Source organism: Streptomyces sp. NBC_01214, from assembly GCF_026340975.1.
Classification (GTDB): Bacteria; Actinomycetota; Actinomycetes; order Streptomycetales; family Streptomycetaceae; genus Streptomyces.
This window is the reverse complement of record NZ_JAPEOS010000002.1, coordinates 2172416-2230086: the sequence shown is the minus strand read 5'-3', so window position 1 is coordinate 2230086 and position 57671 is coordinate 2172416. Positions and strand designations below refer to the sequence as shown.

At 71.7% G+C, this 57671-nt stretch carries 44 protein-coding genes (2 of these 44 running past the window's edge); 24 read left to right on the top strand and 20 right to left on the bottom strand.

The window, feature by feature from the left end:
• Window positions 1-447, bottom strand: the 5' portion of a protein-coding gene (locus tag OG594_RS34790; RefSeq protein ID WP_266606357.1) for a hypothetical protein. Its footprint begins 396 nt before the window's first position; the window shows 447 of its 843 coding nt (coding positions 1-447); it begins with the start codon at window positions 445-447; its stop codon lies beyond the left edge, outside the window.
• A gap of 114 nt (window positions 448-561) precedes the next feature.
• Here OG594_RS34790 and OG594_RS34785 point away from each other — a divergent pair, with 114 nt between their 5' ends.
• The 3 genes from OG594_RS34785 (at window position 562) to OG594_RS34775 (ending at window position 3773) form a co-directional block, all read left to right on the top strand.
• On the top strand, window positions 562-1593 hold the full coding sequence (locus OG594_RS34785; protein WP_266606356.1) for an Rv2578c family radical SAM protein: 1032 nt from the start codon (window positions 562-564) through the stop codon (window positions 1591-1593).
• A 112-nt stretch (window positions 1594-1705) separates the two neighbouring features.
• Window positions 1706-3298, top strand: coding sequence for an alpha/beta hydrolase (locus OG594_RS34780; RefSeq protein WP_266606355.1), 1593 nt, complete (start codon window positions 1706-1708; stop codon window positions 3296-3298).
• Between the two features lie 55 nt (window positions 3299-3353).
• Complete coding sequence (locus OG594_RS34775) at window positions 3354-3773, top strand: RidA family protein (RefSeq protein WP_266606354.1); 420 nt, start codon at window positions 3354-3356, stop codon at window positions 3771-3773.
• 111 nt (window positions 3774-3884) lie between these two features.
• Here the strand turns inward: OG594_RS34775 and OG594_RS34770 are convergent, their stop codons facing one another.
• Entirely contained in the window at window positions 3885-4436 is a 552-nt protein-coding gene (locus OG594_RS34770; protein ID WP_266606353.1) for an adenylosuccinate lyase, read from the bottom strand.
• A gap of 396 nt (window positions 4437-4832) precedes the next feature.
• On the opposite strand from OG594_RS34770, the gene OG594_RS34765 reads away from it, so the two are divergent.
• The 12 genes from OG594_RS34765 (at window position 4833) to OG594_RS34710 (ending at window position 18550) form a co-directional block, all read left to right on the top strand.
• The gene (locus OG594_RS34765; RefSeq protein WP_266606352.1) at window positions 4833-6632 is read left to right on the top strand and encodes a 3-hydroxyacyl-CoA dehydrogenase family protein; all 1800 of its coding nucleotides are present in this window, start codon (window positions 4833-4835) and stop codon (window positions 6630-6632) included.
• Window positions 6633-6795: 163 nt separating this feature from the next.
• Window positions 6796-7608, top strand: a complete 813-nt coding sequence (locus OG594_RS34760; protein ID WP_266606351.1) for a TetR family transcriptional regulator — start codon at window positions 6796-6798, stop codon at window positions 7606-7608.
• A 405-nt stretch (window positions 7609-8013) separates the two neighbouring features.
• Entirely contained in the window at window positions 8014-9351 is a 1338-nt protein-coding gene (gene ccrA / locus OG594_RS34755) for a crotonyl-CoA carboxylase/reductase (RefSeq protein ID WP_266606350.1), read from the top strand.
• Between the two features lie 31 nt (window positions 9352-9382).
• Window positions 9383-11464 (top strand): protein meaA, encoded by a 2082-nt coding sequence (locus OG594_RS34750; protein ID WP_266606349.1) that lies wholly within the window; start codon window positions 9383-9385, stop codon window positions 11462-11464.
• Window positions 11461-12435 carry a CoA ester lyase gene (locus OG594_RS34745; protein WP_266606348.1) on the top strand — a complete coding sequence of 325 codons (975 nt, stop codon included), beginning with the start codon at window positions 11461-11463 and terminating at the stop codon, window positions 12433-12435. Before OG594_RS34750 ends, OG594_RS34745 begins: the two co-directional genes overlap by 4 nt.
• 5 nt (window positions 12436-12440) lie before the next feature.
• The gene (locus tag OG594_RS34740) at window positions 12441-12953 is read left to right on the top strand and encodes a MaoC family dehydratase (protein ID WP_030010163.1); all 513 of its coding nucleotides are present in this window, start codon (window positions 12441-12443) and stop codon (window positions 12951-12953) included.
• A 2-nt stretch (window positions 12954-12955) separates the two neighbouring features.
• Window positions 12956-14161 (top strand): acyl-CoA dehydrogenase family protein, encoded by a 1206-nt coding sequence (locus OG594_RS34735; protein ID WP_266606347.1) that lies wholly within the window; start codon window positions 12956-12958, stop codon window positions 14159-14161.
• Between the two features lie 186 nt (window positions 14162-14347).
• Entirely contained in the window at window positions 14348-15004 is a 657-nt protein-coding gene (locus tag OG594_RS34730; protein ID WP_030010161.1) for a phosphatidylserine decarboxylase, read from the top strand.
• Complete coding sequence (pssA, locus tag OG594_RS34725; RefSeq protein WP_189740836.1) at window positions 14991-15851, top strand: CDP-diacylglycerol--serine O-phosphatidyltransferase; 861 nt, start codon at window positions 14991-14993, stop codon at window positions 15849-15851. The genes OG594_RS34730 and pssA overlap by 14 nt, the downstream gene beginning before the upstream one ends.
• A gap of 192 nt (window positions 15852-16043) precedes the next feature.
• Entirely contained in the window at window positions 16044-17528 is a 1485-nt protein-coding gene (locus tag OG594_RS34720; protein ID WP_266606346.1) for an AlkA N-terminal domain-containing protein, read from the top strand.
• A gap of 12 nt (window positions 17529-17540) precedes the next feature.
• A complete protein-coding gene (locus tag OG594_RS34715) occupies window positions 17541-18050 on the top strand; it encodes a methylated-DNA--[protein]-cysteine S-methyltransferase (RefSeq protein ID WP_266606345.1) in 510 nt (169 codons plus the stop codon).
• Between the two features lie 113 nt (window positions 18051-18163).
• On the top strand, window positions 18164-18550 hold the full coding sequence (locus tag OG594_RS34710; RefSeq protein WP_030010344.1) for an SHOCT domain-containing protein: 387 nt from the start codon (window positions 18164-18166) through the stop codon (window positions 18548-18550).
• Window positions 18551-18560: 10 nt separating this feature from the next.
• On the opposite strand, the gene OG594_RS34705 is transcribed toward OG594_RS34710, so the two are convergent.
• Window positions 18561-18989 (bottom strand): hypothetical protein, encoded by a 429-nt coding sequence (locus OG594_RS34705; protein ID WP_266606344.1) that lies wholly within the window; start codon window positions 18987-18989, stop codon window positions 18561-18563.
• 50 nt (window positions 18990-19039) lie between these two features.
• Window positions 19040-19540 carry an NUDIX hydrolase gene (locus tag OG594_RS34700; protein ID WP_266606343.1) on the bottom strand — a complete coding sequence of 167 codons (501 nt, stop codon included), beginning with the start codon at window positions 19538-19540 and terminating at the stop codon, window positions 19040-19042.
• 288 nt (window positions 19541-19828) lie between these two features.
• On the opposite strand from OG594_RS34700, the gene OG594_RS34695 reads away from it, so the two are divergent.
• From OG594_RS34695 to OG594_RS34685, 3 genes are all read left to right on the top strand, one after another.
• Window positions 19829-20848 (top strand): glycosyltransferase family 2 protein, encoded by a 1020-nt coding sequence (locus OG594_RS34695; protein ID WP_266606342.1) that lies wholly within the window; start codon window positions 19829-19831, stop codon window positions 20846-20848.
• Between the two features lie 84 nt (window positions 20849-20932).
• Window positions 20933-23356 (top strand): hypothetical protein, encoded by a 2424-nt coding sequence (locus OG594_RS34690; protein ID WP_266606341.1) that lies wholly within the window; start codon window positions 20933-20935, stop codon window positions 23354-23356.
• A gap of 388 nt (window positions 23357-23744) precedes the next feature.
• Complete coding sequence (locus OG594_RS34685; protein WP_266606340.1) at window positions 23745-24893, top strand: glycerate kinase; 1149 nt, start codon at window positions 23745-23747, stop codon at window positions 24891-24893.
• Window positions 24894-25168: 275 nt separating this feature from the next.
• Here the strand turns inward: OG594_RS34685 and OG594_RS34680 are convergent, their stop codons facing one another.
• Window positions 25169-25750, bottom strand: coding sequence for a cysteine hydrolase family protein (locus OG594_RS34680; protein ID WP_266606339.1), 582 nt, complete (start codon window positions 25748-25750; stop codon window positions 25169-25171).
• A gap of 106 nt (window positions 25751-25856) precedes the next feature.
• On the opposite strand from OG594_RS34680, the gene OG594_RS34675 reads away from it, so the two are divergent.
• Both OG594_RS34675 and OG594_RS34670 read left to right on the top strand, forming a co-directional pair.
• Window positions 25857-26852: a GlxA family transcriptional regulator gene (locus tag OG594_RS34675; RefSeq protein ID WP_266606338.1), complete on the top strand. Its 996-nt coding sequence runs from the start codon at window positions 25857-25859 to the stop codon at window positions 26850-26852.
• A complete protein-coding gene (locus OG594_RS34670; protein WP_266606337.1) occupies window positions 26849-29659 on the top strand; it encodes a SpoIIE family protein phosphatase in 2811 nt (936 codons plus the stop codon). Before OG594_RS34675 ends, OG594_RS34670 begins: the two co-directional genes overlap by 4 nt.
• Before the next feature lie 37 nt (window positions 29660-29696).
• Here OG594_RS34670 and OG594_RS34665 read toward each other — a convergent pair whose 3' ends face one another.
• The 4 genes from OG594_RS34665 to OG594_RS34650 all read right to left on the bottom strand — a co-directional run bounded on the left by OG594_RS34665 (window position 29697) and on the right by OG594_RS34650 (window position 35541).
• On the bottom strand, window positions 29697-31763 hold the full coding sequence (locus OG594_RS34665; protein WP_266606336.1) for a SpoIIE family protein phosphatase: 2067 nt from the start codon (window positions 31761-31763) through the stop codon (window positions 29697-29699).
• Between the two features lie 303 nt (window positions 31764-32066).
• On the bottom strand, window positions 32067-33011 hold the full coding sequence (locus tag OG594_RS34660; protein ID WP_266606335.1) for a molybdopterin-dependent oxidoreductase: 945 nt from the start codon (window positions 33009-33011) through the stop codon (window positions 32067-32069).
• Window positions 33012-33314: 303 nt separating this feature from the next.
• Window positions 33315-34571, bottom strand: coding sequence for an aromatic amino acid transaminase (locus OG594_RS34655; RefSeq protein ID WP_266606334.1), 1257 nt, complete (start codon window positions 34569-34571; stop codon window positions 33315-33317).
• Window positions 34564-35541, bottom strand: a complete 978-nt coding sequence (locus OG594_RS34650; protein WP_266606333.1) for a DMT family transporter — start codon at window positions 35539-35541, stop codon at window positions 34564-34566. Before OG594_RS34650 ends, OG594_RS34655 begins: the two co-directional genes overlap by 8 nt.
• Before the next feature lie 135 nt (window positions 35542-35676).
• Between OG594_RS34650 and OG594_RS34645 the strand changes: the two genes are divergently transcribed.
• Entirely contained in the window at window positions 35677-36162 is a 486-nt protein-coding gene (locus OG594_RS34645) for an Lrp/AsnC family transcriptional regulator (protein ID WP_323185379.1), read from the top strand.
• 90 nt (window positions 36163-36252) lie between these two features.
• Here the strand turns inward: OG594_RS34645 and OG594_RS34640 are convergent, their stop codons facing one another.
• The 3 genes from OG594_RS34640 to OG594_RS34630 all read right to left on the bottom strand — a co-directional run bounded on the left by OG594_RS34640 (window position 36253) and on the right by OG594_RS34630 (window position 39115).
• A complete protein-coding gene (locus OG594_RS34640) occupies window positions 36253-36771 on the bottom strand; it encodes an O-acetyl-ADP-ribose deacetylase (RefSeq protein ID WP_266606331.1) in 519 nt (172 codons plus the stop codon).
• The gene (locus tag OG594_RS34635; RefSeq protein ID WP_266606330.1) at window positions 36771-38189 is read right to left on the bottom strand and encodes an NAD(P)/FAD-dependent oxidoreductase; all 1419 of its coding nucleotides are present in this window, start codon (window positions 38187-38189) and stop codon (window positions 36771-36773) included. The genes OG594_RS34640 and OG594_RS34635 overlap by 1 nt, the downstream gene beginning before the upstream one ends.
• 101 nt (window positions 38190-38290) lie before the next feature.
• Entirely contained in the window at window positions 38291-39115 is an 825-nt protein-coding gene (locus OG594_RS34630) for an inositol monophosphatase family protein (protein WP_266606329.1), read from the bottom strand.
• Between the two features lie 467 nt (window positions 39116-39582).
• On the opposite strand from OG594_RS34630, the gene OG594_RS34625 reads away from it, so the two are divergent.
• The 3 genes from OG594_RS34625 to OG594_RS34615 all read left to right on the top strand — a co-directional run bounded on the left by OG594_RS34625 (window position 39583) and on the right by OG594_RS34615 (window position 48236).
• Window positions 39583-39870, top strand: coding sequence for a hypothetical protein (locus tag OG594_RS34625; protein ID WP_266606328.1), 288 nt, complete (start codon window positions 39583-39585; stop codon window positions 39868-39870).
• Window positions 39871-40895: 1025 nt separating this feature from the next.
• On the top strand, window positions 40896-46373 hold the full coding sequence (locus tag OG594_RS34620; protein WP_266606327.1) for an Ig-like domain repeat protein: 5478 nt from the start codon (window positions 40896-40898) through the stop codon (window positions 46371-46373).
• 441 nt (window positions 46374-46814) lie between these two features.
• Window positions 46815-48236, top strand: a complete 1422-nt coding sequence (locus OG594_RS34615; protein WP_266606326.1) for an NAD(P)/FAD-dependent oxidoreductase — start codon at window positions 46815-46817, stop codon at window positions 48234-48236.
• Window positions 48237-48281: 45 nt separating this feature from the next.
• On the opposite strand, the gene OG594_RS34610 is transcribed toward OG594_RS34615, so the two are convergent.
• From OG594_RS34610 to OG594_RS34575, 8 genes are all read right to left on the bottom strand, one after another.
• Window positions 48282-49280 carry a TIGR03842 family LLM class F420-dependent oxidoreductase gene (locus tag OG594_RS34610; protein WP_266606325.1) on the bottom strand — a complete coding sequence of 333 codons (999 nt, stop codon included), beginning with the start codon at window positions 49278-49280 and terminating at the stop codon, window positions 48282-48284.
• 20 nt (window positions 49281-49300) lie between these two features.
• Window positions 49301-50701, bottom strand: coding sequence for a dihydropyrimidinase (hydA, locus tag OG594_RS34605; RefSeq protein ID WP_266606324.1), 1401 nt, complete (start codon window positions 50699-50701; stop codon window positions 49301-49303).
• Between the two features lie 13 nt (window positions 50702-50714).
• The gene (locus OG594_RS34600; protein WP_266606323.1) at window positions 50715-52007 is read right to left on the bottom strand and encodes an aspartate aminotransferase family protein; all 1293 of its coding nucleotides are present in this window, start codon (window positions 52005-52007) and stop codon (window positions 50715-50717) included.
• Window positions 52004-52846, bottom strand: a complete 843-nt coding sequence (locus OG594_RS34595) for a nitrilase-related carbon-nitrogen hydrolase (protein ID WP_189740752.1) — start codon at window positions 52844-52846, stop codon at window positions 52004-52006. Before OG594_RS34595 ends, OG594_RS34600 begins: the two co-directional genes overlap by 4 nt.
• A gap of 167 nt (window positions 52847-53013) precedes the next feature.
• Window positions 53014-54600, bottom strand: coding sequence for a hypothetical protein (locus tag OG594_RS34590; RefSeq protein WP_266606322.1), 1587 nt, complete (start codon window positions 54598-54600; stop codon window positions 53014-53016).
• A gap of 45 nt (window positions 54601-54645) precedes the next feature.
• Window positions 54646-55026: a PPOX class F420-dependent oxidoreductase gene (locus OG594_RS34585; protein WP_266606321.1), complete on the bottom strand. Its 381-nt coding sequence runs from the start codon at window positions 55024-55026 to the stop codon at window positions 54646-54648.
• 17 nt (window positions 55027-55043) lie between these two features.
• Window positions 55044-56243, bottom strand: a complete 1200-nt coding sequence (locus OG594_RS34580) for an alginate lyase family protein (RefSeq protein ID WP_266606320.1) — start codon at window positions 56241-56243, stop codon at window positions 55044-55046.
• A gap of 229 nt (window positions 56244-56472) precedes the next feature.
• Window positions 56473-57671 carry the 3' portion of an IS701 family transposase gene (locus tag OG594_RS34575; RefSeq protein ID WP_266601835.1) on the bottom strand. It continues 67 nt past the right edge of the window, so 1199 of the gene's 1266 nt are visible here — the last part of the coding sequence; the start codon falls outside the window, past its right edge; its stop codon occupies window positions 56473-56475.

Below are 57671 nucleotides of genomic sequence, written 5' to 3'. Positions count from 1 at the left end.
GACGCGGAGGTCGTACGCCGTTTCCGGCGCCAACGCCGACGCCGGGGCGAACTCCTCCCACGGCCGGCCCGGCGGGTGCTCCGCCGCCATCTCGTGCCAGCGGTCCCAGGCGATGCCGGCCAGTTCGGCGGCCCGCTTCTGCGGCTCGCCCAAGGCGAGCAGTCCGCGCGGCCCGCCCGTGCACCAGCCCGGTCGGCTCGGCCTCCGGGTTCCGTCCCGCAGCGGCTGGTCGTGAATGATCCGGGGGTCCGCTTCGTGACCGGGACGGATCGGGTAGCCGCCGTCGTCCGCGCCGCCCGTGATCCACCAGTGGTCCCAGATCCACAGGTCGTCCGAGTAGGGCCGCGGCCCCCCGATCTCGAAGGGCGCCATCGCCTCGCCGACCGCTTCCACCAGCCGGTCCCGGGCCCCGCCCGGAAGGCACACCGTGAGTCTGTATCCCGCCATGCGGCGCAGCCTCACACGCCGGCCGCAGCGCTGACCAGCTATTTTCGAGGCCCGCACGATCATGGGAACACTTGTTCTATTCTCGGGCCTCAGAGCTACCGAGGGAGGCGCACCATGCGCTGGGAGAACCTGGCCGAGGGGTCCGCGGGTCCCGCCGCACTGTTCGGGGCCGACGCCGTCGTGACCCGGACCATCGACACCCCCGAGTTCCGGGGGATCACCTTCCACGAGGTACGCGCCCGGTCGATCGTCAACCGGGTGCCCGGCGCCTCGCGCATGCCGTTCGAATGGACCGTGAACCCCTACCGGGGATGCAGCCACGCCTGCGTGTACTGCTTCGCCCGCAAGACGCACAGCTATCTCGACCTCGACACCGGCCTCGGCTTCGACTCCCAGATCGTCGTCAAGACCAACGCCCCCGAACTGCTGCGCCGCGAGCTCGGCTCGCCCCGCTGGACCGGCGCGCACATCGCCATGGGCACGAACGTCGACTGCTACCAGCGCGCCGAAGGCCGGTACCGGCTGATGCCCGGGATCATCGAGGCCCTGCGCGACCGCGCCAACCCGTTCTCGATCCTCACCAAGGGCACGCTGATCCTGCGCGACCTCCCCCTGCTGCGCGCGGCCACCGAGGTCACCGAGGTCGGCATCTCGGTCTCGGTCGGCTTCACCGACACCGGGCTCTGGCGGACCGTCGAGCCGGGCACCCCCTCCCCCGCCGCCCGGCTGGGCGCCGTACGGGCGCTCACCGACGCCGGGATCGAATGCGGGGTGCTGATGGCCCCGGTGATCCCCTTCCTCGGGGACTCCCCGGAGCAGCTTCGGGCGACCGTACGGGCCGTGGCCGAGGCCGGCGCGACCTCCGTGACACCCCTGGTACTCCATCTGCGGCCCGGGGCGCGCGAGTGGTTCACGGCCTGGCTGGGCGCCCACCACCCCCACCTGGTCCCCCGGTACGAGCGGATGTACGCGGGCGGGTCGTACGCGCCCACCTGGTACCAGCGCCGGATCACCCGCCAAGTCCACGAACTGGCGGCCGAATTCGACATCGGCCCGGCCCGCCGGGGCGAGACCCGCAAGATCGTCGCGCCGGTGCCGCCGAACGGCTCCGCGCCCGCCGCGGCCACGCAGCTCAGCCTCCTGTGACGGCCGGCGCCGCCTGAACGGTCATCACATCGGGCCAATCGGTGGCCCAATCCCGCCTTCCAGGCTCGGTTTCCGGGACGATTCCGCCCAGAACCCTCGGCTGGGAGGCCCCATGCTCCACCCCTTGAAGAAGCGCGCCGCTGTCCTGCTGTCGATCTCCACCGTCGCCGCCGCCTGCGCCGCCGCCCTCGCGAGCCCGGTGACGGCCGCGCCCGCCGCCCCGGCCGATCCGGCCGCGCAGGCGCCGGCGCAGGCGGCGCTGCGCTGGACCGGCTGCACCACCCCGCGGTACCCCACGCTGCAGTGCGCGTCCCTCAAGGTGCCCCTCGACCACGCGCGTCCGGACGGCCGCCAGATCACGCTCGCCCTGACCCGGGTCCCCCACACCGGCCCCACCTCCCAGGGCCCGCTGCTGGTCAACCCGGGCGGCCCGGGCGGCAGCGGCCGCAGCCTGGCCGGATACATCGCCTCCGCCCTGCCCAAGGAGGTGGCCGCCCAGTACGACGTGATCGGCTTCGACCCCCGGGGCGTCGGCAAGAGCGAGCCCGCCCTGGACTGCGCGGCCGGGCACTTCAAGCCCGCGCGGCCGGACTCCGTCCCCATGGACGGGGCCACCGAGCGGGCCAACCTGGACCGGGTGCGCTCCTTCGCCGAGTCCTGCGGGGCCAAGCACGCGGACGTGCTGCCGTACATCGACACCGTCTCGGCCGCCCGGGACATCGAGGCGCTGCGCGGCGCTCTCGGCGCGGAGCGGATCAGCTACTTCGGCTACTCGTACGGGACCTACCTGGGCGCGGTGTACGCCAAGCTCCACCCGGGCCGCGTGCACCGGCTCGTCCTGGACTCCGTGGTCGACCCGGGCGGGGTCTGGTACGAGGACAACCTCGCCCAGGACCTCGCCTTCGACACCCGCCACAAGGCCTTCTTGGCCTGGGTGGCCCAGTACGACGCCACCTACAAGCTCGGCACCGACCCGGCGGAGGTCGAGCGGGCCTGGTACGCGATGCGCGACGCGCTGCGCGAGAGCCCGGCCGGGGGCAAGGTGGGGCCGGCGGAGCTGGAGGACACCTTCATGCCCGGCGGGTACTACAACGGCTACTGGCCGAACCTGGCCGAGGCCTTCGCCGCGTACGCGGTGGCCAAGGACCCGAAGCCGCTGGTGGCCGCCTACGAGCGGTTCGGCGCGGTGGAGCCCACCGCCGGCAACGGCTACAGCGTCTACACGGCGGTGCAGTGCCGGGACTCGGCCTGGCCGAAGGACTGGAACCAGTGGCGCGCGGACATGTGGCGCACCCACGCCAAGGCGCCGTTCATGACCTGGAACAACGCCTGGTACAACGCCCCGTGCGCGTTCTGGCCGACGGAGCCGCTCGAGGCCCCGGACGTGACCAACGCGGACCTCCCGCCCGCCCTGCTGCTCCAGGCGACGGACGACGCGGCGACCCCCTTCGAGGGGGCGCTCAGCATGCGGGAGAAGCTGTCGGGTTCGGCCCTGGTGGTGGAGCAGGGCGGCGGCAACCACGGCATCGCCCTCAGCGGCAACAAGTGCTTGGACGAGAAGGTGTCGGCCTACCTGACGACCGGCAGGGCCACGGACGCCACCTGCCCCGCCCAGGCGGCCCCGAAGCCGACCACGGCGACCCGCGCCGTGCCCGCCTCCGCGGGCGGTGCGGCCCTGCACGGCCTGCTCGGCTTCCGCGGCTGACGCCCACCCGGCCCACCCCGTCAGGGCGCGAGGGGAAGGGGGCAAGATCGTGGCCATGACCACGACACCGTCGCACAGCAGCCACCTGACCCGTATCGCCGCACCGGAAGGAGTCGCCGCGAGCCCCCACTACAGCCACGTGGCGTGGGGCACGGGGCGCTTCGTCGCCGTGTCCGGACAGTGCGCGCTCGACGAGCGGGGCGAGGTCGTGGGCGAGGGGGATCCGGCCGCCCAGGCCCGGCAGGTGTTCGAGAACCTGCGCCGGTGCCTGGCGGCGGCCGGGGCGACCTTCGACGACGTCGTGAAGCTCACCTACTTCGTGACGGACGTCGCCCACCTCCCGGCGGTGCGGGAGGCCCGCGACGCGGTGATCCCGGCCGACCGCCTCCCGGCCTCCTCGGCCGTGCAGGTCTCCGCGCTCTTCCGGCCCGAACTCCTGGTCGAGATAGAGGCCTTCGCGGTCATCGCCGCATAGCGGGCCGCGATCCCCGGCCTGCGCACCCCGGCCTGCGCACTCCAGCCCGTGCGCCTCAACCCGCGATGCCCGGCCCGCGCACCTCAACCCGTGCGCCTCGGCCCGCGCGCCTCAGTCCAGGTTGCGCAGCGCGGCCGTTGCCGCCACCGCCAGCCGGGGGTGGGACTGGGCGCGGGTGAGCAGTTCGCGGGCCCGGGGATCGGCGAGCGCACCGAGGCCCTCGATGCAGGCCAGGGCCACCCGCCAGTACGGGTCGTGCGGGTGCAGCAGCCGCGAGAGGGTGGCCATCAGGGCCGGTACGGACTCGGGGGCGCGCAGGGCGACGAGCAGCCGTACGGGCTGCAGGGCGTAGGCCGTGCGCAGGGCGTTGGTGGCGAGGGCCGCTGCCGCGCGGGCGGTGCGCGGGTCGTCGAGGACGGCCAGCGCCTCGGCGGCGGCCGCGCAGCGGGCCGGGTCCCGGTGGTTCAGGAGCAGCACGAGGGATTCGAAGGCGCGGCGGTCTCCCGCGAGGCCCAGTCGGTACGCGGCCAGTTCGCGGGCCCACAGGGGCAGCCCGGCCGAAGTCAGGGAGGCGGCGAGACCATCGGGGGCGGCGGTGAGCAGCACCTCGTACTCGGGTGACGGTCCCGCCTCCGCCCGCAGGCGCTCCAGCACGTCGTTCACCCGGCCACCCTAGGGGGACGCAGCGGTCGCCGTGCCGGGTTTCGGGACATCGGGGACGGCCCGTTGATCGATGATCGATGATCGGTACATTTGGGCGGTACAGGTCACATCTCCGCGCTCTGGCGGACCAGTTACCGGCGGGTTACTGTCGTTGCAACACGTACGAGGGCGGCCTGGTGACGCAGCCGCCTCGTGCCGGTCGGTTCGTTTCTTCACGGTGTGACCCCGGGACAGGGTTCCGCCGTTTCCGCCCCGGGGACTCGTTCTCCGCGGGCACCCCCTCTTCGGGCCCGCTCACCCCGGGTCCTTCACCGCACGGCTCTTCCGTACGGCATCCGCGCGCGCCGTGCGCCGCGCGCCCTCTCAGTCGTCACCCTCATCCACTGGAGTCCCTCGATGGACCGTCAGTCCAGTCAGCCCACCCTCCAGACCATCGCCGTCGTCGGCCTCGGCACGATGGGCACCGGCATCGCCGAGGTCCTCGCCCGGGCCGGCCGCGAGGTCATCGGCATCGACATCAGCGAGGCCGCCGCCCAGCGGGCCGCGACCTCCCTCGCCGCGGCCACCGCGCGCTCCGTCGCCCGGGAGCGCCTCACCGAGCAGGAGCGGGCCGACGTGCTCGCCCGCTTCCGCACCTTCACCGATCTGGGCGCCGCCGCCGAGGCCGATCTGGTCATCGAGGTCGTCCCCGAGTCGTACGAGATCAAGCAGCAGGTGTTCCGCGAGCTCGACGCGATCGTGCGGCCCGACACCATCTTGGCCACCGGCACCAACGCCCTGTCGGTGACGCGCATGGCCGCCGAGTCCCTGCGCCCCGAGCGCGTGCTGGGCCTGCACTTCTTCAACCCCGCCCCCGCGATGAAGCTGGTCGAGATCGTCTCCTGCGTCCTGACCGCCCCGCCGGCCGTCGAGGCGGTCACCGAACTGGCCCGCGAGCTCGGCAAGGAGCCCGTTCCGGTCGGCGACCGGCCCGGCTTCGTCGCCGACGGCCTGCTCTTCGGCTACCTCAACCAGGCCGCCGCCATGTACGAGGCGCGGTACGCCTCCCGCGAGGACATCGACGCGGCGATGCGGCTCGGCTGCGGGCTGCCCATGGGCCCGCTCGCGCTGCTCGACCTGATCGGCGTGGACACCGCCCGCACCGTCCTGGAGGCCATGTACGCCTCCTCCGGCGACCGGCTGCACGCCCCGGCCCCGATCCTGGGCCAGCTGGCCGAGGCGGGCCTGACCGGGCAGAAGTCCGGCCGCGGCTTCTACACGTACGAGGCGCCGGGCAGCTCGGTGATCGTCCGCGACCTGCAGACCCCGCTCGACGGGTCCCTGGTCGGCACCGGCCGCCCCGTCAGCTCGGTCGGCGTGGCCGGCTCGGGAACGATGGCGAGCGGGATCGCCCAGGTCTTCGCGCAGGCCGGTTACAGCGTGGTGCTCGCCGCCCGCAGCCAGGAGAAGGCCGAGGCCGCCAAGGCCGCGATCGGGAAGTCCTTGGGCCGTGCGGTGTCCAAGGGCCGCCTGACCGAGGAGGGCGCGGCCCAGACCCTGGACCGGATCACCCCGGCCGGATCGCTGGACGCCTTCGCCGAGGTGGACCTTGCCGTCGAGGCCGTCGCCGAGGACCTGGCGGTCAAGCAGGAGCTCTTCGCGACCCTGGACAAGGTCTGCAAGCCGGGTGCGGTGCTGGCCACCACCACCTCTTCGCTGCCGGTGATCGCGGTCGCCCGCGTGACCTCGCGTCCGCAGGACGTGATCGGCATGCACTTCTTCAACCCGGCCCCGGCGATGAAGCTGGTCGAGGTGGTCCGGACCGTCCTGACCGCCGACGACGTGCACGCCACGGTCCGCGAGATCTGCCTCAAGGTGCGCAAGCACCCGGTGGACTGCGGCGACCGGGCCGGCTTCATCGTGAACGCGCTGCTGTTCCCGTACCTCAACAACGCGATCAAGATGGTCGAGCAGCACTACGCCGACATCGACCAGATCGACGCGGCGATGAAGCTGGGCGGCGGCTACCCGATGGGCCCGTTCGAGCTCCTCGACGTGGTCGGTCTGGACGTCTCGCTGGCCATCGAGAAGGTCCTGCACAAGGAGTTCCGCGACCCGGGCCTGGCCCCGTCCCCGCTGCTGGAGCACCTGGTGGCGGCGGGCTGCCTGGGCCGGAAGACCGGCCGCGGATTCCGTGAGTACGCCGCCCGCCGGTAATCCGTCGGGCCACGAGCCGGATGCGTGGGGAGGGCTGCTCGGGCCCGCCGGACCCTCACGGCGGGCCAACCCTCACGAGCCCAGTGCGGGCCCTCCCCCGCATCCACCCCTCTCTCACCCCCCGCAGGCGCGCACCCCTGCACGAATGAAGTACTTTCGCTCTATGTCCCAGCCCGCCAAGACCTCGCCCCGCGCCGCCACGGCCTCCGACACCCCGGAGAGTCCGGCCGGCACCAAGGCGGCCGCCCAGCGGCTCAAGATGCGCCGCGAGCTCGCTGCCGCGGCCATGGAGCTCTTCGCGACCAAGGGGTACGAGGCGACGACGGTCGACGAGATCGCCGCGACCGCCGGGGTGGCGCGGCGGACCTTCTTCCGGCACTTCCGGTCCAAGGAAGAGGCGATCTTCCCGGACCACGACGACACCCTGACCCGCGCCGAGGCCGTCCTGGACGTGGCCCCGGCGCACGAGCACCCGCTCGACACGGTGTGCCGCGGGATCAAGGAAGTCATGAAGATGTACGCCGCCTCGCCGGCGGTGTCGGTGGAGCGCTACCGGCTGACCCGTGAGGTGCCGGCGCTGCGGGAGCGGGAGATCGCCTCGGTGGCCCGGTACGAGCGGCTGTTCACCCGCTACCTGCTGGCCCATTTCGACGAGCACGACCACCACGACGGCAACGACGACCCGCTGCTGGCCGAGGTGGCCGCCTCGGCGGTGGTCACCGCCCACAACCACGTGCTGCGGCGCTGGCTGCGCGCGGGCGGCCAGGGGGACGTCGAGGCGCAGCTGGACCACGCCTTCTCGATCGTCCGGAAGACGTTCGGCACGGGCATCGGTGCGGGCCGCACCCTGAGTACGGAACCGGCCGCTCCGGCGGCCGTGCGCACGCAGGGCGAGGTGTTGGTGGCGGTGGCCCGGACCGACGCCCCGCTGGACGAGGTCATGCGGACCATCGAAGAGGCGCTGCGCGCCAAGTAGCAACCGCTCCCCCAGTGACCGCCGGGGGTGCGCCTGGTCACAGTGGCCGCTCCCGTTCCGGGGGCGGCCACTGTCGTATGTCCGGCTTGCCCCTACTCGCGGGTAACTCTGATCGATCATCGCTCATCGGTGCAGGTCAATCCGCAAATGAGAGAAAGTTTTGGCACGCGGTGCCTTGCCGGGTGACACGGGGTGCCATACGTTGAAGTGGTCCGGATGTCCCCGCGACCCACGCCCACCCGGCGTGGAACGCGCCCCGGATCGCCTGCGTCACCAGGCACCGCACGCCTCACCACGGGCGTCGCCCAGCACCACTGCACCAGCCGGACCGACGGCACACCGCACCCGCACCACGCACCCCGTTTACCTCAGCGCACCCTCATCAGCGCTAGCCGGAGGCTCACCGTGAAGGACATCCTGGACGCGATTCAGTCGCAGTCCGCCACCGCAGCAGACTTCGCGGCCCTGCCGCTTCCCGAGTCCTACCGCGCGATCACCGTGCACAAGGACGAGGCGGAGATGTTCGCCGGGCTCACCACGCGCGAGAAGGACCCGCGCAAGTCCCTGCACCTGGACCAGGTCCCGGTGCCGGAGCTCGGCCCGGGCGAGGCCCTGGTCGCCGTCATGGCCTCGTCGGTCAACTACAACTCCGTGTGGACCTCGATCTTCGAGCCGGTTTCCACCTTCAGCTTCCTGGAGCGCTACGGCCGCCTGTCGGAGCTCACCAAGCGCCACGACCTGCCGTACCACGTCATCGGTTCCGACCTCGCGGGCGTCGTGCTGCGCACCGGCCCCGGCGTCAACGCCTGGAACCCGGGCGACGAGGTCGTCGCGCACTGCCTCTCGGTCGAGCTGGAGTCCTCCGACGGCCACAACGACACGATGCTCGACCCCGAGCAGCGCATCTGGGGCTTCGAGACCAACTTCGGCGGCCTGGCGGAGATCGCCCTGGTCAAGTCGAACCAGCTGATGCCGAAGCCCGACCACCTGAGCTGGGAGGAGGCCGCCTCCCCCGGTCTGGTCAACTCCACCGCCTACCGCCAGCTGGTCTCCCAGAACGGCGCCGGCATGAAGCAGGGCGACAACGTCCTGATCTGGGGCGCCAGCGGCGGCCTCGGCTCCTACGCCACCCAGTTCGCGCTGGCCGGCGGCGCCAACCCGATCTGCGTGGTCTCCAGCCCCGAGAAGGCGGACATCTGCCGGGCCATGGGCGCCACGGCGGTCATCGACCGCAACGCCGAGGGCTACAAGTTCTGGAAGGACGAGCACACCCAGGACCCGCGCGAGTGGAAGCGCTTCGGCTCCAAGATCCGCGAGCTGACCGGCGGCGAGGACATCGACATCGTCTTCGAGCACCCGGGCCGCGAGACCTTCGGCGCCTCGGTGTACGTCACCCGCAAGGGCGGCACCATCACCACCTGCGCCTCGACCTCGGGCTACATGCACCAGTACGACAACCGCTACCTGTGGATGTCGCTGAAGCGGATCGTCGGCTCGCACTTCGCCAACTACCGCGAGGCCTGGGAAGCCAACCGCCTGATCGCCAAGGGCAAGATCCACCCCACCCTGTCGAAGGTCTACTCCCTGGAGGAGACCGGCCAGGCCGCCTACGACGTCCACCGCAACCTCCACCAGGGCAAGGTCGGCGTCCTCGCGCTGGCCCCCGAGGAGGGCCTGGGCGTCCGCGACCACGAGATGCGCGCCAAGCACCTCGACGCCATCAACCGCTTCCGCAACGTCTGAGACCGTTCAAAGGCCTAAGGGACAGCCTGAGATGACAGAGCGCCAGAAGGACCGTCCGTGGCTCATGCGGACGTACGCCGGCCACTCCACGGCCGAAGCGTCCAACGAGCTGTACCGCCGCAACCTCGCCAAGGGCCAGACCGGCCTGTCGGTCGCGTTCGACCTGCCGACGCAGACCGGCTACGACCCCGACCACATCCTCGCCCGCGGCGAGGTGGGTCGGGTCGGGGTCCCGGTCTCCCATCTGGGCGACATGCGGCGGCTGTTCCAGGACATACCCCTGGAGCAGATGAACACCTCGATGACGATCAATGCCACGGCCATGTGGCTGCTGGCGCTCTACCAGGTGGCGGCCGAGGAGCAGGGCGCGGACATCGCCCAGCTCCAGGGCACCACCCAGAACGACATCGTCAAGGAGTACCTCTCGCGCGGGACGCACGTCTTCCCGCCGGGGCCGTCCCTGCGGCTGACGACGGACATGATCGCGTACACGGTCAACCACATTCCCAAGTGGAACCCGATCAACATCTGCTCGTACCACCTCCAGGAGGCCGGGGCCACCCCGGTCCAGGAGATCTCGTACGCGATGTCCACGGCGATCGCGGTCCTCGACTCGGTGCGCGACTCGGGCCAGGTGCCCCAGGAGCGCTTCGGCGAGGTCGTCGCCCGGATCTCCTTCTTCGTGAACGCGGGCGTCCGCTTCATCGAGGAGATGTGCAAGATGCGCGCCTTCGGCCGCATCTGGGACAAGGTCACCAAGGAGCGCTACGGCATCGAGAACGCGAAGCAGCGTCGCTTCCGTTACGGCGTCCAGGTCAACTCCCTGGGGCTGACCGAGGCGCAGCCGGAGAACAACGTCCAGCGCATCGTGCTGGAGATGCTCGCGGTCACCCTCTCCAAGGACGCCCGCGCCCGCGCCGTGCAGCTGCCCGCCTGGAACGAGGCGCTGGGTCTGCCCCGGCCCTGGGACCAGCAGTGGTCGCTGCGCATCCAGCAGGTCCTGGCGCTCGAGAGCGACCTGCTGGAGTACGAGGACATCTTCGCCGGATCCCACGTCATCGAGGCCAAAGTCGACTCCCTGGTCGCCGACTGCCTGGCCGAGATCGACCGGATCCAGGAGATGGGCGGCGCCATGGCCGCCGTCGAGTCCGGTTACCTGAAGGGCGAGCTGGTCTCCTCGCACGCCGAGCGGCGGGCGCGGATCGAGGCCGGCGAGGACAAGATCGTCGGCGTCAACTGCTTCCAGCAGACCGAGGAGAACCCGCTCACCTCCGACCTGGACGGCGCCATCATGACGGTCGACCCGGCAACGGAGGCGCTGACCGTCGAGCGCATCGGCCGCTGGCGCGCCGAGCGGCAGGAGTCCTCGGACCGCCAGGGGAACGGCGACCCGTTCGTCTTCCCCACCACCCAGCAGGCGCTGGAGCGCCTCAAGGAGGCCGCGGCGGGCACCGAGAACCTGATGGAGGCCACGCTGGAGTGCGCCCGCGCCGGTGTCACCACCGGCGAGTGGGCCAGCGCCCTGCGCGAGGTGTTCGGTGAGTTCCGCGCCCCGACCGGGGTCTCCTCGGCCCCGGTGGCGGTCACCGCGGAGCCCGGTACGCCGATGCACGAGGTCCGCGAGAAGGTGTCCCGCACGGCCGACGAGCTCGGCTCGGGCCGGCTGCGCCTGCTGGTCGGCAAGCCCGGCCTGGACGGGCACTCCAACGGCGCCGAGCAGATCGCCGTCCGGGCCCGCGACGCCGGCTTCGAGGTGGTCTACCAGGGCATCAGGCTGACCCCGGAGGAGATCTCCACCGCGGCGCTGGCCGAGGACGTGCACTGCGTGGGACTGTCCATCCTGTCCGGCTCGCACAGCGCTCTGGTCCCGGACGTCCTGGAACGGCTGCGGACGGCGGGGGCGGGTGACATCCCCGTCATCGTCGGAGGCATCATTCCGAACGCCGACGCCGTGACGCTCAAGGCAGCGGGTGTCGCCGCCGTCTTCACGCCGAAGGACTTCGGCATCACGGAGATCATCGGCCGTATCGTCGACGAGATCCGCAAGGCCAACAAGCTCGCCCCCCTCGACATCGACAACGCACTCGTTGCAAGCACGGAGGTCCCCGCATGACCACGCCCGTCCACCCGGTGAACCGCCTTCGCCCGCGTCGCTCCTGCCTCGCGGTGCCCGGATCGAACCCGCGGTTCCTGGAGAAGGCCCAGGGCCTGCCGGCCGACCAGGTCTTCCTGGACCTGGAGGACGCCTGCGCGCCGCTCGCCAAGGAAGGCGCCCGCCACACCATCGTGGACGCGCTGAACAACGGCGACTGGACCGGCAAGACCCGCGTCGTCCGCGTCAACGACTGGACCACCCACTGGACCTACCGCGACGTCATCACGGTCGTCGAGGGCGCCGGCCAGAACCTCGACTGCATCATGCTGCCGAAGGTCCAGGACGCCCAGCAGGTCGTGGCCCTGGACCTGCTGCTGACCCAGATCGAGAAGACCATGGGCTTCGAGGTCGGCAAGATCGGCATCGAGGCGCAGATCGAGAACGCCAAGGGTCTGGTGAACGTCGACGAGATCGCCGCCGCCTCGCCGCGGCTGGAGACCATCATCTTCGGCCCGGCCGACTTCATGGCCTCCATCAACATGAAGTCCCTGGTCGTGGGCATGCAGCCGCCCGGCTACCCGGCGGACGCCTACCACTACATCCTGATGCGGATCCTGATGGCGGCCCGCATGCACAACCTCCAGGCGATCGACGGCCCCTTCCTCCAGATCCGCGACGTGGACGCCTACCGCGAGGTGGCCGGCCGGGCCGCCGCGCTGGGCTTCGACGGCAAGTGGGTGCTGCACCCCGGCCAGGTCGACGCGGCCAACGAGGTCTTCTCCCCCTCCCAGGAGGACTACGACCACGCCGAGCTGATCCTCGACGCGTACGACTGGTGCACCTCGGAGGCCGGCGGCAAGAAGGGCTCGGCGATGCTCGGCGACGAGATGATCGACGAGGCCAGCCGCAAGATGGCCCTGGTCATCGCCGGCAAGGGCCGGGCGGCCGGCATGGAGCGCACCACCAAGTTCGAGATCCCGGAGGCCTGATCCCGATGCAGTTCGGACGCACGTACGAAGAGTTCGAGGTCGGGGCGGTCTACAAGCACTGGCCCGGAAAGACGGTCACCGAGTACGACGACCACCTCTTCTGTCTGCTGACCATGAATCACCACCCGCTCCACATGGACAGCAATTACGCGGAGAACACGACCGACTTCGGCAAGAACGTGGTCGTGGGCAACTACATCTACTCGCTGCTGCTCGGCATGTCCGTGCCGGACGTCTCCGGGAAGGCCATCGCCAACCTGGAGATCGAGTCCCTGCGGCACGTGGCGCCGACCTTCCACGGCGACACCATCTACGGCGAGACCACGGTCCTCGACAAGACCCCGTCGAAGTCGAAGAACGACCGCGGGATCGTCTACGTGGAGACCAAGGGCTACAAGCAGGACGGCACCCTCGTCTGCGTCTTCCGGCGCAAGGTGATGGTCCCGACCGAGACGTACATCAAGGAGCGCGGCGGCGAGCAGCCCGGCCGCCCCACGCTGAAGGAACAGGGGAAGTAGCCATGGCCCGACTCGCCCAGACCGCCGGGCTGACCGACGTCCAGCGGGAGATCCTCAAGACCGTCCGGGAGTTCGTCGACAAGGAGATCATCCCGGTCGCCACCGAGCTCGAACACCGTGACGAGTACCCGCAGCAGATCGTCGACGGCCTCAAGGAGCTCGGCCTCTTCGGCCTGATGATCCCGGAGGAGTACGGCGGCCTGGGTGAGTCGCTCCTCACCTACGCCCTGTGCGTCGAGGAGATCGCCCGTGGCTGGATGTCCGTCTCGGGCATCATCAACACCCACTTCATCGTGGCGTACATGCTCAAGCAGCACGGCACGCAGGAGCAGAAGGACCACTTCCTCCCGCGCATGGCCCTCGGCGAGGTGCGCGGCGCGTTCTCGATGTCCGAGCCGGCGCTGGGCTCCGACGTGTCGGCCATCACGTCCAAGGCGGTGAAGGACGGCGACGAGTACGTCCTGAACGGCCAGAAGATGTGGCTGACGAACGGCGGCAGCTCCACCCTGGTGGCCGTTCTCGTCCGGAGTGACGAAGGACACCCCGAGGGCACCGCGCCCCACAAGTCGATGACGACCTTCCTCGTCGAGAAGGAGCCCGGCTTCGGTGAGGTCCGTCCCGGCCTGACCATCCCCGGCAAGATCGACAAGATGGGCTACAAGGGCGTCGACACGACCGAGCTCATCATGGACGGACTGCGCATTCCGGCCAATCGGGTACTCGGCGGGCAGACGGGCCGAGGGTTTTACCAAATGATGGACGGGGTCGAGGTCGGCCGCGTCAACGTGGCGGCGCGTGGCTGTGGCGTCGCTCAGCGTGCCTTCGAGCTGGGTGTCTCTTATGCCCAGCAACGTCACACTTTCGGCAAGCCGATCGCCCAGCACCAGGCGATTCAGTTCAAGCTGGCCGAGATGGCTACCAAGGTCGAAGCCGCCCATGCGATGATGGTCAATGCAGCACGCAAAAAGGACTCTGGGGAACGAAACGACCTCGAAGCAGGGATGGCGAAGTACCTCGCCTCCGAATACTGCAAGGAGGTCGTCGAGGACGCCTTCCGCATCCACGGTGGATACGGATTCTCGAAGGAGTACGAGATCGAGCGTCTCTACCGGGAGGCCCCGATGCTGCTGATCGGTGAAGGTACCGCCGAGATCCAGAAAATGATCATCGGGCGACGCCTGCTCGAGGAGTACCGGCTTCAGGGCTGAAAGTCCCTTTTGCAGCGAATCATCCATGGGTTCGTTGCGAAAGGATCACTGGCAGTGACTGGCTGACGGTCATCGACTCGGCTTCTGGCTTGCCCAGTTGTTGCGCGCAACCGATAGCATTCCAGTAAAGCCGCCGTCCCGTCCCCCCGTTTGCGGCGCGGCAATCACCCGCTACGAAGGTCATCCATGCCCCACAGCCAAACCTCTGCACCTCGCGACAGCCTCCTTGGCGTACGCCTCGCGCGCGGAGCATCGCCGTGGCTTCTGCCGACCGTCGCCACCGCGGCGCTCAGCCTCACCCGGGCCCGCAAGTCCGGACGCTGGGCCGCGGCGGCCGTGCCCGCCACCGCGCTCGCCGCGGGCATGCTGTGGTTCTTCCGCGACCCCGAGCGTGAGATCGCTCAGGGCCGTGTCATCTCGCCCGCCGACGGTGTGGTGCAGAGCATCATGCCGTGGAAGGACGGACGGACCCGGGTCGCGATCTTCATGAGCCCGCTGAACGTCCACGTCAACCGCGCGCCCCTGGCGGGCACGGTGACGTCCGTGGAGCACATCCCCGGCGGATTCGTCCCGGCGTTCAACAAGGAGAGCGAGAACAACGAGCGCGTCGTCTGGCACTTCGACACCGAACTCGGTGACATCGAGATGGTGCAGATCGCCGGCGCCGTCGCCCGTCGCATCGTCCCGTACCTGCCGGCCGGAACCAAGGTGGAGCAGGGCGAACGCATCGGTCTGATCCGCTTCGGCTCCCGCGTCGACATCTACCTCCCCGAGGGCGTCGAAGTCGCGGTCGAGGTCGGTCAGGCCACCACCGCGGGGGTGACACGAATTGACCGTGACTGACCCTGAGACTCCGGCCGCGGGCTGGGTTCCCGAGCCCGCCGAGGAGGAGTCCGCCGAAGACGACATGCCGCTCTCGCTGCGGCTGTCGATAGCGGACACCCTCACTCTCGGTAACGCGACGTGCGGATTCATGGCGGTGTACTTCACCACCACCGGGATCCTCATTCCGCACCTCACCGGCAGTGGCGAATCGGGCATGGCCCGTAACAGCGCCGCGACGGCAGTGATACTGATGCTGCTCGCCGCGGTCTTCGACCTCTTCGACGGCATCGTGGCCCGCAAGCTGCGCAGCTCGCCGATGGGTGCCGAGCTGGACAACCTGTCCGACCTGATCAGCTTCGGCCTCGCGCCGGCCTACTTCGTGCTCGTCTACGGCATGGTCGCCGTCGACGCGCACCAGAAGATGTCGGCGCTGGCCGCGATCGTGGTGCTGCTCGCCGTGGTGCTCAGACTCGCGAGATTCAGCTGCGTGACGATGAAGGACGGCATGTTCCAGGGCATGCCGAGCCCCTTCGGCGCGCTCACGGTCGTCTCGATCGTGCTGCTGGAGCTGCCGTTCGTCCCGACGCTGCTGGCGATCATCGGCGTGGCCTGGCTGATGGTGAGCCGGGTCGAGTACCCCAAGCCGCGGGGCGTCCTCGCGGTGGCGATGCTCTGCTGGATCATCAGCGCGATGGGGCTGCTGGCGGCCTGGGCGTTCGACGCCCCGGGCGGTCAGCTGCTGCTCCAGACCGGCTGCGCCCTACAGATCGCCATGGCGGCGACCATTCCGCTCTTCGCGACGACCCGGAAGGCCAACACCTTCCGGCACAACCGCCGCGAGGCCCGCGCCACGACGCTGCGCTGAGCTCAGCTGTGAAAGAGGGCCCCGGATGCCGCTTGGCATCCGGGGCCCTCTTGTCGTTCGGGCTGTGGGTCGGCTGCTGGGGCTCCGCCCCGGTCCCCACGCCTCAAACGCCGGCGAGGCTGAAATATCCGCCGTAGCCTTGATGTCGGAAAACTGCCAGCCCGCCGTCACCGGAACCCCGAAGCTGGACGCATGCACACCGACACCGAGCGCTGCGTAAGGGCCGTGCAGTCGAAGGACGCCCGCTTCGACGGCTGGTTCTTCACCGCCGTGCTGACCACCCGGATCTACTGCAGGCCCAGCTGCCCCGCGGTACCGCCGAAGGTCGAGAACATGACCTTCCTGCCCAGCGCGGCCGCCTGCCAGCAGGCCGGGTTCCGCGCCTGCAAGCGGTGCCGGCCCGATACGAGCCCCGGTTCGCCCGAGTGGAACGCACGGGCCGACGCCGTCGCACGCGCGATGCGGCTGATCCAGGACGGCGTGGTGGACCGGGAGGGGGTGCCGGGCCTGGCCACACGGCTGGGCTACTCCACCCGCCAGGTGGAGCGGCAGCTGAACGCCGAGCTCGGGGCCGGTCCGCTGGCCCTGGCCCGGGCGCAGCGCGCCCAGACCGCCCGGCTGCTCATCGAGACCTCCGAGCTCCCGATGGGTGATGTGGCCTTCGCCGCCGGGTTCTCCTCCATCCGGACCTTCAACGACACCGTCCGCGAGGTCTTCGCCCTCTCCCCGAGCGAGCTGCGGGAACGGGCCGTCAAGGCCGGCCGCGGGAGGAACGCCCCGCCCCGGATCCCGGGGACGATCAGTCTGCGGCTGCCGTTCCGGGCCCCGCTGAACCCCGACAACCTCTTCGGGCACCTCGCCGCGACCGCCGTCCCCGGGGTCGAGGAGTGGCGCGACGGCGCCTACCGGCGCACCCTGCGCCTGCCCTACGGCACCGGGGTCGTCGCCCTGACCCCGCAGCCCGACCACATCGGCTGCCGGCTCGCCCTGACCGACCTGCGCGACCTCACCATCGCCATCAGCCGCTGCCGCTGGATGCTCGACCTGGATGCCGACCCCGAGGCGGTCGACGAGCAGTTGCGCTCCGATCCGCTGCTGGCCCCGCTCGTGGACAAGGCCCCCGGGCGCCGGGTACCCCGTACGGTCGACGCGCCGGAGTTCGCCGTACGGGCGGTGCTGGGCCAGCAGGTCTCCACCGCGGCGGCGCGCACGCACGCGGCCCGGCTGGTCACCGCGCACGGGGAGCCGATCGAGGACCCGCTGGGCGGGCTGACCCACCTCTTCCCCTCCGCGCAGGCGCTCGCCGGGCTGGACCCGCAGGCGCTGGCCCTGCCGCGCAGCCGGCGCGCCACGCTGACCACCCTGGTCTCGGCGCTCGCCGACGGCTCGCTGGCGCTTGGCTTCGACAGCGACTGGGAGGCGGCGCGGGAGCGGCTCTCGGCGCTGCCCGGCTTCGGCCCGTGGACCACCGAAGTGATCGCGATGCGGGCGCTCGGCGACCCGGACGCCTTCCTGGCGTCCGATCTGGGGGTCCGGCGGGCGGCGCAGGGGCTCGGGCTGCCGTCCACCCCCTCGGCGCTCACCGCGCGGGCGGCCGCATGGCGGCCCTGGCGCGCGTACGCCGTCCAGTACCTGTGGGCCACCGACGCCCACCCCATCAACCACCTGCCCGCCTGAGGAGCACCAGCGATGCGATCCACCACGAACAGCGCCAGGACGCACACCGTCGTCGACAGCCCCTACGGCCCGCTGACCCTGGTCGCCACGGACGGGGTCCTCAGCGGCCTCTACATGACCGGGCAGCGCCACCGGCCGGCCGAGGAGTCCTTCGGGGAGCGGGTGGCGGCCGCCGAGGAGCCCTTCCCCGAGGTGGCGCGCCAGCTGACCGCGTACTTCGCCGGCGAGCTCACCGAGTTCGCTCTCCCGTTGCGTCTGGAGGGCACCGATTTCCAGCGCAGCGTCTGGGACCAGCTCGTGCGGATCCCGTACGGCGAGACGTGGTCGTACGGGAAGCTCGCGGCCAAGCTCGGCAAGCCCAACGCCTCGCGCGCGGTGGGCCTGGCGAACGGGAAGAACCCGGTCGGCATCATCGTGCCCTGCCACCGGGTGATCGGCGCGTCGGGCGGGATGACCGGCTACGGCGGCGGGCTCGACCGCAAGGTGCGGCTGCTGGCCTTCGAGTCCGGAGAACAGACCTGACGTCCTGTCCTGAACGCGGGTCCCGCAGGCCGGTCCGGCCCTGCCCCTTCCGAAATGCGGAGTTTTTGAAGCGGTTGTATGAATGAAATACCGCTACATGATCGGAGTCGGGCATGGACGACTATCCGCTTCTCAACATCTTCTGGACGATGCTGTACCTGTTCCTGTGGATCATGTGGTTCTTCCTGCTCTTCAAGATCATCACGGATATCTTCCGTGACCACAGCCTCAGCGGCTGGGGGAAGGCGGGATGGCTGATCTTCGTACTCGTGGTGCCCTTCCTGGGCGTGTTCGTCTACCTCATCGCCCGGGGCAAGAGCATGGGCGAGCGCGACCTGAAGCAGGTCCAGGAGAACGAGGCCGCCTTCCGCGACTACGTCCAGAAGACGGCGGGCTCCGGCGGCAGCGCGGACGAACTGCACAAGCTCTCCGCCCTCAAGGACAAGGGCGACATCACGCAGGAGGAGTTCGACCGCGCCAAGGCCAAGCTCCTGGCCTGACCCGGTCGGGTCAGACGACGAGCAGCGGAACGAGCAGCGCGAAGGCGGCTCCGGCCTCCACCGCGTAGTTGTAGAGCGAGGGGTGCTGGACCGGGGCGGCGAGCAGGACGACGCTCTGCTGGGCGGTGGCGGCCGCCACCCAGTCGGGGTCGGCGCCGAGGTTGCCCTGGTACCAGCCCTCGCAGGAGCCGGGACCGGTGACGGCGAGGAGGTCGTCCTCGCGGCGGTAGAAGGCCTGCCAGTCGGCGGCCGGGGCGGACCAGCCCTCGAAATCGGTGAACTGCGCCCAGCCGCCCTCGCGTATCGCGGTGTCGAAGAGCCAGACCGGGGTCCCGTCCGGAGTGACTTCACCACCGGCCTGTTGGTCGGTGGTGAAGTGCACCATGGGAAGGGCGTCGGGCCCGTCGGCGGTGCTGGGCCAGGCGTACATCGTGATCATCTTCTGATTCTGTCCTGGTCGAGGTAAGTCCGGTGTTACGGCGCGCCCCGTCACGAAGTGACCGGGCGCCGGCCGTTCTCCAGCTCCGCGGTGCCCTCGCCCGACTGCACGATCCGGTATGCCTCTTGGATGCGCCGTCCGAGCGATTCGGGCAGGTAAGTGGTGAGTTCGGCGGGCTCGACCAGCCGCCAGGAGATCAGCTCGTCCTCCTGCAGCGTGACGGAGGCGAGCTGGGCCCCGTCGAGTACGCCGCCGTCGTAGACGTAGGCGACCAGCGGCGGGCGGCCGGCGCCCAGCACCCAGTCGACGACCAGGAGACGGCCGAGGGGAAGGTCGAGGCCGATCTCCTCGGCGCTCTCGCGCCGGGCCGCGGTGCGCGGCGACTCGTCCTGGTCCGACTCGATGGTGCCGCCCGGCAGGGCCCAACCCTCGCGGTAGTTGGGCTCGACGAGCAGGACCCGACCCTCGGCGTCCCGGTAGAGGGCGGCCGCGCCGGCCAGCACCCGGGGCAGGCTCGCGATGTACGTGGCGTAGTCATCTGCGGTGGTCACGGCGCCACCCTAATTCCTCCGCGAGGACCGCGGTGGTGCCGGGTGGCACGGGAGGTTCGGTCCGCTCGGGGACCACGGACGCCCCCGTGACGATTGTCCTACTGATGATATTGTTGCCGCTCGCCCGGGTCACTCGCTTCCGCCCTGTGGCACCAAGGGCTCCGGTAGCTGGTGCGCCTCCGCGTCGTCGGCCTGGTGGTCCACTGCCGACGTCCTGCTCTCGGCACTCAGATCGTCAGGCACCCGCCGGCGGTCTTCCGCACTCGGAGATTGAAGACAAGCCCCTCCATGCAGAACGCAGCAGCCCCGGCACGCGACGCAGCCGACCGGCCGGCACCCGTGCTGTCCGTCGTCATCCCGATCTACAACGAGCAGGAGGCCCTGCCCCTGACCGTGGCGCGCCTGCGCCCGATCTTGGACGGCATGGAGATCAGCTACGAGGTCGTGGGCATCGACGACGGTAGCACCGACGCCACTCCGATGATCATGCAGAAGATCCGCCAGGAGTGGCCCGAGCTGCGCATCGTGCGCTTCGCCCGCAACTCCGGACACCAGGCCGCGCTGACCGCCGGCATCCACCGGGCCTACGGCGAGTACGTCGTGAGCATCGACGCCGATCTCCAGGACCCGCCGGAGAAGATCGTCGAGATGTACGAGCTGGCCCGCGAGAAGGACCTGGACATCGTCTACGGCGTCCGTGGCGACCGCGGCACCGACACCTTCTTCAAGCGGCGCACGGCCGGCGTCTACTACTGGCTGATGCGCAAGCTCGTCGGCAAGAACATGCCCAACCAGGCCGGCGACTTCCGTCTGCTCAGCCGGGCCGCCGTCGACGCGCTCAAGTCTCTGCCCGAGCACCAGCCGGTCTACCGACTGCTCGTGCCGTGGCTCGGCTTCAGCAGCGGCGAGGTCGTCTACGTCCGCGAGGAGCGGGTCGCCGGCAGCACCCACTACCCGCTGTCCAAGATGGTCCGCCTGGCCCTCGACAGCATCACCAACTTCTCCGCCAGCCCGCTGCGGCTCGCCACCTGGCTCGGCCTGCTGAGCTTCCTCGTCTGCTTCTGCCTGGCGATCTACACGACGCTCCAGTACGCGTTCGGCTCGACCGTGCCCGGCTGGTCGTCGCTGTTCATCGGCATGCTCTTCATCGGCGGCGTCCAGCTCATCTGCGTGGGCCTGCTCGGCGAATACATAGGCCGGATCTACTCGGCCGTCCAGGCCCGACCCGCCTACTTCGTCGGCTACGACTCCGCCGAGGACTCCGCGGCCGCCGACCGCGACCAGCGGGTCTCCGAGTACGCGGCCTGATCCCTGGCACCCCGGTCCGGGGCGCTCCCGGCCGCCCCGGACCGGGGCGGCCGACGCATAGCAGGTAGGGAAGAAACAAGAGATATGGGTACAACTGGCAGCGCCGCGCCCGAGCGGACCGCCCACGGGGCGCGGCCGCTGAGCGGCTCGTCCCCGTCCCCCACGACCGACCTGCCCGGACCGCACGCGTTCTGGCGCTTCCTGCCGGCGGCCGCCGCGTACCTCCTCCTGGTCTCCCTGCTGCTGGCCTCCGACACCCCGGTCAGCGACGTCGCCCGGTACACCTTCTACGTGCTCTGGGGCGTCATGCTCCCCGGCACGCTGGTCTTCCGCGCCCTGCGCCGCAGGCCGCACTCGCTGGTCGAGGACCTCGCCTTCGGTGCGGTCACCGGCCTCGTCCTGGAACTGGCCGCCTGGGCGGTCCTCGTCGGCGTCGGCGCCCAGGCGCTCGCGCTCGCATGGCCGCTCGCCGTGGTGATCCCCTTCGCGGCCGTACCGAAGCTGCGCCGGCACTGGCGGCCGCGCGGGTACACCAGCCCCTCGTTGGGCTGGTCCTGGTCGGTCTCCGGAACGGTGATGCTCAGCAGCGTCTACTTCCACCAGGTCTTCCTGTCCCTGTACCCGGTGCTCCCGGACAAGGAGGACAGCAGGCTGTTCGGCGACATGCCGTACATGCTGTCGCTCGCCGCGAACGCGAAGCAGAACGTCCCGCTGACGCTGCCCCAGGTTTCCGGCGAGCCCCTGTACTACCACTGGTTCACCTTCGCCCACATGGCGATGACCGACATGGTCGGTCACCTCGACCTCGCGGTGATCGAGTCCAGGCTCATGGTCCCCGCACTGGCGGCGCTCGGCATGGTGATCACCGCCGTGGTGGCGCAGCGCCTCATCGGGCGGGCCTGGGCGGGGCCGCTGGCCGCGCTGCTGGTCTTCGCGGTCGCCGAGTTCACCGCCGCCTACCCCAACCCCGTCCCCACCTGGACCTTCGGCGCCCCCGCAGTCCGGCTGATGTCCTGGTCGAGCCTCTCCCAGACGTACAGCCAGCCGCTGCTGATCGCGCTGATGGGGGTCGTTGGCGACGCGCTGCGCAGGAGCCGCAAGGACGGCGGGGCGGCCACGGACGGCGAAGGCGCCGACCGGGCCCCGCTCTTCGGCCGCGGGGTGTACGTCCTCGTCGCGCTGTTCGCCCTGGCCTCCACCGCGGCCAAGGCGAGCACCCTGCCCGTCACCCTGGCCGGCCTGGCCCTGACCGGCCTCGTCCTGCTGATCACCACCCGGCGCATCCCGTGGCACGTGGTCGGGTTGGGTGCGGTCCTCGGCGGTGCCCAGCTCTTCGCGACGGCCGTCATCTTCCACTTCGAGAGCTACGGCCTCGAAGTGATCCCGTTCGGCAACATCCGCGGCTACTGGGCCGATCCGGAGCACCTGCGCTCGCCGGCGTTCCAGGCCCTCGTGGTCGTGGGCACCCTGGTCGCCTTCGTGCTCAACCACCAGCTGAAGCTGCTCGGCATGATCCCGCTGATCTCCAAGCGGCGCTTCCGGCTGGAGCCCGTCCAGTGGTTCCTACTCGGTGCCTCCGTGGCGGGACCGTGCGCCTACCTGGCCGTCAACGGCTACAACGCCAGTTACTTCACGCTCGCCGCGCTGCCGTTCGGGGCCGTGCTCTCGGCCTGGGGCTTCTGCGAGACCTTCGAACGCGCCGCGCTCGGCGCGAAGGCCAAGGCCGCACTCGCCTTCGGCGTGCTCGTCTTCTCGGCGCTGCTCACCTTCGGGATCTACCGCTACTCCGGCCGTTGGTCGACCTACGTGCTGCGGCTCGCCGGGGACGAACGGAGCGCGGTCACCTCGTACTCCGTGCTGCTGCCCGCGCTCGCCCTGGCCGCCGTACTGGTCCTGGCCGCCCTGGTCGGCGCGGTCCTGTGGCGGCTCGGCGGTCGGGTGTGGCCCGCGCTGCGCGGTCGCGGCGCGATCGTCCTGCTGACCGCCGCCCTCACGGCCGGCACCCCGGGGCTCTTCCACGACGTCCTGCAGTCCCGGGAATCCCTGTGGTCGTACTCCTGGGTCATGCCCGGCTCGCAGGTGCAGGCGGCGCGCTGGATCCGCGCCCACAGCGAGCCGTCGGACGTGCTGGCCACCAACAGTCACTGCTGGGAGCTGGAGGGCCCGCTGCCCGCCGGGGCGTCGTGCGACAACGTCCGCTCGCAGTGGCTCAGCGCGTATGCGGAACGGTCGGTGCTGGTCGAGGGCTGGGCGTACGCACCGCGGGCCATGGCGCTGTCGGGTGGCTCGGCCGCCTACAACGGACCCTTCTGGGACCAGGAGCTGTTCCAGCTCAACGAGGACGCCGTCTACCGGCCGACGGCCGAGATCCTGAGCCGGCTCCACGACCGGCACCACGTCCGCTACGTGGTGGCGCACCGCCCGTCGGGCGCCGAGTCGCCGCTCCTGGCCGATCTCGCGAAGAAGGTCTACGACAACGGCCGGATGGCGGTGTACGAGCTGTCCTGACGGGCTCGCGAACGTCCCCCGCAGGCCCGGGGTCCCCGTAGGCGTGATGCCTGCGGGGACCCCGGGCCTGCGCCGTCCGCCGACCACGGCCCGGACCGCGTCCCGCATCCCGTGCAGGGGGTGGCGCCGGGCGGGACCAGCGCCGGGGTCGGTGCGGAGTTCCTTCACCAGGGCCCGGCAGAGCAGCCGCCGGTTCCCCCTCCCGGGGTGTCCGGGCGTGGCTGCTCCAGTGATTCCGCGCTCATGCGGCCCCACCATGCGGGCGTATATCCCTATTTACGGGCATGGCGCGCCGGGTGTGGCCCAGGCCACTCATGGGCATAGGAGGATCCTCCGGATAAGCTCATGGCGGCGCGACTGCACTGTTCGATAGCAAGGGAATAGCAAGGTGACGGACGGAGCAGTAAACGAGGCCGCGCGCGTGCTCATCGCCGCGGACAAATTCAAGGGCTCGCTCACGGCCGTTCAGGTCGCGGAGCGGGTGACGGCCGGTCTCCGCAGGGCCGTACCGGACGTGGAGGTCGAGACCCTCCCCGTCGCGGACGGCGGCGACGGAACGGTCGCGGCAGCCGTGGCAGCAGGCTTCGAGCGCAGGGAGGTACGGGTCACCGGACCCCTCGGCGACCAGGTCACGGCCGCCTTCGCGCTGCGCGGGGGCACCGCGGTGGTCGAGATGGCGGAAGCCTCCGGACTACAGCTGCTGCCGGCGGGCACCTTCGCCGCGCTGACGGCGACCACGTACGGCTCGGGCGAGCTGCTCAAGGCCGCGCTGGACGCGGGCGCGCGCTCGATCGTCTTCGGCGTGGGCGGCAGTGCCACCACCGACGGCGGCGCCGGCATGCTGGCCGCACTGGGCGCCGTGTTCCTGGATGCGAACGGCGAACCGGTCGGTCCGGGCGGCGGTGCACTGGCCGAGCTGGCCTCCGCCGACCTGTCCGGCGTCGACCCGCGCTTCGCGGAGGTGGAGTTCGTCCTCGCGAGCGACGTGGACAACCCGCTGACCGGCCCGAAGGGCTGCGCCGCGGTCTACGGCCCGCAGAAGGGTGCGTCGCCCGAGGACGTGGCGACGCTCGACGCGGCGCTGGCGCACTTCGCCGTGGTGCTGGAGAAGTCGATCGGCGCGAAGGCCGCCGAGTGCGCGGTGCTCCCGGGTGCCGGTGGTGCGGGCGGCATCGGCTACGGGGCCCTGCTGCTCGGCGCGACGTTCCGGCCCGGCATCGAGCTGATGCTGGAGGTGCTGGGCTTCGCCCCCGCGCTGGAGCGGGCCACGCTGGTCATCACCGGTGAGGGATCGCTGGACGAGCAGACCCTGCACGGCAAGGCCCCGGCGGGCGTCGCGGCCGCGGCGCGCGCGGCGGGCAAGCCCGTGGTGGCCGTCTGCGGCCGTCTGCTGCTGAGCCAGGAGGCGCTGGAGGGGGCCGGTATCCGCAAGGCGTACCCGCTCACGGACCTGGAGCCCGACCCGGCCAAGTCCATCCCGAACGCGGGTCCCCTGCTGGAGCAGGTCGCGGCCAACATCGCCGACGACGTCCTCTGACCCGGCTCGGCCGCCCGGACCCCGCCCGGGGTCCGGGACCCCACCGTGCCGGCTCCGCCAAACGCAGCCCCGCCGGCGATTGAGGCGCAGGGTTTGGGGCGGCGCCCCAGAAAACCCGGCTCCGCCAAACCCAGCCCCGCCGGCGATTGAGGCGCGGGGTCTGGGGCGGCGCCCCGGGAAACCCGGCTCCGCCGGGCACCGGGCTCTGCCCGGACCCGCGCCTCAAACGCCGGCGAGGCTGAGGTGGCCGCAAAGGGCCGGCAAGGGTCGGGCGGCTAGGACGCGAGGAGGTCGGCCGTGGTGACCACGCGGGCGAAGCCGCCGCCCTGGAGGTTCACCGCGGTGGCGGTGGCGAGCTCGTCCGCCGTCAGGGCGAGGCCCGCCGGCCCGGCGAGGTCGAAGGTGTGCGTGGCGTCGAGCGGGACGAGCACGTCGTAGCCCAGGTTCCCCGCCATCCGGGCCGTGGTCTCGACGCACATGTTGGTCTGGATGCCGACCAGCACCAGCTGGCCGATGCCCCGGGCCTTCAGCCAGTCGGCCAGGTCCGGGGTCCCGTAGAAGGCCGAGTTCACCGTCTTGGTGACCACCAGGGCCCCCTCCCTCCGCTTCTCCACCAGGTCCTTGAAGGCGTGGCCGGGGTGGTCGGCGGCGAGGACCGAACCCGGCTGCACGGACGCGTGCTGGACGAGGACCACCGGGCGGCCGGCCGCCTGCCAGTCGTCCATCAGGGCCGCGATGTTGTCCTCGGCCGCCGGGTTGTTGCGGGGCCCCCAGAAGGACTCCTCGTCGAAGCCCTTCTGCACGTCGATGACCAGTAGGGCGCTGTTGGGGGCGATCTCGATCGCGGTCGTTGTCATGGCTCCATGCTGTCCGCCGGGCCGCGGGCCCGACAGCGCCCGCGAGGCCCCGTACCGATGAGATCCTGCCAGTCTGGCAGTGGTGGCCGCCTGGCAGACTGACCGGATGCGCCGTGTCGCGATCGTCGTCCAGCCCGGTATCCGCAGCTTCGACCTCGCCGTCATCACCGAGGTCTGGGGCCCCGACCGCAGCCGCGCCGGGGTGCCGGGCTTCGAGCTGCGCCGGTGCGCCCTGGAGCCCGGTCCGATCCCGCTGCCCGGCGGGCTGACGCTGGCCCCCGACCGGGGACTCGACTGGCTGGCGACCGCGGACCTGGTCGTCGTACCGGCGCTGGCCGAGCCGGCCGATCCGACGCCCGCGCCGGTCCTCGCCGCCCTGCGCGAGGCGCACGGCCGGGGCGTGCCGGTCGCCGCCCTGTGCGCCGGGGCGTTCATCCTGGCGGAGGCCGGTCTGCTGGAGGGCCGCCGGGCGGTCACCCACTGGTGGCTGGCCCCGCAGCTCGCCGCGCGCTACCCGGGGATCGTGGTCGAGGACGCCCCGCTCTACGTCGAGGACGGCGGGCTGTGGACCTCCGCCGGGGTGGCTTCCGGGATCGACCTGTGCCTGCACCTCGTCCGGGAGGCGCACGGCGCCGAGGCCGCCGCCGCCATCGCCCGCTCCATGGTGACGGGACCCTTCCGCACCGGGGACCACGCCCAGTACCTGGACCGGCCGGTCCCGGCCGCGGACCGGACGGCCGAGGCACTGGCCGCCGTGCGGGCGCGCGCCCTGCGTTCGCTGCACGAGCCCCTGTCCGTGGCGACCCTGGCCGGCTGGGCCGGGATGTCCCCGCGTTCCTTCGCCCGGCACTTCACCGCCGCCACCGGCACCACCCCGCACCGGTGGCTGCTGGGCCACCGGCTGGACGCGGCCCGCAAGCTGCTGGAGCGCACCGACCATCCCGTGCCGGAAGTGGCCCGGCGGGCCGGTTTCGCCAGTGAGGTCACCTTCCGCCAGCACTTCACCGCGCACGTCGGCCTCGGCCCCCGCGCGTACCGTGCGGCCTCCTGCGCACCGGCAGCCGCACCAAACCCCCCGGACAGTGTTAGAAAGGGCTCATGACCGGACGTTTTGGTCGCCAGCCGACCGGGCGGGGCTCGCGCCTGTTCGCGCGCCTGTCCCGGTGGGCACGCAGCGTCGCCGGTCAGGTCTTCGCCCTCCAGGCGATGATCGTCCTCCTGCTGATCGCCGCCGCCGCGGCGGCCCTGGTGTTCCAGGCCCAGTACGACAGCGAGCGCGACGCCCGTCACCGCGCGCTCGCGGCGGCCGAGTCCTTCGCGCACGCCCCCGGTATCGCGTCGGCGCTGCTCTCGACGGATCCGACCGCCCTGCTCCAGCCGCTGGCCGAGGCCGCGCGCCGGGGCTCGGGCGTCGACTTCATCGCCGTCATGAACACCGCCGGGATCCGCTACACCGACTCGCGCCCCGAGCTGATCGGCAAGCGGGCCACCGGTGACCTCAGCCGCGCCGTCGCCGGCCGTGCCTTCACGGAGACCTTCCGGGGCGAGCCGAGCGACGCCGTCCGGGCCGTCGTCCCGATACGCAACGCCGACGGCGTCGTCATCGGCCTGGTCGGCACCGGCATAGACGTCGAGAACGTCTCCCAGGTCGTCGAGGGCCAACTCCCGTTGCTGCTCGGTGCGGCCGCGGGCGCCCTGCTGCTCGGCACCGGTGGCGCCGCCCTGGTCAGCGGCCGGCTACGGCGCCAGACCCGGGGCCTGGGAGCCGCCGAGATGAGCCGGATCAACGAGCACCACGAGGCGGTCCTGCACGCCGTCCGCGAGGGCGTGGTCATCGTCGACGCCGACCAGCGGCTCGTCCTGGCCAACGACGAGGCCCGCCGGCTGCTCGGCCTACCGCCCGATCCCGAGAACCGGCACGTCACCGACCTCGGCCTCGACCCGCGCACCGCCGAACTGCTGGCTTCCGGCCGGGTCGTGACGGACCACGTCCACCTGGCGGGCGACCGGCTGATCGCCGTCAACGTGCGGCCCACCGCGCGGTACAAGGGCATGTCCACCGGCAGCGTCGTGACCCTGCGCGACTCCACCGAGCTCGCGGCGCTCTCCGGCCGGGCCGAGGTGGCCCGTGGCCGGCTCCAGCTGCTCTACGACGCCGGCGTGCGGATCGGCACCACCCTGGACGTGGTGCGGACCGCCGAAGAGCTGTCGGAGGTCGCCGTCCCCCGGTTCGCGGACTTCGTCACGGTGGAGCTCCTGGAGCCGGTGCTGCACGGTGACGAGCCCTCCCTGGTCACCGGTCTCTACACCGAGATGCGCCGGGCCGCGATCACCGGCGTGCGGGCCGACTCGCCGCTCCAGCCGGTCGGCGACATCATCCGCTTCGTCTTTCCGACGGCCCCGATGGCGGCGGCCCTGGACGCCGGGCACGCGGTGCTCGCCGCCGACCTGAACGCGGCCATGGGCTGGCGGGCCCAGGACTCCCAGGGCACCCGGGTCGCGCTCGACTACGGGCTGCACTCGCTGATCTCCGTACCGCTCCAGGCCCGGGGCGTGGTCCTGGGCATGGCCAACTTCTGGCGGGCCGCCGACACCCCGGAGGCCTTCGACGAGGAGGACCGTTCCTTCGCGGCGGAGCTGGGTGCGCGCGCGGCCGTCTCCATCGACAACGCCCGCCGCTTCACCCGCGAGCACGCCATGGCCGTGACGCTCCAGCGCAGCCTCCTGCCCCGGATGCTGCCCGCCCAGAACGCCGTGCACGTCGCCCACCGCTACCTACCCGCGAAGGCGGGAGTCGGCGGGGACTGGTTCGACGTGATCCCGCTGCCGGGCGGCCGGGTGGCGCTGGTCGTCGGCGACGTCGTCGGGCACGGGGTGCACGCCGCGGCCACCATGGGGCGGCTGCGGACCGCGGTGCACAACTTCTCCACCCTGGACCTGCCGCCCGACGAGCTGCTGGGACACCTGGACGAGCTGATCAACCGGATCGACCAGAACGACGCCGGGAGGGGGCTCGCGGGCGGGGCCGGGGAGGGGAGCGCCGGGGACGCTCCGGACGGGTCCGCCGAGCCGGCCTCGGTCACCGGTGCCACCTGTCTCTACGCGGTCTACGACCCGGTCTCCGGGCGGTGCCAGATGGCCAGCGCCGGCCACCCCGGGCCCGCGCTGATCCGCCCCGGAAGGGCGGTCGAGTTCCCCGAGCTGCCGGCCGGACTGCCCCTGGGCGTCGGCGGCATGCCCTTCGAGGCCGCCGAGTTCACGCTCCCCGAGGGGAGCCGGCTGGTGCTGTTCACCGACGGCCTGGTGGAGGACCGCGACCGGGACTTCGATACCGGTTTGCAGCTGCTCGGCGAGGCGCTGGCGCGGCCCGACCGCAGCCCCGACCAGGCCTGCTCGGACGTGCTCGCCACGATGCTGTTCCCGGTGCCGAGCGACGACATCGTCCTGCTGGTCGCCGACACGCGGCGGCTGGAGGCCGACCGGATCGCCGAATGGGAGGTGCCGGGCGAGCCCGCAGCCGTCTCGCGCGTGCGCAACGCGGGCGCGGCGCAGCTCGCCGCGTGGGGGCTGGACGAGCTCTCCTTCCCCACCGAGCTGATCCTCAGCGAGCTGATCACCAACGCCATCCGGTACGGGAGCCCGCCCGTGCGGGTGCGGCTGCTGCACGACCGCGCCCTCGTCTGCGAGGTCTCCGACGGCAGCAGCACCTCACCGCACCTGCGGTACGCGACGACCACCGACGAGGGCGGGCGCGGCCTGTTCCTCGTCGCCCAGTACGCCGCCCGGTGGGGCACCCGCTACACCGAGCGCGGGAAGGTCATCTGGGCCGAGCTGCCGCTGACCGGGGGCCCGGAGCCGCTGCTGCCGGACCCGCTGGACCTGGACGCGCTGGAGGACCTGGCCTGGTGACCCGGCCGTCCGGGGCCCGGACCCCCGGGCCGGGGGGTCACACCGCCCGGGTGCGGGCCAGCAGCACGGCGACGTCGTCCTGCTGGGCGCAGGGCAGCAGCAGCCGCAGGATCCCCTCGCACAGCTCCTCCAGGGGCTGCTCCACCTGGCGCAGGGCCTCCGCCAGCTGGGCCATGCCCTGGTCGAGGTCGCGGTCCCGGGCCTCGATGAGGCCGTCGGTGTAGAGCACGAGCAGGCTCCCCGGCGGCAGCCGTACCTCCTCGGTGCGGAAGTCCTGCCCGCCCGTGCCCAGCGGGGTCCCGGGCGGGCCGTCGAGGAAGGTGATGGCTCCACCCGGGGTGACCACGGCGGGCGGCGGGTGGCCGGCCCGGGCGATCACGCAGACGCCGGAGGCCGCGTCGTGGACGGCGTACACGCAGGTGGCCATCTCGTCCTCGCCCAGGTCGGCCACGACGGCGTCGAGCGAGCAGAGCAGCCGCGCTGGGGGCACGTCGTGGCGCGCGAGGGTCCGTACCGCCGTGCGCAGCTGCCCCATGACGGCGGCGGCGTGGATCCCGTGGCCCATGACGTCCCCGATGACCAGCCCGGTCCGGTCGCCGGGCAGCGGGATGACGTCGTACCAGTCCCCGCCGACGTCGTGGTCGCTGGCGGGCAGGTAGCGCCCGGTGAGTTCGAGGCCCGGGACCTCGGGGAGCGCGCTGTTGGTGAGGCTGCGCTGGAGGGTCAGGGCCGCCTGGCGCTGGAGGGTGTACATCCGGGCGTTGTCGATGTTGAGGGCCGCGCGGGCGACCAGCTCGTCGACGAGGACGCAGTCCTGCTCGTCGAAGGGTTCCCGCTCGCGCGTGCGGGTCACGGCGACGGCGCCGAGCACGGTGCCGCGGGCGACCAGCGGGACCAGTCGGGCCGAGCCCAGGGTGGCGAGGTAGGTGCGCAGTGCCTCGGCGCGCGGGGAGGTGATCAGTGCCGGGATGTCGGCGAGGTAGAGGTTCATGGGCCGTCCCTCGGCGATGACCTGCTCGTAGGTGGTGCCCATGGGGATCTGGAAGGTCTGGCCGGGGGCGAGTTTCGCGGTGGGGGCGGTCGGGTCGGGGAAGTGGGCGGCCAGGCGGCGCAGGACGCCGCGCGTGGAGGCCGCGGGGACGGGTCCCTCGTCGGGGAGCAGGACCGCTTCGAGCAGCTGTACGTCGGCCGAGTCCGCGAGCTGCGGCACCAGCACGTCCACGATCTCCTGGGCGGTCTGGTGGAGGTCCAGGGTGGTGCCGATGCGGGTGCCCGCCTCGGCGAGCAGGGCGAACCGGTGCCGGGCCCGTTCGGCGTCGGCCTGGGCCTGCTGGCCCTCGGTGATGTCGATGAGCGAGGCGATCACGCCGAGGGCCCGGCCGGAGCCGTCCAGCAGCGGGGCGTACGAGCAGGACCAGGTCCGATCGTGCTCCGGGTCGGCGGAGGTCCGCCCGGTGCGGCGGACGTCGACGACGGCGGTCCCCCGGTCGAGGACCTGCCGCATGGTGGCCTCCAGCGCGTCGGCGTTGACGCCGGGGACCACCTCGGTGAGCCGCTTGCCGAGGTGTTCGGCGGCGGAGACGCCGTTCATCCGGGCCAGGGCGTCGTTGACGCGGAGGAACCGCAGGTCGGTGCCGAGGGTGGCGAGGCCGATGGGCGACTGGGTGAACAGGCTCTGGAGGGCGGCGAGGGAGTCCCGCATGTGGAGCACCTCGGAGGTCTCCACGGCGATGAGCATGGCCCCCGTCCGGCCCTGCGGGTCGGCGGCGGGGACGATCCACATCTCCATCGGGACGCGGTGACCGTCGCGGTGGCGCACGGGCAGGGTGCCGACGACAGTCTCGCCGGACTGGACGCGGCGGGTCAGCTGGTCGGCGAGCTCGTGATTGGCCTCGGGGACGAGCACGGCGCTGCCGGGGAGGCCGATGATGTCCTCGGGGCGGTGCCCGAGGAGGTCCTGGGCGGCCAGCGACCACTCCACGATGCGTCCGTCGGCGTCCTCCCGCCACAGGGCGATCGGCAGCAGCTCGCTGAGTACGCCCGCGTACCCGACAGCCGCGGGCGGCGGGTCCGGCACCTCGCTCGTCGCCTGGTAAGTGTCCAACGCACCGACCTCACCCCGGGGGGTCTGATTCCTACCGATTCACCCTATCCGAGGGGTGGGCGCGGGGCCCTGCGTCGGCCGGTCCCGACCGGGGCGCGGACCTCGACCTCCTCGACCTCCTCGGGCGCATCACCCGCGTCGCTCATACGACCACCACCTCGACGCAGGCCACGCGGTTGCAGCCGTAGCCGCGGGCGTTCCACGGGGCCCGCGGCGGCTGCGTGTCGCCGTGGGCGTCGGTGGCGCGGGAGACCAGTCGGTACGGTCCGGGCCGCTGCGGCGTCCACCGGTACGACCAGCTGCTCAGCCGTACGGGCCGGCGGGCGCGTCGAGCAGGGCTCCGTGCCAGCCGCGCTCGCGGTGGCGGTCGTCGTCCTCGTACTCGGCGCGCAGCTCGACGCTCCGCAGCGGCACCCCGCCGCCCGCCCAGGCGCGGCCGCGGACGAGGGTCTCGTGGCCTCGGCGCACGGCCGTGTCCGGCTCGGGCTCGGTGATGAGCGACTTGACCCGCACGCCGGTCACCGGGCCCTCGGGGGTGCCGCGGGAGGCCACGTAGAGGTACTCCTCGCTCTGGAAGACACCGGTGAACGGCCGGGTCACGGCCCGGGCCCCGACCAGCCACTTCACGTCGGCGACGGCGTAGCGGCCGGGGACCACCAGGCGGACCGGCGCCCCGTGCTCGGGAGCGAGCGGCTCCCCGTTCATGCGGGTGACGAGGAGGGTGTCCGGGTGGAGCGCCACGGCGAGCGGGAGGCTGCGCTCGAAAGCCGTCCGGCGGCCGCGCACCGGGCCGCAGTCGGCCCCGGTGAAGACGATCTCCACGGCCGACGGTCCGATCAGGGCCCGCTCGGCCAGGAGCCGGAAGGGCACTCCGGCGAAGTGCGCGCAGCCCACCGCCTGCTGGCCCCACGGCAGGCCGGGTGGGCGGGGTGTCATCAGGCTGCGGCCGTTGCCCGCGCACTCGACGACGACGTCGAGTTCCCGGTGGTCCATCGCGAGCAGCTCTTCGTAGCCGAGGGCGAAGGGCGCGGCGGCCGCGGCGCCGCCGACCCGCAGCCGCCAGCGGTCGGGCGGGGTCCGCGGGATGCCGAAGTGGTCGCGTACGAAGAAGGCTCCGACGGGGGTGACCGGCTCGGCCAGCGCGGCCGAGGGGGTCTGGGCGTTGTACGGGTCTGCGGTGACTGTTTCGGGCGCCCAGACCGTGGCGCCGGGCCCTCGGGCCGCTCCTGAAACCGGCCATGTCGTCATGGCAGCACCTTCCGTCGGGCTCGTGCCGAGCGCGACGCGGATTTCTTTACAGACTACGTCTGAACAAAGCCTTGACTCGGTGGAAATCGGGAGGAAACTCATCAATACACCGGAATACCGGAAAGAGCCGCACCTCCCTCTGGAGACGTCCTCAGGCCCGCGTGACCCTTGTCCAGGCTCTGGCCAGGCCCCCGGCAGCACTCGTCGACCAGGGGAGCCATCGGCGACGGCGGATGGCTCATGGAAACGACGGACTGCCGGGGACTGTCATGTCGTCGGCGCGGGAACTCCCCCGCGGCTCCCCTACGCCTGGACGGGGGCCGCTCCGGAGGACTGCTGCTGGCGGGGGAGCGTCGCGATCGTACGGGGCGCGTCGCCCGCGCCGAGGACGCCCGCGATGCCCCGGGCGAGGCAGGGGATCCGGTGCGCAGGGATGCCCGCGATGTTGATCCGCCCCGAGGTCGTGCCGTAGACGGCGTACTGCCTGCGCAGCCGCAGCATCTGCTGCGCGGACAGCGGCAGCATCGAGAACATGCCCTTCTGCCGGGCGAGCGAGCGCGCCTGGTCCGCGCAACCGAGCGCGCCCAGGTGGGCGATCAGATCGGCCCGGTTGTCCATGATCCGGCCGCGCATGACGTCCAGCTCCGCCCGCCAGGCGGCCCGCAGCCCCTCGTCCTCCAGGATCGTGGTCACGACGGCCGCGCCGTGCTCGGGCGGCATCGAGTAGAGCGTCCGGGCGGCGTTCTGCAGGGCGGTCTCGGCGTGCCGGACGGCCTGGCCCGAGGCGCCGAGCACGATGGCGCAGCCGACGCGGTCGCTGTAGAGGCCGAAGTTCTTCGAGCAGCTGACCGCGATCAGCATTTCCGGGACCCGCGCCGCCAGCATCCGCGTGGGCAGCAGGTCGGCCTCCAGGCCGTCGCCGAGCCCGTGATAGGCGAGGTCGACGAAGGGCACCCAGCCCCGGCGGGCGGCCGACTCGGCGAGCGCCTCCCAGTCGTCCAGCAGCGGGTCGACGCCCGTGGGGTTGTGGGCGCAGCCCTGGAGCAGCACCACGTCGTCCCGCTGCGCGTCCTGGAGTTCCCGCAGCACGCCGGCCGTGTCGAACCCGCCCTCGGCGTCGCGCCAGCCGTACGTGCGCACGCGCAGCCCGGCGGCCTCCAGGATGGGCCGGTGGTTGACGTAGGCCGGATCGCTGATCCACACCGTGGCGCCCGGGCGGGTCCGGCAGATCAGGTCGGCCAGCAGCCGCAGTGCGCCGGAGCCCGCGACGGTCTGGACGGCCGCGGCCCGGTCGGTCGGCCCTGCCTTGCCGAGGACCAGTTCCAGCAGGGAGCGGTTGAAGGCGGCGTTGCCGGAGAGCCCGCGGTACTCCTTGGACTCGGAACGCTCCGCCAGGCGGATCTCGGCCTCGCGCACGGCGGTCATGACGGGTGTGGTGCCCGTCTGGTCCCGGTAGACGCCGAGGACGAGGTTGAGGCGTTCGGGCCGCTCGTCGCTGCCGAACTCGTAGGTCAGGTCCCACAGCGGGTCGGTGGGCGGCGTGGGGAGGAGCTCAAGCATCTGCGGGAACCTTGGGTCGTGGGCGGCGGTTGGCGAGGACGACGCCGGCGGTGATCAGGGGGACGCCGACGAGTACGGCGAGGGTCGGCCTCTCGCCGAGGAGCGGGACGGCGAGCAGGACGACGGCGACGGGGCTGAGGCTGCCGAAGACGGCGCTGCGCTCGGCGCCGAGGCGGCGGATGGCGAAGGCGTACAGCAGGCCCGCGCACAGGCCGACCCCCAGCCCCTGCACGACGAGGAACAGCGCGATGTCGGCGCCCGCCGCGTGCGCGATGCCGGTGGGGAGCACCCCGGTCAGCACCAGGGCCCCGATCACGGCGAAGGAGGGCAGGCACAGCAGTCCGATCGACCCGATCGGGTCGAGGTCGACCTCGCGCAGCCCCACGGTGTAGAGGGCCCAGAGGCCGCTGGCCACCAGGAGCGTGCCGGCGCCGGCGAGCACGTCGGTGTCGACGGGCACGACGTAGCGCCAGACGAGGGCGGCCACACCGGCCGCGATCAGGGCGAGCCCGGCGGCCTGCGTGCCCCGGGGGGCGCCGTGGCCACGGCGGATCATGATCGCGGAGACGAACAGCGGGACCATGCCGGGGACGATGGATCCGACGAAGGCGGCGGACGTCAGCGCGCCGCCGTGCATCGCGGCCAGGAAGAACGGCACTCCGGCACCGCAGACGATCTTCACGGCGGGGCCCGGCCGGACCGCGGCGATGGCGCGCCGGCGCCGCCACAGTGCGGGAAACAGGACGACGAGGGGGACGCCGAAGCGCAGGAGGGCCGCGTCGGCGGGCAGCAGGGAGGAACGTCCGAGGGCCCGGGCGCTGAGCGCGAAGGCCGCCCAGATCGACACGGTGACCAGCAGGGCCAGCATGCCCTCGGCCTGTGGGGAGAGCCCGCGCCGGCCGGGGTGTCCGGCCCGCGGGCCCGCCGCATCGGGAGGCAGGGTCGCCCGGGTGGTGTTCGTCGCGACCAAGGAATTGCTCCAGCCTCTGAGACCCGGACCGATCCGGTCCGTGCCTGGGCAACGCTAGGGCTTGGGGCGGGGCAGCCGATTGCCAGTTCTGCCTCTCGGACATACGTTTGGGGCAGAATCTGCCAAGGAGTGCCCATGGACGCAGTGGATCTACAGATCATCAGGGAATTGCAGGCCGACGGGCGCCTGTCCAACCAGGACCTCGCCGACCGCGTCCGGCTCTCCCCGTCGCCCTGCCTGCGCCGGGTACGGCGGCTGGAGGAGGCGGGCCTGATCCGCGGCTACACGGCCATGGTCGACCAGGTCGCCTTCGGGCTCCCGGTCACCGTCTTCGTCCGGATCCGCCTGGAACGCCACACGGCGGAGGCGGTGCGACTGTTCGAGGAGCACGTCGCGGTCATCGAGCACATCCAGGACTGCTATCTGATGGCGGGCAGCAGCGACTACTTGCTCCGGGTCGTCATCGAGGACCTGGAAGCCTACGAATCCCTGGTGCGCCACCGGATCCACGCCATTCCCGGGATCGCCTCGATCGAATCGAGCTTCGCGTTCGGCAGCGTGAAGCAGTCCCGGACCTATCCGCGGCCCGCCCCGGGCACCTCCGGGCGCCCGCCGCGCTGACGGATCCGCCGGCGGCTCGTGGCTCCGCGTGGCTGCGCGTACCACCCGGCGGGCGGCTCGGCGTACGACCCGGCGTACGACCCGGCGGGCTCAGGGGGCGGCCGCCACCGCCGTCTCGAAGGCCTCGTAGGCGGCTGCGTCGAAGAGCACGAACCGCACTTCCTGCACCTCGGTACGGGCGCGGCGCACCGTCTCCACCGCGATCCGCGCCCCGTCGTCCATCGGCCAGCCGTAGATGCCGGTCGAGATGGCCGGGAACGCGACCGTACGGGCCCCCAGCTCGTCGGCGATGCGCAGCGACTCGCGGTAGCAGGAGGCCAGCAGCGCCGACCGGTCCTCCTCGCGCGACCAGACCGGGCCCACCGTGTGGATGACGTGCCCGGCGGCGAGCCGCCCGGCCGTGGTGGCGACGGCCCGGCCCGTCTGCAGCCCCTTGCCGTAGTGCGAACGCCGCAGGTCCTCGCAGGCCGCGAGGATCTCCGGCCCGCCGCGCCGGTGGATGGCGCCGTCGACCCCGCCACCGCCGAGCAGCGAGGAGTTCGCCGCGTTGACGATCGCGTCGACCTTCTCCGCGGTGATGTCGCCGCGGACCAGGGTGATGCGGACCATCAGGAGCCCTTTCGCAGGTGCCGCCAGACCGCCTTGGCGGCGTTGTGGCCGGACATGCCGTGCACGCCCGGGCCCGGCGGGGTGGCCGAGGAACAGAGGAAGACGGCCGGGTGCGCCGTCGTGTACGGGGTGAGGGAGACCTTGGGACGCAGCAGGAGCTGGAGGCCCGAGGCGGCCCCGCAGGCGATGTCCCCGCCGACGTAGTTGGGGTTGCGGGCGGCGAGCTGGGGCGGGCCGGCCGTGGCGCGGGCGAGCACCAGGTCGCGGAAGCCCGGGGCGAAGCGCTCCAGTTGGGATTCGACGGCCTCGGTGAGGTCGCCGTCCCAGCCCGCGGGGACGTGTCCGTACGCCCAGAACACGTGCTTGCCCTCGGGCGCCCGGCCGGGGTCGACCAGGCTGGGCTGCGCGGTGATGAGGAAGGGCGCGCGCGGGGCCCGGCCGCCGGAGGCGAGCTGGAGGGCGGCGTCGATGTCGCGGGCGCGCGGGCCGATCTGGACGGTGCCGGCGCGGCGCGGCGCCTCGGCCGTCCACGGGACCGGGCCGTCCAGCGCGTAGTCGAGCTTGAACACGGAGGCGCCGTACCGGTAGCCGTCGTACGCGCGCCCCAGGCGGGCGATGCGGGCCAGCGCGGTCGGCGAGGTGTCGAAGACGTAGGTGCGGGCGGGCGGGAGGTCGTCGAGCCGCTTGACCTCGAAGCCGGTGTGGATGGTCCCGCCGAGGTCGCGCAGGTACCCGGCGAGGGCGTCGGACACGGACTGCGAGCCGCCGCGCGGCATGGGCCAGCCGTTCGCGTGCGCGGCCAGCGCGAAGACCAGGCCCACCGCACTGGTGGCGATCCCGCCGAGCGGTGCGATGACGTGGGCCACGAGGCCCGCGAACAGCGCGCGTGCCCGCTCGTCGCGGAAGCGGCTCAGCAGCCAGGTGGAGGGCGGTAGTCCGATGAGCCCGAAGCGGGCGAGCGTGAGGGGGTCCCGGGGCAGCGCGGTGCTCGGCAGGGACATGAAGTCCCGGGCCAAGGTGTCCCATTTGCCGAGGAAGGGCCCGACCAGACGCCGGTAGGCGCCCGCGTCGCGCGGCCCGAGGGACGCCGCCGTCTCCGCGACCGAGCGGGACAGGACCGCGGCCGTGCCGTCGTCGAAGGGGTGCGCCATGGGCAGCGGGGCGTGCAGCCACTCCAGGCCGTAGCGCTTCAGCGGCATGGTGGCGAAGACCGGCGAGCCGGCCCCGAGCGGGTGCACCGCCGAGCAGGGGTCGTGCCGGAAGCCGGGGAGGGTGAGCTCCTCGGTCCGGGCACCGCCGCCGACCGTGCCGGCGGCTTCGAAGATGGCCACCGAGAAGCCGCGCCGGGCCAGTTCGACGGCGGCGGTCAGCCCGTTCGGCCCCGCCCCCACCACGACCACATCGAGAATCGACGGCACTTGCGACTCCTTCGTCTCCGGTGGCGCCTGCGCCTCCAGGATATTCCGCCGCCCGGACCGTCCGGACCTGACCGGACCCGCCGGGACCGCACCGGACCCGGTCAGACGCCCCGGAGCAGTTCCCGGATGCGTACGGTGGTGGCCTCGTCGCGCCCGACCGCGAACGGCAGCGCGTTGTCCCGGTCCACCCGGAAGGGGACCCCGTCGACCGTGCTCTGCGTTCCGCCGGCCTCGGCGACCAGGAGCAGCCCGGCCGCGTGGTCCCAGGCCGAGGGCCAGGTGAAGGCCAGGCCGTCCATCTCGCCGCGGGCCACCTTCAGGTATTCCAGGCCCGCAGAGCCGCACGGGCGGGCCGCGACCCCGGGCACGTCCAGCCGGGCCAGCGTCCGCTTGTTCTCGTCACTCGTGTAGAGGGGGTGGGCGATGGCGACCCGCAGCGCGGCGCCCGGCTCCGGCGAACCGCTATGGATCCGCTCGCCGTTGACGTACGCGCCCTGCCCGCGCACGGCGGTCGCCAGCTCGTCCAGTGCCGGGGCGAAGGTCCAGGAGGCGAGGATCTCCCCGCGCAGGGCCAGCGCGACCAGGGTGCAGAAGGCGGGGTCGCCGTTCACGAACTGGCGGGTGCCGTCGACGGGGTCGACGATCCACACCGGGGCGTCCGCGCGCAGCGCCGCGTACACCCCCGGGTCGGCGTGCACGGCCTCCTCGCCGACCACGGCGGAGCCGGGCAGCAGCCGCGTCAGGGCGGTGGTGAGGTACTCCTCGGCCTTGCGGTCGGCCACGGTCACCAGGTCGTGGGGGCCGTTCTTCTCGTCGACCTCGTGCTCGGCGAGCTGCCTGAATCTCGGCATGATCTCGATCGCCGCCGCCTTGCGGACGGCCTCTTCCACATCGGACAGGCCATGGGCCAGGAACTCATCGATCATGCCTCCAGCAAAGCACGCCCGACCGACAAACCCCACTGCCATTCCCGTACCGGCACCTGGACACCGGATGTCCACCGGGTGAAGCAGCCCCGGGGAAGGCAGGTCTCGCGCGGTGGGGTCCGTCGCCCCGTGTCCGCTCGCGCCGCCTTCGAGTACGTTCCCGGCGGCGATCCGCTGTGAGGGAACGACGACCCGTACAGCGAGAGCCAGTTCACGAACTCGAAGTACGCGGGCGATCACCCCGAGCGTTTCGGCCTCCCGAAATGCCGCAGACGTCATGAATTAACGATCCGGCCAAGCGCAGGAAACCCTCACCAAAGGCCACATGGCGACACAACCGTCTCACCCGACTCGAGATCTTCCGCACGGCGCTCAAGCGCTTCCCCGCATTCCCGGCCGATCCGGCCTCCCGTCGGATTCGAGAAAACGCGAGAGGGGAGGGGAGCGGAAACCCTACGATGAATTCCATGAGTGCGCTGATCTTCCTCCTGTCGCTCGGCACAGTCTGTCGCGTCACCCGATTCATCACCAAGGACGCCCTCGCCGCGGGGTTCCGCTCCCGGATCGCCGACCGTTTCGGCGAAGACTCCCACCCGGCGTATCTGGTCACCTGCGGATGGTGCGTCAGCATCTGGGTCGCGGGCACCGTCACCGTGCTCGCCCACTGGGCCGGTGGGGAAACGTGGTTCCAGGCGGGCGCCACGGCGCTCACCCTTTCCTACCTCACCGGCCTCGCCGCCAACTGGCTTGATTGACGGCCACGTTGGAATATTCCAGATCATCGCCGCCACGTATAAATATGACTATACGGCGGCGCGTGTCGGCGTGCGGTGCCCGGGGATAAAGGGTAAAGGGAACGGGCCGGGGCCCGGCCCTACCCCGGAACTCCCCGGCCCTCCCCTTGACCGGCCGCCGGAGCGGCCGAACAGAAGGAGGAAGACCATGGCATGCAACTGCGGACGCGCCAGCCGGTCCACGTTCGTCTACCGACTAGTCCTCCCCAACGGGGTCACGCGCCAGTACCCCACGCGACAGGAGGCCGACGCCGCCAACAGGAGGGCGGGCGGGCACGGTTCCATCACGGCGGTCCGCCAGTAGGACCGCTGCCTGCACAGGGAAGCGGCGGGCTCCCGTGGACGGCACGTCCTCCGGGACGCCACGGACACACAACGAGCCGTACGCCGCACCGCACCACCGCGCCGGTGACACGGCGCGGGCCCCGGTGGGCACCCCGCCCCACCCCGGCGGACCGCCGGAAGGGTAACGCCCCCACCAGCAGCCCCTCGGCGTACCGGACAGCCGGTGCACCGAGGGGCTGCGGCATGCCGTGGCACCCCTGGAATTGCGAATACCGCGGAGGAATACCACGGTTCGCTCAGCGCGGAATCCTTTCTCTTCCGCCCGTGAGTCCGCCAGACTGTCCTGGGAGCGCGAGTACGCCCCGGCACCGCCCAGCCATGCACCCGGAAAACGACGGAAAGGGAAACCTTTCCTCTCGCGAGAATGCATCAAGGCGCCGCATAATCCGGGTTTATCGCCTCTCGTGCGCCTGAGTGCGCTGAGCCGAACGAGTGGTGTTTTGTTCACCCATCTAGCCCAAGTCCTCAGCCGGAAGGCCTACTGCTGATATCAGCAGGTGATGTGCCCCGACTCCGCGTGGACAAGGGCTCTTAACGGAACGTCCCACCAGTGTTTTCTCGTGCGTTCCGTGCTCCGCCAAGCGCCATACGGGCGAAGAGAATCATCTGCTTCCGCGGGTCATCCGAAAGGGAGCCACACCATGGCCAGTTCGACCACCACCGTGACCTCGGCACCGGATCCTTCCGTCTTCGGCCAGTCGGTCACCTTCACCGCCACCGTCCAGCCGGAAGTCGCCGGCCCCACCCCGACCGGCAGCGTCGAATTCATCGTCGACAGCGTGCCCGTCGTGACGGTGCCGCTCGACATGAGCGGCCAGGCCCAGTACACGACCAGCGGTCTGGAGGTCGGTCTCCACGGGATGGAGGCCAACTACTCCGGCGACGCAGAGTACGACCCGTCCACGGGTGCGGACACCCAGGAGGTCACCCTCGCGAACACCACCACCACGCTGGTCTTCGACCCCGAACCCTCGGTCTGCGGCGAGACGGTGACCGCCACCGCCCAAGTGACCCCCGTTCCGCCGGGTGCGGGAACCCCCACCGGGCTGGTGTCCTTCATCGTCAGCGACGACGGTCCGGTGCTGACCGCCCCCGTGGACGTGAACGGGCAGGCGCAGGTCAGTTTCAGTGGCCTGGACGTCGGCTTCCACCAGGCAGCCGCCTTCTACACCGGCGACGCGGACTTCAACGGGTCGAACTCCCCGCTGACCGTCCACGTCGTCAACCCCGCGCCCGTCTCGGTCACCGTCTCGGCGAACCCCGACCCGTCGGTGTGCGGTGAGACGGTGACGCTCTGTGCCACTGTGGCACCGGTCTCCTCGGGCGTCGGCAATCCGTCGGGCTCGGTGACCTTCACCGGCCCCGGCGGGCTCAACGAGACGGTGGCGCTGGACGCGGGTGGCACGGCCTGCGTCACCACGACCGTGCTGGAGACCGGCACGGTCACCGCCTCCTACGGTGGCGACGAGTGCTACGCGAGCGGGACCGGCACCTTCGACGTGACGGTCAATCAGGCGTCGAGCACGGTATCGGTGACGGTGGAACCCAACCCGTCGGTATGCGGCGAGACCGTGACCGTGTGCGCCACCGTCACCGCGGTCGCACCCGGCAGCGGCACCCCCACCGGAACCGTCACCTTCACCGGACCCGGCGGACTGAACGAGACCGTACCCCTGGACGCCGTCGGCACGGCCTGTCTGACCACGACCGTACTGGAGACCGGCACGGTCACGGCCACCTACAACGGCGACGAATGCTTCTCCGCATCGACCGGCACCGCACCGGTGACCGTCAACCCGGCGTCGAGCACGGTGTCGGTGACGGTGGAACCCAACCCGTCGGTATGCGGCGAGACCGTGACCGTGTGCGCCACCGTCACCGCAGTCGCACCCAGCAGCGGCACCCCCACCGGAACCGTCACCTTCACCGGCCCCGGCGGACTGAACGAGACCGTGCCCCTCGACGCAGGCGGCACCGCCTGCGTCACCACCAGCAGCCTCACCAGCGGTACGGTCACGGCCGTCTACAGCGGCGACGGATGCTTCTCCGCATCGACCGGCACCTTCGAGGCGACGGTCAACCCGGCGTCGAGCACGGTGTCGGTGACGGTGGACCCCGACCCGTCGGTGTGCGGCCAGTCCGTGACGGTGTGCGCCACCGTCACCGCAGTCGCACCCGGCAGCGGCACCCCCACCGGAACCGTCACCTTCACCGGCCCCGGCGGACTGAACGAGACCGTGCCCCTCGACGCAGGCGGCACCGCCTGCCTGACCACGACCGTGCTGGAGACCGGCACGGTCACGGCCGTCTACAACGGCGACGGATGCTTCTCCGCATCGACCGGCACCGCACCGGTGACCGTCAACCAGGCCACCAGCACGGTATCGGTGACCGTGGAACCCAACCCCTCGGTATGCGGCGAGACCGTGACGGTGTGCGCCACCGTCACCGCAGTCGCACCCAGCAGCGGCACCCCCACCGGAACCGTCACCTTCACCGGCCCCGGCGGACTGAACGAGACCGTGCCCCTCGACGCAGGCGGCACCGCCTGCCTGACCACGACCGCACTGGAAACCGGCACGGTCACGGCCACCTACAACGGCGACGAATGCTTCTCCGCATCGACCGGCACCGTGGACGTGGCGGTCAACCCGGCGTCGAGCGCGGTGTCGGTGACGGTGGAACCCAACCCGTCGGTGTGCGGCCAGTTCGTGACCGTGTGCGCCACCGTCACCGCAGTCGCACCCAGCAGCGGCACCCCCACCGGAACCGTCACCTTCACCGGCCCCGGCGGACTGAACACGACCGTACCCCTGAACGCAGGCGGCACCGCCTGCGTCACCACGACCACACTGGAGACCGGCACGGTCACCGTCTCCTACACGGGTGACGCCTGCTTCCTGCCGTCGACGGGTTCACTGGACGTGACGGTCACCCCGGCGTCGAGCACGGTGTCGGTGGCGGTGGAACCCAACCCGTCGGTGTGCGGCGAGACCGTGACGGTGTGCGCCACCGTCACCGCAGTCGCACCCGGCAGCGGCACCCCCACCGGAACCGTCACCTTCCTGCTGCCCGACGGCAGCACTCAGGTCGTGGGGCTGGACGCGGGCGGCACGGCGTGCGTCACCACGACCGCGCTGGAGACCGGCACGGTCACGGTCTCCTACGCGGGTAACAGCTGCTTCCTGCCGTCGACCGGCACCTTCGACGTGACGGTCAACCCGGCGTCGAGCACGGTGTCGGTGACGGTGGAACCCAACCCCTCGGTGTGCGGCGAGACCGTAACGGTGTGCGCCACCGTCACCGCAGTCGCACCCGGCAGCGGCACCCCCACCGGAACCGTCACCTTCACCGGCCCCGGCGGACTGAACGTGACACTGGCGCTGGACGCCGAAGGCACGGCCTGCCTGATCACCAGCAGCCTCACCACCGGCACCTACTCGGCCACCTACAACGGTGACTCCTGCTTCGCCGGCTCCGAAAACCTCTTCGACGTGACGGTCAACCAGGCCGCCAGCACCACCACCGTATCGGTCGACCCCAACCCGTCGGTATGCGGCGAGACCGTGACGGTGTGCGCCACCGTCACCGCAGTCGCACCCGGCAGCGGCACCCCCACCGGAACCTTCACCTTCACCGGCCCCGGCGGACTGAACACGACCGTACCCCTGGACGCAGGCGGCACCGCCTGCCTGACCACGACCGCACTGGAGACCGGCACGGTCACGGCCGTCTACAACGGTGACGAATGCTTCTCCGCATCGACCGGCACCTTCGACGTGACGGTCAACCCGGCGTCGAGCGCGGTGTCGGTGACGGTGGAACCCAACCCGTCGGTGTGCGGCGAGACCGTAACGGTGTGCGCCACGGTCACCGCAGTCGCGCCGGGCAGCGGCACGCCCACCGGAACGGTGACCTTCACCGGGGCCGGGCTGAACACGACCGTACCCCTGGACGCCGGTGGCACGGCCTGCCTGACCACGACCGTGCTGGAGACCGGCACGGTCACGGCCGTCTACAACGGCAACGGATGCTTCTCCTCATCGACCGGCACCGCACCGGTGACCGTCAACCAGGCCGCCAGCGCGGTATCGGTGACCGTGGAACCCAACCCCTCGGTGTGCGGCGAGACCGTGACCGTGTGCGCCACCGTCACCGCAGTCGCACCCGGCAGCGGCACCCCCACCGGAACCGTCACCTTCACCGGCCCCGGCGGACTGAACGAGACGGTGCCCCTCGACGCCGGCGGGACGGCCTGCCTGACCACCAGCAGCCTCACCAGCGGCACGGTCACGGCCGTCTACAACGGTGACGGATGCTTCTCCGCATCGACCGGCACCGCGCCGGTGACCGTCAACCAGGCCACCAGCGCGGTATCGGTAACGGTGACCCCCAACCCCTCGGTATGCGGCGAGACCGTGACGGTGTGCGCCACCGTCACCGCAGTCGCACCCGGCAGCGGCACCCCCACCGGAACCGTCACCTTCACCGGCCCCGGCGGACTGAACGTGACACTGGTGCTGGACGCCGAAGGCACGGCCTGCCTGACCACCAGCAGCCTCACCACCGGCACCTACTCGGCCACCTACAACGGCGACTCCTGCTTCGCCGGCTCCGAAAATCTCTTCGACGTGACGGTCAACCAGGCCGCCAGCACCACCACCGTATCGGTCGACCCCAACCCGTCGGTGTGCGGCCAGTCGGTGACCGTGTGCGCCACGGTCACGGGAGCCAGCGGCACCCCCACCGGAACGGTCACCTTCACCGGCCCCGGCGGACTGAACACGACCGTACCCCTGGACGCAGGCGGCACGGCCTGCGTCACCACCAACAGCCTCACCAGCGGCACGGTCACGGCCGTCTACAACGGTGACGGATGCTTCTCCTCGTCGACCGGCACCGCGCCGGTGACGGTCAACCCGGCGGCCAGCACCACGACCGTGTCGGTGACCCCCAACCCCTCGGTATGCGGCCAGTCCGTGACGGTCTGCGCCACCGTCACCGCAGTCGCACCCGGCAGCGGCACCCCCACCGGAACCGTCACCTTCACCGGGGCCGGGCTGAACACGACGGTGACCCTGGACGCAGGCGGTACGGCCTGCCTGACCACCAGCAGCCTCACCAACGGCACGGTCACGGCCGTCTACAACGGCAACGGGTGCTTCTCCTCATCGACCGGCACCGCGCCGGTGACCGTCAACCAGGCCGCCAGCACCACCACCGCATCGGTGACCCCCAACCCCTCGGTGTGCGGCCAGTCCGTGACGGTCTGCGCCACCGTCACCGCAGTCGCACCCGGCAGCGGCACCCCCACCGGAACCGTCACCTTCACCGGCCCCGGCGGACTGAACACGACCGTACCCCTGAACGCAGGCGGTACGGCCTGCGTCACCACCAGCAGCCTGTCCAGCGGCACGGTCACGGCCGCCTACAACGGCGACGGATGCTTCAAGCCGTCGAACGGCACGACGGGCGTGACCGTGAACAACGCCCAGACCACGACCGCGCTCACCATCACCCCCAACCCCGTGATCTGCGGCCGCCCGGTGACGTTCTGCGCCACGGTCACGACCGTCGCGCCGGGCAGCGGCACGCCCACCGGGACGGTCACCTTCACCGGCCCCGGCGGCTTCCTCCAGACCGTGGCGCTCAACGCCAGCGGCACGGCCTGCGTCACCACCACCGCGGGCGCCAGCGGCACGGTGACCGCCGTCTACAACGGCGGCACCTGCCACAGTCCCTCCGCAATGGCGGCCAACCTGACCGTGAACCCGGCTCCCACGACGCTGACGGCGACCCCGGCACAGATCCGCCTGCGGACGAACGGCACGTTCGTCATCCCGTCGATGAGCGCCACGCTCAAGGTCACCTCCAGCGCCGCTCCGCTCCCGGGACAACTGGTCACCTTCAAGGCGAACACGACGCTCGGACCCATCGTCCTCGGGACCGCGCTCACCAACGCCAGCGGGGTGGCGACACTGGCCCCGCCGATGCTGACGGTTCCCAGCACGGTGATCACGGCGACGAGCTACACCGCGTCCTTCGCGGGGACGAGTTGCTACGCCGCTTCCTCCGTGACGGCGCCGCTGACACTCGTCCTCTTCCCGCTCCTTCCCTGACCGAACACCGGTCACCGCTCCGGGAGCCACGGGCCGGGGCGGGCCGGCTGACCGGGGCGGTGGCCGCCGCCCCGGTCAGCGGCGACCGTGCAGACACACGTGGTGCCTAAAAATGGGCCGGGGCGACGCCGACGAGGGTTCGGCGCCGCCCCGGTCCGCTGCGGGGCCGCCGGACTCCGGCAGATCTGCCCGTGGGGCTGGTCGGCGTACCGCTCGGGCTCCGCACCGATGGCGACGAACCCTCCCCCGCGGTCGCGGCGGATGCGACCATGATCCTGGTCGCCCGCGAGCGGCGGCGGACGCACCCCGGGCGCCGGCAAGAGGCCACGCCCCTGCCCGAGTCGCGGGCCCGGAACCTGGTGCTCCTGTCCCTGGCGCTCGCTTCGCCCGTAGTCCGAACGTCCATGAGTACGACCGCGCCCCCGTAGAAGGCAGCCCGTCATGAGTGAAGCCGCGAGCCGTGGCCCCCAACGTGTCGTCATCGTCGGGGGGAGCCTTGCGGGCATGCTCGCGGCAGCAGCGGTCAAGGACCACGTCGATTCCGTCGAGATCCTCGAGGCCCACGATCTACCCGCAGGGCCCGGACCGCGCACCGGAGTTCCCCAAGCCGCCCACATCCACTGGCTGCAAGCCGGCGGCGCAGAGGCGATCAACGCCCTGCTCCCCGGCAGCATCGACCTGTTGATGGCCGCGGGTGCTCACCGCATACCGGTGACCACCGACATGGTGATCTTCTCACCCGAGGGGTGGTACCGCCGCTGGCAGCGCGCCACCCACTACGTGATCACCGCGAGCCGGGACCTGACGGACCTCGTCGTCCGGAACGAGGTCCTCAAGAACCCCCGGGTCACCGTGCGTACGCACACCAAGGCCGTTGGACTGCTCGGCGACCGCCGTGCCGTCAGGGGCGTACGACTTCGCGATGCCGACGGCATCGCATCGGACCTGCACGCCGACCTGGTCATCGACGCCTCCGGACGGGCCTCCCGCCTGCCCCGGTGGCTCGCCGAGCTGGGTGTCACCGGCCTCGTCGAGGAGCGCCTCGACTCCGGCATGGTCTATGCGAGCCGCCTCTACCGGGCCCCCGTCCCCACGCGCGGCTGGCCGGTCGTCGGAGTGCAGGCCGACCCGTGCCTGCGCCAACCCGCCAAGGCCGGCGGCATCCTGCCGATCGACGGCGACCGCTGGCACGTCAGCCTGATGGGAGCCCCCGGTGGAGAGCCCACCCGGGCCGCAGAGGACTTCGAGCCCTTCGCCCGTACGCTGCGCCATCCCGTCATGGCCGACCTGCTGGAGCACGCTGAACCGCTCGGCGACGTCAGCGTCACCCACAGCACCGCGAACCGGCGCTCCTACTACGAACGGCTCAGCACCCGGCCCGATGGCCTGGTGGCCCTGGGGGATTCCGTCGCCACCTTCAACCCCGTCTATGCGCAGGGCATGTCGGTGGCCGCGCTCGGCGCGCTGGCCCTGCGCGACCTGCTCGCGGCCGGCCCGACCCGCGACCTGGCCCACCGGGCCCAGCGCGCCATCGCCCGGCCCGTGCACACCGCTTGGACCCTCGCCACTGGTCAGGACATCCATTTCGCCACGACCAAGGGCCGGCGCCCGACGTTCGCCGATCGTCTCCTGCGCCGCTACGTCAGCCGTCTGTCCCGCACGGCGACCGGCTCGTTCCGTGCCGCCACGGCGCTGACGGACGTCCTGGCCCTCCAGGCCCCGCCCACGTCCCTCGTCAGACCCGGTGTGTTGCTGGCCGCCCTGGTCGGCCCCTTGCGTCCTCAGCTCGACAGCCCCCAGTTCAAGGCTGCGGAACGCACGCTCCTGAACGCCCTGTCCCACCGGAGGACCTCACGGACCTGAACGCGGGGCGGGGCCGACCCTTCGGTCGGCCCCGCCCCGCCGGCGTCAGTTGAACAACGGGATGACGTTCTGGCCGTACGCGTCGATCGTGGCCTCCCGCGCGTCGTGCATGTCGTAGACGGCAAACTGGTCGACGCCCAGGTCGCGCAGGACCCGCAGCTTCTCGACGTGCGCCTCTACCGGGCCGAGCAGGCAGAAGCGGTCGACGATCTCGTCGGGGACGAAGTCGGTGGACGGGTTCCCGGCCCGCCCGTGATGGCTGTAGTCGTAACCCTGACGGGCCTTGATGTACTCGGTGAGCTCGTCGGGGACCATCGAGGAGTGCTCGCCGTAGCGGCCGACGAGGTCCGCGACGTGGTTGCCGACCATGCCGCCGAACCAGCGGCACTGGTCGCGGGCGTGCGCAAGGTCCTCGCTCACGTACGCGGGGGCCGCCACGCAGATGGTGATCTCCGCCGGGTCGCGGCCGGCCCGGGCGGCGGCCTCGCGGACCGACTTGACCATCCACTCGGTGAGGTAGGGGTCGGCGAGCTGGAGGATGAACCCGTCGGCCTTCTCCCCCGCCAGGGCCAGGGCCTTGGGCCCGTAGGCCGCCATCCACACGGGGAGCTTCCCGTCACGGACCCACGGCAGGCGGATCGGGTTGCCGTCCACCAGGGCCTCGCGGCCCTCGGCCAGGTCCCGGATGACGTCGATGGCCTCGCCCAGGCGGGCCAGGGTGTTGGGTTTGCGTCCGGCGACCCGCATCGCCGAGTCGCCGCGCCCGATCCCGCAGACCGTGCGGTTGCCGAACGTGTCGTTGAGGGTGGCGAAGGTGGAGGCGGTCACTTCCCAGGTGCGGGTGCCGGGGTTGGTGACCATGGGGCCGATGTGCAGCTTGCGGGTGTGTTCGAGGATCTGGCTGTAGATGACGAACGGCTCCTGCCACAGCACGGCGGAGTCGAAGGTCCAGCCGTAGCGGAAGCCGTTGCGCTCGGCGCGCTTCATGAGGCTGATGACCTGGGATGCGGGCGGGTCGGTCTGCAGGACGAGGCCGAAGTCCATGGGGCTGCTCCTTGACGCTTTTACAGGTACTGGCAGGTGGAGCGGGGGACGAAGGCCCCGTGGCCGGCCCGGCCGGTGAATTCGCGCTGGTCGATGACGAGTTCGCCGCGCGAGAGCACGGTGTCGACGCGTCCGGTGATCCGCTTGCCCTCGTACGCCGAGTAGTCCACGTTCATGTGGTGGGTCTCGGCGGAGATGACCTGCTCGGCGTGCGGATCGTAGAGCACGATGTCGGCGTCTGAGCCCGGCGCGATGGTGCCCTTCTGCGGGTAGAGGCCGAACATCCGGGCCGGGGTCGCGCACGCGATCTCGATCCAGCGTCGGCGGCTGATGTGCCCGTCCAGGACGGCCTGGTGGAGGAGGTCCATACGGTTCTCCACGCCGGGCAGCCCGTTGGGGATCTTCGAGAAGTCCCCGCGGCCCAGTTCCTTCTGGCCCCGGAAGCAGAAGGGGCAGTGGTCGGTGGAGACCACCTGGAGGTCATTGGTCCGCAGGCCCCGCCACAGGGCTGCCTGGTGCTCCTTGGGGCGCAGCGGGGTGGAACAGACGTACTTGGCGCCCTGGAAGTCGGGCTCCTCCAGGTTGTCGGTGGACAGGAACAGGTACTGCGGACAGGTCTCCCCGAAGACCGGGAGTCCTTTGTCCCGGGCGGCGGCGAGCTCCGCCACCGCCTCCTCCGCCGAGACGTGCACCACGTACAACGGGGCGCCCGCGACCCGAGCCAGCTGGATGGCGCGGTGGGTGGCCTCCGCCTCCAACAGCACCTTGCGGACCTCGCCGTGGTGGCGCGGATCGGTCTCCCCGCGCGCGAGGGCCTGTTCGACGAGGACGTCGATCGCGATGCCGTTCTCGGCGTGCATCATGATCAGCCCGCCGTTGGTGGCGCCGCGCTGCATGGCGCGCAGGATCTGCCCGTCGTCGCTGTAGAAGACGCCGGGGTAGGCCATGAACAGCTTGAAGGAGGTGACCCCCTCGCCGACGAGGTGGTCCATCTCCTTGAGCGTCCTCTCGTTGACGTCCGAGAGGATCATGTGGAACGCGTAGTCGACGGCGCAGTTGCCGTCGGCCTTGGCGTACCAGGTGTCGAGCCCCTCGCGCAGGGAGTGGCCCACGCTCTGCACGGCGAAGTCGACGATGGTGGTGGTGCCGCCCCAGGCGGCGGCTCTGGTTCCGGTCTCGAAGGTGTCGGAGGCCGAGGTTCCTCCGAAGGGAAGTTCCATGTGGGTGTGCGCGTCGACCCCGCCGGGGATCACGTACTTTCCGGTCGCGTCGATCGTGCGGTCGGCCGTCCAGGCTCCGGCGGCGGCCGAGCCGTGTGCGGCCAGCGCCGCCACGCGGCCGTCCTCGATCAGGACGTCGGCGTGCAGTTCGTCGGAGGCGGTGACGACGAGGCCGCCGCGGATCAGGGTGCGGGTGCTCATGTGATCCCCCTACTCAAATGCTGCGCAAGGCCTGTTCGAGGATCTCGGCGCCCTCTTCCGCCTCGGCGACGGTGAGGGAGAGCGGCGGCGCGATGCGCAGCACGCTGGTGTTGTACCCGCCGCCCTTGCCGAGCAGCAGGCCGCCTTCGCGGGCCGCCTCCAGGACGGCCGCGGCCGCGTCCGGGTCGGCCTCGTCGGTGCCCGGCTTCGTGAGTTCGAGGCCGGCCATCAGGCCCCGGCCGCGGATCTCCCGTACGCCGGGCACGGTGGCGGCGATCGCGCGCAGCCGCTCCAGGAGCATGCCGCCGACGCGGCGGGCGTTGCCCTGGAGGTCGTGCTCCAGCAGGTACGCGAGGTTGGCGACGCCGGCCGCCATGGTGACCGGGGAGCCTCCGAAGGTGGAGATGGAGTTGGAGTCCAGGCAGTTCATCACCTCGGCACGGGCCACGACCCCGCCGATGGACATGCCGTTGCCGATGCCCTTGGCGAAGGTGAGGATGTCCGGCGGCCCGTTCTGGGCGTGTGCCTGCCAGCCCCAGAAGTTGTCGCCGGTGCGGCCCCAGCCGGTCTGCACCTCGTCGCTGATCCACAGGATGCCGTGGCGGCTGAGGACCTCGCGGAAGGCGCCGTAGAGGCCGTCGGGCGGGGAGGTGAAGCCGCCGACGCCCTGGATGGGTTCGGCGATGAGGGCGGCGACTCCCCCGCGGGCCTGGCCGAGCACGTCCTCCAGGTCCTCGACTGCGGCGGCGGTGAACGCGGCGTCGTCCAGGTGGGCGAGGGGGCCGCGGGTGCGGACCGCGCCCTGGACGTAGTACGTCTGCAGCGGCGAGAGGCTGGTCGGGGACCAGCCGCGGTTGCCGGTGATCGAGACGGTGGAGAAGGACCGGCCGTGGTAGCTGTTGCGCATCGCCAGGATCTGGTTGGAGCGGCGGTACGTCGTCGCGAGCAGCAGCGCGGTGTCGTTGGCCTCGGTGCCGGACGTGGTGAAGAAGACCCGGGCGTCGGGGATGCCGGAGAGGGCGGCGACCCGCTCGGCCAGCTCGATCATCGGCCGGTTGAGGTACAGGGTGGAGGAGTGGATGATCCGCCCGGCCTGCTCGGACACGGCCTTGGTGACCTCGGGCAGGGCGTGGGCGGTCATCGTGGTGAGGATGCCGCCGAAGAAGTCGAGGTAGCGGTTGCCGTCGGCGTCCCAAACGTGGCGGCCCTCGCCGTGGGTGAGCTCGATGGGGTGCTTGTAGTAGAGCGCGAGCCAGTCGGGCAGGACGGTGCGGTGGCGGCTGTGGAGCGGGGTCGGGTTGGTCACGGTTGTACGAGCCCTCCGTAGGCGTCGGGGCGGCGGTCGCGGTAGAAGGCCCACTGGTCGCGGACCTCCTTGATCAGGTCGAAGTCGAGGTCGCGGACGACGAGTTCCTCGTCCTTGTCGCTGGCGACCTCCCCGACGAACTGACCGCGCGGGTCGACGAAGTAGCTGGTGCCGTAGAAGTCGTTGTCGCCGTACTCCTCCTGGCCGACGCGGTTGATGGCGGCGACGAAGTACTCGTTGGCGACGGCGGAGGCGGGCTGCTCCAGCTGCCACAGGTACGCGGACAGGCCGCGGGAGGTGGCGGAGGGGTTGTAGACCAACTGGGCTCCGGCAAGTCCCAGTTGGCGCCACCCCTCGGGGAAGTGGCGGTCGTAGCAGATGTAGACGCCGATCCGGCCGACGGCGGTGTCGAAGACGGGCCAGCCGAGGTTGCCCGGACGGAAGTAGTACTTCTCCCAGAAACCTTTGACCTGGGGGATGTGGTGCTTGCGGTACTTGCCCAGGTAGCTGCCGTCGGCGTCGATGACGGCGGCGGTGTTGTAGTAGAAGCCCTCGCTCTCCAGCTCGAAGACCGGTACGACGATCACCATGCCGGTCTCGCGGGCGAGGTCCTGCATGCGGCGTACGGTCGGGCCGTCGGGGACGGCCTCGGCCCAGCCGTAGTGCTCGGGCTCCTGGACCTGACAGAAGTAGGGGGCGTTGAAGACTTCTTGGAAGCCGATGATCTGCGCGCCCTGGGCGGCTGCCCGTCGGGCGTGCTCCTCGTGTTTGGCGATCATCGATTCGGTGTCTCCGGTCCAGGTGGCCTGGACCAGCGCGGCGCGGACGACTTGGGCCATGAGCTGCTCCTCGCGACGGGAACGCCGAGTTCTACGCACGTAGACGGTATGCGTAGGGAGTAGAACGTAGGCCTCGTCACAGCGTGGGGCAAGACCGCCGTGCGCGGTTGGAGTAGTCGATCACGTTACGTCGCCCCGCGGTCGAATGCGGTCACCAGGCGGGCGGGTTACGCCCCGGCGATGCCCGCCACCCGCAGGGCGTGGACCAGGTCGCGGTGGTGGGGTCCGGGCAGCGCCCGGGCCGCCCGGAGCAGTCGCGGGGCGAACCACTGCGGGTCGTACCGGGCCAGGCCCGCCGCCTCCTCGGCGGTGCGCACCCGGACAAAGGCGCCGAGCAGCGCGTCGGCCTCGCGGATCCGGCCGGCCCCGCCTAAGGCGAGCGCCGCGTCCGCGACTTCGGCGGCCGGCCGGGCCGCGCCCTGGCGCAGCAGGGCGTCGCAGTCGACCTCCCGGCCTGCGCCGCCGAGGGCGGCCGCGGCCGCCGCGAGTCGCTCGGGCGGGAGCGAGGCCGCCTCCCACAGCAGGGTGGCCCAGTCGGCCGCGAGCCCGGCCAGGGTCAGCTCGGCGGCGAGTGCGGGCAACTGCTCGGCGGGCCGGGCCGCGGCCTCGCACAGCAGGGCGTGCGCCTCGCCGCTGCGGCCCTGGGCGCGCAGGGCGAGCAGGGCGGCGGCGACGGGTCCCGGGACGCCCGCCACGGGCCCTGCCGGGTGCTCGGGGCGCGGTACGGGGCGGGGCGCGGCCTCGGCGGCGCCTGGGGCCTCGGGTGCGGGGTCGGCCGGGACGGCGAAGCGGGCTCCGCGCGGCGCGGGGAGCGCGGCGCCGGGACCGGAGCCCGGCGTGCCGTCCCCGCCGGGGTGTCCCGGCGGCGGGGTGAAGGCCGGGGCCGTGGGGGCCGCCGAGCCCGCGTACCGGGCGCCCCCGGCCCGCCGCGCACCGCGCAGCCACCGCCCCTCGGCCCGGCCGACCGGCGGCTCGGCCCGCGCGGCGGGCTCCTCGACGGCGGCCATGTCCGACCCGGCGCTCGGTACGGCGCTCGACCCGGTGCTCGGTGCCGAGCTCGGAGCGGTGCTCGGAGCCGGGCTCGGTGCGGCGCTCAACCCGGTGCTCGGAGCCGGGCTCGGTGCGGCGCTCAACCCGGTGCTCGGAGCCGGGCTCGGTGTGGTGCTCGGTGTGGTGCGCGCCTCGCGCTGCCGGGGCACCCCGGGCAGCCACGGCGCGACCTCCGGCCGCGCCGGCCAGAGCCCGTCGGGGCCCACATGCAGGGCCCGCAGCCGGGCGGCCAGGTCTTCGTGGCGGGCCACGGCGCGGGCCACGTCGTCCTGGGCCCAGGCGAGTTCCCGGGTGAGGGCGTCCGCCTCGGCCCGGTCGACGGCCCGGCCCAGCCGTACCGTCAGGTTCCGCAGGGCCGTCTGCACTGCGGCCCGCTGGGCCACCGCCGCCGCGAGCTGGGTCCGTAGCTCCCCCTCGCCGCCCGGCAGCCGGTCCCACACGGTGACGGCCGCCGCCCGCAGCTGGGCCGCGTATACGGTCTCCCGCGCCGCGAACTCCGCACCCCGCGCCCCGGCCAGGTCCCGCAGTAGCGATTCCACCATGTCCCACGGGGGCATAGCCGCCCCGTCGAGACAGGCCTTCACCCCCGCCGGATCCCGGCGCAGGAACTCCCCGTACCAGCCTGTCCCGGGATCCAGTCTCTGCGTCAACCCCAGCAAGTAGCCCGAGAGTTGACTGATCGCCAGCGAAGTCGCGGTCTCCATGACCGCATTGGATCCCACCCGTGTTACGGGCGGGCTACGGGAATCTCAAAGCTTGACGGCGATCGCGGTGTGCGGACGCTTGCCCCGGCGCGCCAGGGCGGCGGGCACGTCCAGCACCCAGAACTGCCAGGTGTACTTGCGCGACATCAACTTCCGCACCCGCCGCAGCCCCGCCTCGTCGAGCAGCCGGGCCTCGCCCTCCCGCGCCGGCGCCCCTTCCTCGACGCGCCCGCGCATGTCGCAGGCGGTGACGGTGACCCGCCCGTTGTTGCGGATCCGCTTGACCTTCCACGAATCGCTGCGCGTCCACACGTACAGCTCACCCCCGTCGGCGACCGCCCACACCGGTGTCGCCACGGGCGTGCCGTCCTTGCGGAAGGTGGTGAGGCTGACGTACCGCGCCCTGCCGAGCTCTTCGAGATCCATGTCCGCACCCTAGGGGGTCAGGCGGGCGGGGTCTCTCCGTGGCTGACCGTTTCCCAGGCCACGAACAGCTCGTCCGTCCCGGCCGGCCGCGTCTTCTCGACCAGTGCGCGGGTGTACGGGAGCTTCGCGCCGGTCCGGGTCTCGTAGTGGTGCAGGGCCACCTCCAGGTCGGGCCCCATGGTCCGCTCCACCTTGCCCCCGCACAGCCATGGCGGGGCCTCGGCCCCGAGCTGGTACTTCGCGTGGAACTCCAGCGCGGTGCGCAGCCGGGCGGACTGCTCGCCGTACAGGTCGACGCCCTGGTGCCAGGCGGTCTCGGCGATGTGCGCGGACGCGGCGAGGGCGTAACCGACGTGCATCAGGTTGCGGCAGGTCTCCTGGGCGATGCCGTCGACGTAGGTGCCCTGGTCGAACCAGTACGCCTTGACCTGGGCGGCCGTCTGGAGGGCGGCGGACCGCGGGGCCATCGGGCGCGGGCCGTCCATCCGGAGGTAGAAGTACGCCGGCACGCGCGCCCGGAACCGCTCCAGGGACTCCCGGAAGACCGCTCGGTCCTCCAGGAAGACGGCGATGGAGACGGCGGCGTCGGTCATGGCCAGTTCCCAGTTGCCGTTGTAGGCGGGCACCTGGGTGCGGACGGCCGGTAGGTAGGCCTTGCGCAGCATCTCCTTGAACCGGGCGACCCGGGGCCCCGTCCAGTTCGGGTAGTCGGCGTGCATGATCTCGGCGGCCCGCGCCCAGCTGGATCCGGACCAGGCGGCCTGGAGTCCGGCGTTGTCCTCGCGGTGCGTCTTCATCACGGCCGACCAGGCGTCCATGATCTGTACGGCCTTGCGCGCGTGGGCGGTCCTGCCGTTCACCGACCACAGCAGGGCGTGGCTGTAGGCGGCGATCGCGTCCTGCCGTTCGTCGAGACAGGACTGCGGTCCGCTGTTGAAGGGGCAGGGCACCACGTCGGCCGGGTGCGGGGTGTAGTCGAGCGAGGCGTAGCGGCTGCCGAGGAGCGCCCGGTAGGCGGAGAGCCAGGGTTCCTTGCCGGCCGCGACCATCTGCTTCGCCTGTCGGAGCTGGCCGTGGCTGACGACGACGCCCGGGTGGTGGAAGACCACGTCGCCGGCGCGGTGGCGGCCGTCGGGGGCGGTGCACGCCGCGAGGAGCAGGCCGCCCGCGAGGAGGGCGCCGACGACTGCGAAACCGACTCGCTTGGATGCGTTCATGGCTGACACGCCTTCACGCTTGCCCCGTGCTCTGCACCTCCCACCGCCCATTGGGCCGTCTGGCCGCCGGGCCCGCCCGAACGACAGAGCCCGACGGGACTTCGACGACAGGCCCTAGTAGTGCTTGGTCAGGTTGGTGTTGGTGTGGGTATGCCGCGGTGGCAGGTGGGGCAGACGCCGGTCCATGTCGCGAGGAGGGTCTGTAGCTCGCGAACGATGCGGTAGAGGCTCAGGCCGGCGCCGTGTCTTTTGGGGCTCTGGCCAGTCGTTGCAAGGTGCAGAAGGCGTGCGCGACGGAGACGAGGGTGACGTGGTGGTGCCAGCCGTTGAAGGTGCGGCCCTCGAAGTGGGCCAGGCCCAGGGCCTGTTTCATCTCGCGGTAGTCGTGCTCGATGCGCCAGCGGAGCTTGGCCAGGCGGACCAGGGTGGTCAGCGGGGTGTCGGCGGGCAGGTCGGACAGCCAGAACTGGACGGGTTCGGCCTGGTCGGCGGGCCATTCGGCCAGGAGCCAGCACTCGGGCAGCTCCGGGCCGTCGGCCGCCTGGCGGACCTCGCGGCCGGCGGGCCGGATCCGCAGGGTCACGAACCGCGAGTAGATCCGCTTGAAGCCGCTGCGGCCGGTGCCGGGCCGGGAGCCCTCACGCCATTGCACCGGCTTCGCTGTTTTCCGGCCGGCCGCGATGACCAGCTGTTTCACCGACTGCGACTTGTCCGGGTACTTCGCCACCGGCCGGCGCCCGATCCCGGAGTACGGGTCAGCCACGGGCACCGCGTGGCCGGGCTGGGCCGAGAGGGTGGTGGAGATTCCCACGACGTAGTTCAGGCTCCGGGCCTGCAGGCCGTGCCGGAAGGCGGCCGCGTCTCCGTAACCGGCGTCCGCAATGGCCACCGGCACCTCGATGCCCCAGGAACGGGTCTCGTCGAGCATGTCGAGTGCGAGCTGCCATTTCTCCACGTGCCCGATGTCGTCGGGGATCTGGCAGGCGGTGCGTCGGGCGACCTTGTCGGGGTCTGCCTTCGGCGAGGCGGGGTCCCAGGTCTCGGGCTGGAACAGCCGCCAGTCGACCGCCGCCGAGGCGTGATCCGAGGCCAGGTGCAGCGAGACTCCCACCTGGCAGTTGGTGACCTTGCCCGCGGTGCCGGTGTACTGCCGCGACACACACGCCGAGGCATTGCCGTCTTTGAGGAAGCCGGTGTCATCGAAGACCAGCACGGTGGGCCGGATCGCCTTTTCCATCTTCCAGGCCAGCCGGGCCCGCACATGCGCCGGATCCCACGGGCTGGTGGTGATGAAGTGGGCCAGGGCCTGACGGTTCCCGTCCTCGCCCAGCCTGGCGGCCATCGGCTCGACCGACTTGCGCTGCCCGTCCGTGAGCAGGCCCCGCAGGTAAACCCGCCCCCACCGACGCTGATCCTTCCGCGCGAACG

Excerpts from the sequence above, each read along its gene's own strand:
- OG594_RS34630 (WP_266606329.1), bottom strand. The coding sequence starts at position 39,115 with ATGATCGATGAGTTCCTGGCCCATGGCCTGTCCGATGTGGAAGAGGCC.
- OG594_RS34620 (WP_266606327.1), top strand. The coding sequence starts at position 40,896 with ATGGCCAGTTCGACCACCACCGTGACCTCGGCACCGGATCCTTCCGTC.
- OG594_RS34595 (WP_189740752.1), bottom strand. The coding sequence starts at position 52,846 with ATGGCCCAAGTCGTCCGCGCCGCGCTGGTCCAGGCCACCTGGACCGGA.
- OG594_RS34705 (WP_266606344.1), bottom strand. The coding sequence starts at position 18,989 with ATGATCACGATGTACGCCTGGCCCAGCACCGCCGACGGGCCCGACGCC.
- OG594_RS34785 (WP_266606356.1), top strand. The coding sequence starts at position 562 with ATGCGCTGGGAGAACCTGGCCGAGGGGTCCGCGGGTCCCGCCGCACTG.
- OG594_RS34715 (WP_266606345.1), top strand. The coding sequence starts at position 17,541 with ATGCGATCCACCACGAACAGCGCCAGGACGCACACCGTCGTCGACAGC.
- OG594_RS34585 (WP_266606321.1), bottom strand. The coding sequence starts at position 55,026 with ATGGATCTCGAAGAGCTCGGCAGGGCGCGGTACGTCAGCCTCACCACC.
- OG594_RS34670 (WP_266606337.1), top strand. The coding sequence starts at position 26,849 with ATGACCGGACGTTTTGGTCGCCAGCCGACCGGGCGGGGCTCGCGCCTG.
- OG594_RS34735 (WP_266606347.1), top strand. The coding sequence starts at position 12,956 with ATGGCCCGACTCGCCCAGACCGCCGGGCTGACCGACGTCCAGCGGGAG.
- OG594_RS34645 (WP_323185379.1), top strand. The coding sequence starts at position 35,677 with ATGGACGCAGTGGATCTACAGATCATCAGGGAATTGCAGGCCGACGGG.
- OG594_RS34610 (WP_266606325.1), bottom strand. The coding sequence starts at position 49,280 with ATGGACTTCGGCCTCGTCCTGCAGACCGACCCGCCCGCATCCCAGGTC.
- OG594_RS34675 (WP_266606338.1), top strand. The coding sequence starts at position 25,857 with ATGCGCCGTGTCGCGATCGTCGTCCAGCCCGGTATCCGCAGCTTCGAC.
- OG594_RS34775 (WP_266606354.1), top strand. The coding sequence starts at position 3,354 with ATGACCACGACACCGTCGCACAGCAGCCACCTGACCCGTATCGCCGCA.
- OG594_RS34720 (WP_266606346.1), top strand. The coding sequence starts at position 16,044 with ATGCACACCGACACCGAGCGCTGCGTAAGGGCCGTGCAGTCGAAGGAC.
- OG594_RS34780 (WP_266606355.1), top strand. The coding sequence starts at position 1,706 with ATGCTCCACCCCTTGAAGAAGCGCGCCGCTGTCCTGCTGTCGATCTCC.
- OG594_RS34625 (WP_266606328.1), top strand. The coding sequence starts at position 39,583 with ATGAGTGCGCTGATCTTCCTCCTGTCGCTCGGCACAGTCTGTCGCGTC.
- OG594_RS34745 (WP_266606348.1), top strand. The coding sequence starts at position 11,461 with ATGACCACGCCCGTCCACCCGGTGAACCGCCTTCGCCCGCGTCGCTCC.
- OG594_RS34640 (WP_266606331.1), bottom strand. The coding sequence starts at position 36,771 with ATGGTCCGCATCACCCTGGTCCGCGGCGACATCACCGCGGAGAAGGTC.
- OG594_RS34760 (WP_266606351.1), top strand. The coding sequence starts at position 6,796 with ATGTCCCAGCCCGCCAAGACCTCGCCCCGCGCCGCCACGGCCTCCGAC.
- OG594_RS34730 (WP_030010161.1), top strand. The coding sequence starts at position 14,348 with ATGCCCCACAGCCAAACCTCTGCACCTCGCGACAGCCTCCTTGGCGTA.
- OG594_RS34580 (WP_266606320.1), bottom strand. The coding sequence starts at position 56,243 with ATGAACGCATCCAAGCGAGTCGGTTTCGCAGTCGTCGGCGCCCTCCTC.
- OG594_RS34590 (WP_266606322.1), bottom strand. The coding sequence starts at position 54,600 with ATGGAGACCGCGACTTCGCTGGCGATCAGTCAACTCTCGGGCTACTTG.
- OG594_RS34615 (WP_266606326.1), top strand. The coding sequence starts at position 46,815 with ATGAGTGAAGCCGCGAGCCGTGGCCCCCAACGTGTCGTCATCGTCGGG.
- OG594_RS34765 (WP_266606352.1), top strand. The coding sequence starts at position 4,833 with ATGGACCGTCAGTCCAGTCAGCCCACCCTCCAGACCATCGCCGTCGTC.
- OG594_RS34655 (WP_266606334.1), bottom strand. The coding sequence starts at position 34,571 with ATGCTTGAGCTCCTCCCCACGCCGCCCACCGACCCGCTGTGGGACCTG.
- OG594_RS34740 (WP_030010163.1), top strand. The coding sequence starts at position 12,441 with ATGCAGTTCGGACGCACGTACGAAGAGTTCGAGGTCGGGGCGGTCTAC.
- OG594_RS34750 (WP_266606349.1), top strand. The coding sequence starts at position 9,383 with ATGACAGAGCGCCAGAAGGACCGTCCGTGGCTCATGCGGACGTACGCC.
- hydA (WP_266606324.1), bottom strand. The coding sequence starts at position 50,701 with ATGAGCACCCGCACCCTGATCCGCGGCGGCCTCGTCGTCACCGCCTCC.
- OG594_RS34660 (WP_266606335.1), bottom strand. The coding sequence starts at position 33,011 with ATGACGACATGGCCGGTTTCAGGAGCGGCCCGAGGGCCCGGCGCCACG.
- OG594_RS34690 (WP_266606341.1), top strand. The coding sequence starts at position 20,933 with ATGGGTACAACTGGCAGCGCCGCGCCCGAGCGGACCGCCCACGGGGCG.
- OG594_RS34695 (WP_266606342.1), top strand. The coding sequence starts at position 19,829 with ATGCAGAACGCAGCAGCCCCGGCACGCGACGCAGCCGACCGGCCGGCA.
- OG594_RS34680 (WP_266606339.1), bottom strand. The coding sequence starts at position 25,750 with ATGACAACGACCGCGATCGAGATCGCCCCCAACAGCGCCCTACTGGTC.
- OG594_RS34710 (WP_030010344.1), top strand. The coding sequence starts at position 18,164 with ATGGACGACTATCCGCTTCTCAACATCTTCTGGACGATGCTGTACCTG.